Source organism: Streptomyces sp. NPDC058662 (assembly GCF_042716255.1).
Taxonomy (GTDB): Bacteria; Actinomycetota; Actinomycetes; order Streptomycetales; family Streptomycetaceae; genus Streptomyces.
The window spans coordinates 10,041-65,755 of sequence record NZ_JBHXRU010000032.1 but is presented as its reverse complement, the minus strand read 5'-3'; the positions used below and the strand labels follow the sequence as shown (position 1 = coordinate 65,755).

The 55,715-nt window shown below is 74.7% G+C and carries 46 protein-coding genes, 1 tRNA gene, 1 pseudogene and 1 riboswitch (1 of these 49 only partly in view); of the genes and pseudogenes, 22 read left to right on the top strand and 26 right to left on the bottom strand.

What is annotated here, in order from left to right:
* The 3 genes from ACFWUQ_RS14590 to ACFWUQ_RS14580 form a co-directional block, all read right to left on the bottom strand.
* Positions 1 to 1,202, bottom strand: partial view of an acyltransferase family protein gene (locus ACFWUQ_RS14590; RefSeq protein ID WP_384537607.1) — the 5' portion only. It extends 175 nt beyond the left edge of the window; only the first 1,202 of its 1,377 coding nucleotides appear in the window; it begins with the start codon at positions 1,200 to 1,202; its stop codon lies beyond the left edge, outside the window.
* 123 nt (positions 1,203 to 1,325) lie between these two features.
* Entirely contained in the window at positions 1,326 to 2,930 is a 1,605-nt protein-coding gene (locus ACFWUQ_RS14585; protein ID WP_384537605.1) for an alpha/beta hydrolase, read from the bottom strand.
* A 112-nt stretch (positions 2,931 to 3,042) separates the two neighbouring features.
* Entirely contained in the window at positions 3,043 to 4,104 is a 1,062-nt protein-coding gene (locus ACFWUQ_RS14580; RefSeq protein WP_384537603.1) for an Rv2578c family radical SAM protein, read from the bottom strand.
* A gap of 210 nt (positions 4,105 to 4,314) precedes the next feature.
* Here ACFWUQ_RS14580 and ACFWUQ_RS14575 point away from each other — a divergent pair, with 210 nt between their 5' ends.
* The 4 genes from ACFWUQ_RS14575 (at position 4,315) to ACFWUQ_RS14560 (ending at position 9,368) form a co-directional block, all read left to right on the top strand.
* The gene (locus tag ACFWUQ_RS14575; RefSeq protein ID WP_384537601.1) at positions 4,315 to 4,758 is read left to right on the top strand and encodes an SRPBCC family protein; all 444 of its coding nucleotides are present in this window, start codon (positions 4,315 to 4,317) and stop codon (positions 4,756 to 4,758) included.
* 297 nt (positions 4,759 to 5,055) lie between these two features.
* Positions 5,056 to 5,889, top strand: a complete 834-nt coding sequence (locus ACFWUQ_RS14570) for a M55 family metallopeptidase (RefSeq protein WP_384537598.1) — start codon at positions 5,056 to 5,058, stop codon at positions 5,887 to 5,889.
* A 1-nt stretch (position 5,890) separates the two neighbouring features.
* Positions 5,891 to 7,339 carry a M20/M25/M40 family metallo-hydrolase gene (locus ACFWUQ_RS14565; RefSeq protein ID WP_384537596.1) on the top strand — a complete coding sequence of 483 codons (1,449 nt, stop codon included), beginning with the start codon at positions 5,891 to 5,893 and terminating at the stop codon, positions 7,337 to 7,339.
* Positions 7,340 to 7,349: 10 nt separating this feature from the next.
* Complete coding sequence (locus ACFWUQ_RS14560) at positions 7,350 to 9,368, top strand: prolyl oligopeptidase family serine peptidase (protein ID WP_384537593.1); 2,019 nt, start codon at positions 7,350 to 7,352, stop codon at positions 9,366 to 9,368.
* On the opposite strand, the gene ACFWUQ_RS14555 is transcribed toward ACFWUQ_RS14560, so the two are convergent.
* Complete coding sequence (locus ACFWUQ_RS14555; protein WP_384537590.1) at positions 9,352 to 10,119, bottom strand: hypothetical protein; 768 nt, start codon at positions 10,117 to 10,119, stop codon at positions 9,352 to 9,354. The genes ACFWUQ_RS14560 and ACFWUQ_RS14555 overlap by 17 nt on opposite strands.
* 35 nt (positions 10,120 to 10,154) lie before the next feature.
* On the opposite strand from ACFWUQ_RS14555, the gene ACFWUQ_RS14550 reads away from it, so the two are divergent.
* Both ACFWUQ_RS14550 and ACFWUQ_RS14545 read left to right on the top strand, forming a co-directional pair.
* Positions 10,155 to 10,730 carry a GNAT family N-acetyltransferase gene (locus tag ACFWUQ_RS14550; protein WP_384537587.1) on the top strand — a complete coding sequence of 192 codons (576 nt, stop codon included), beginning with the start codon at positions 10,155 to 10,157 and terminating at the stop codon, positions 10,728 to 10,730.
* A gap of 4 nt (positions 10,731 to 10,734) precedes the next feature.
* On the top strand, positions 10,735 to 11,634 hold the full coding sequence (locus tag ACFWUQ_RS14545; RefSeq protein ID WP_384537584.1) for an arginase family protein: 900 nt from the start codon (positions 10,735 to 10,737) through the stop codon (positions 11,632 to 11,634).
* A 90-nt stretch (positions 11,635 to 11,724) separates the two neighbouring features.
* Here ACFWUQ_RS14545 and ACFWUQ_RS14540 read toward each other — a convergent pair whose 3' ends face one another.
* Positions 11,725 to 12,540 carry a methyltransferase domain-containing protein gene (locus tag ACFWUQ_RS14540; protein WP_384537619.1) on the bottom strand — a complete coding sequence of 272 codons (816 nt, stop codon included), beginning with the start codon at positions 12,538 to 12,540 and terminating at the stop codon, positions 11,725 to 11,727.
* Between the two features lie 183 nt (positions 12,541 to 12,723).
* Here ACFWUQ_RS14540 and ACFWUQ_RS14535 point away from each other — a divergent pair, with 183 nt between their 5' ends.
* The 3 genes from ACFWUQ_RS14535 (at position 12,724) to ACFWUQ_RS14525 (ending at position 15,839) form a co-directional block, all read left to right on the top strand.
* Positions 12,724 to 13,296 (top strand): TIGR03086 family metal-binding protein, encoded by a 573-nt coding sequence (locus tag ACFWUQ_RS14535; RefSeq protein WP_384537581.1) that lies wholly within the window; start codon positions 12,724 to 12,726, stop codon positions 13,294 to 13,296.
* An 86-nt stretch (positions 13,297 to 13,382) separates the two neighbouring features.
* Positions 13,383 to 14,609: an aminotransferase class I/II-fold pyridoxal phosphate-dependent enzyme gene (locus ACFWUQ_RS14530; protein WP_384537616.1), complete on the top strand. Its 1,227-nt coding sequence runs from the start codon at positions 13,383 to 13,385 to the stop codon at positions 14,607 to 14,609.
* 27 nt (positions 14,610 to 14,636) lie between these two features.
* On the top strand, positions 14,637 to 15,839 hold the full coding sequence (locus ACFWUQ_RS14525; RefSeq protein WP_384537578.1) for an MBL fold metallo-hydrolase: 1,203 nt from the start codon (positions 14,637 to 14,639) through the stop codon (positions 15,837 to 15,839).
* On the opposite strand, the gene ACFWUQ_RS14520 is transcribed toward ACFWUQ_RS14525, so the two are convergent.
* The 3 genes from ACFWUQ_RS14520 to ACFWUQ_RS14510 form a co-directional block, all read right to left on the bottom strand.
* A complete protein-coding gene (locus ACFWUQ_RS14520; protein WP_384537613.1) occupies positions 15,802 to 16,260 on the bottom strand; it encodes a MarR family winged helix-turn-helix transcriptional regulator in 459 nt (152 codons plus the stop codon). The two genes, ACFWUQ_RS14525 and ACFWUQ_RS14520, sit on opposite strands and share 38 nt — an antisense overlap.
* 127 nt (positions 16,261 to 16,387) lie before the next feature.
* Positions 16,388 to 17,014, bottom strand: a complete 627-nt coding sequence (locus tag ACFWUQ_RS14515) for a DedA family protein (RefSeq protein WP_384537575.1) — start codon at positions 17,012 to 17,014, stop codon at positions 16,388 to 16,390.
* Entirely contained in the window at positions 17,011 to 17,787 is a 777-nt protein-coding gene (locus ACFWUQ_RS14510; protein ID WP_384537572.1) for an MBL fold metallo-hydrolase, read from the bottom strand. Before ACFWUQ_RS14510 ends, ACFWUQ_RS14515 begins: the two co-directional genes overlap by 4 nt.
* 117 nt (positions 17,788 to 17,904) lie before the next feature.
* Between ACFWUQ_RS14510 and ACFWUQ_RS14505 the strand changes: the two genes are divergently transcribed.
* The 4 genes from ACFWUQ_RS14505 (at position 17,905) to ACFWUQ_RS14490 (ending at position 22,601) form a co-directional block, all read left to right on the top strand.
* Complete coding sequence (locus ACFWUQ_RS14505; protein WP_384537569.1) at positions 17,905 to 18,309, top strand: hypothetical protein; 405 nt, start codon at positions 17,905 to 17,907, stop codon at positions 18,307 to 18,309.
* 203 nt (positions 18,310 to 18,512) lie between these two features.
* Complete coding sequence (locus ACFWUQ_RS14500; protein WP_384537566.1) at positions 18,513 to 20,606, top strand: phage holin family protein; 2,094 nt, start codon at positions 18,513 to 18,515, stop codon at positions 20,604 to 20,606.
* A gap of 75 nt (positions 20,607 to 20,681) precedes the next feature.
* A complete protein-coding gene (locus ACFWUQ_RS14495) occupies positions 20,682 to 22,094 on the top strand; it encodes an amino acid permease (protein ID WP_384537563.1) in 1,413 nt (470 codons plus the stop codon).
* A gap of 156 nt (positions 22,095 to 22,250) precedes the next feature.
* Complete coding sequence (locus tag ACFWUQ_RS14490; protein ID WP_384537561.1) at positions 22,251 to 22,601, top strand: hypothetical protein; 351 nt, start codon at positions 22,251 to 22,253, stop codon at positions 22,599 to 22,601.
* Positions 22,602 to 22,692: 91 nt separating this feature from the next.
* Here ACFWUQ_RS14490 and ACFWUQ_RS14485 read toward each other — a convergent pair whose 3' ends face one another.
* On the bottom strand, positions 22,693 to 24,267 hold the full coding sequence (locus tag ACFWUQ_RS14485; RefSeq protein WP_384537558.1) for an RNA polymerase sigma factor: 1,575 nt from the start codon (positions 24,265 to 24,267) through the stop codon (positions 22,693 to 22,695).
* Between the two features lie 215 nt (positions 24,268 to 24,482).
* The gene (locus tag ACFWUQ_RS14480; protein WP_384537555.1) at positions 24,483 to 25,244 is read right to left on the bottom strand and encodes a methyltransferase domain-containing protein; all 762 of its coding nucleotides are present in this window, start codon (positions 25,242 to 25,244) and stop codon (positions 24,483 to 24,485) included.
* Between the two features lie 64 nt (positions 25,245 to 25,308).
* Positions 25,309 to 25,403, top strand: a riboswitch (ZMP/ZTP riboswitch).
* A 65-nt stretch (positions 25,404 to 25,468) separates the two neighbouring features.
* On the opposite strand from ACFWUQ_RS14480, the gene ACFWUQ_RS14475 reads away from it, so the two are divergent.
* Complete coding sequence (locus ACFWUQ_RS14475; RefSeq protein WP_384537610.1) at positions 25,469 to 26,314, top strand: bifunctional 5,10-methylenetetrahydrofolate dehydrogenase/5,10-methenyltetrahydrofolate cyclohydrolase; 846 nt, start codon at positions 25,469 to 25,471, stop codon at positions 26,312 to 26,314.
* Between the two features lie 184 nt (positions 26,315 to 26,498).
* Here ACFWUQ_RS14475 and ACFWUQ_RS14470 read toward each other — a convergent pair whose 3' ends face one another.
* From ACFWUQ_RS14470 to ACFWUQ_RS14455, 4 genes are all read right to left on the bottom strand, one after another.
* Entirely contained in the window at positions 26,499 to 27,683 is a 1,185-nt protein-coding gene (locus tag ACFWUQ_RS14470; RefSeq protein ID WP_384537553.1) for an MAB_1171c family putative transporter, read from the bottom strand.
* A complete protein-coding gene (locus ACFWUQ_RS14465; protein ID WP_384537551.1) occupies positions 27,680 to 29,251 on the bottom strand; it encodes an FAD-dependent monooxygenase in 1,572 nt (523 codons plus the stop codon). The genes ACFWUQ_RS14470 and ACFWUQ_RS14465 overlap by 4 nt, the downstream gene beginning before the upstream one ends.
* A 97-nt stretch (positions 29,252 to 29,348) precedes the next feature.
* Positions 29,349 to 29,915: a toxin-antitoxin system, toxin component gene (locus tag ACFWUQ_RS14460; RefSeq protein WP_384537548.1), complete on the bottom strand. Its 567-nt coding sequence runs from the start codon at positions 29,913 to 29,915 to the stop codon at positions 29,349 to 29,351.
* Positions 29,912 to 31,156, bottom strand: a complete 1,245-nt coding sequence (locus ACFWUQ_RS14455; protein ID WP_384537546.1) for a hypothetical protein — start codon at positions 31,154 to 31,156, stop codon at positions 29,912 to 29,914. The genes ACFWUQ_RS14460 and ACFWUQ_RS14455 overlap by 4 nt, the downstream gene beginning before the upstream one ends.
* 302 nt (positions 31,157 to 31,458) lie before the next feature.
* Between ACFWUQ_RS14455 and ACFWUQ_RS14450 the strand changes: the two genes are divergently transcribed.
* Positions 31,459 to 31,881, top strand: a complete 423-nt coding sequence (locus tag ACFWUQ_RS14450) for a hypothetical protein (RefSeq protein ID WP_384537543.1) — start codon at positions 31,459 to 31,461, stop codon at positions 31,879 to 31,881.
* Here the strand turns inward: ACFWUQ_RS14450 and ACFWUQ_RS14445 are convergent.
* Both ACFWUQ_RS14445 and ACFWUQ_RS14440 read right to left on the bottom strand, forming a co-directional pair.
* Entirely contained in the window at positions 31,867 to 32,676 is an 810-nt protein-coding gene (locus ACFWUQ_RS14445; RefSeq protein WP_384537540.1) for a helix-turn-helix domain-containing protein, read from the bottom strand. The two genes, ACFWUQ_RS14450 and ACFWUQ_RS14445, sit on opposite strands and share 15 nt — an antisense overlap.
* 24 nt (positions 32,677 to 32,700) lie before the next feature.
* Positions 32,701 to 34,503 (bottom strand): FAD-dependent oxidoreductase, encoded by a 1,803-nt coding sequence (locus ACFWUQ_RS14440; protein ID WP_384537538.1) that lies wholly within the window; start codon positions 34,501 to 34,503, stop codon positions 32,701 to 32,703.
* Between the two features lie 219 nt (positions 34,504 to 34,722).
* On the opposite strand from ACFWUQ_RS14440, the gene ACFWUQ_RS14435 reads away from it, so the two are divergent.
* Positions 34,723 to 35,028, top strand: a complete 306-nt coding sequence (locus ACFWUQ_RS14435; protein ID WP_384537535.1) for a 4a-hydroxytetrahydrobiopterin dehydratase — start codon at positions 34,723 to 34,725, stop codon at positions 35,026 to 35,028.
* Positions 35,029 to 35,048: 20 nt separating this feature from the next.
* Here ACFWUQ_RS14435 and ACFWUQ_RS14430 read toward each other — a convergent pair whose 3' ends face one another.
* From ACFWUQ_RS14430 to ACFWUQ_RS14400, 7 genes are all read right to left on the bottom strand, one after another.
* A complete protein-coding gene (locus ACFWUQ_RS14430; protein WP_384537532.1) occupies positions 35,049 to 35,477 on the bottom strand; it encodes an RICIN domain-containing protein in 429 nt (142 codons plus the stop codon).
* A 17-nt stretch (positions 35,478 to 35,494) separates the two neighbouring features.
* Positions 35,495 to 36,343, bottom strand: coding sequence for an aldo/keto reductase (locus tag ACFWUQ_RS14425; RefSeq protein WP_384537529.1), 849 nt, complete (start codon positions 36,341 to 36,343; stop codon positions 35,495 to 35,497).
* 100 nt (positions 36,344 to 36,443) lie between these two features.
* On the bottom strand, positions 36,444 to 37,220 hold the full coding sequence (locus ACFWUQ_RS14420) for an ABC transporter ATP-binding protein (RefSeq protein WP_384537526.1): 777 nt from the start codon (positions 37,218 to 37,220) through the stop codon (positions 36,444 to 36,446).
* Positions 37,217 to 40,174, bottom strand: coding sequence for an ATP-binding cassette domain-containing protein (locus ACFWUQ_RS14415; RefSeq protein WP_384537523.1), 2,958 nt, complete (start codon positions 40,172 to 40,174; stop codon positions 37,217 to 37,219). Before ACFWUQ_RS14415 ends, ACFWUQ_RS14420 begins: the two co-directional genes overlap by 4 nt.
* A gap of 9 nt (positions 40,175 to 40,183) precedes the next feature.
* Positions 40,184 to 41,446 carry an ABC transporter substrate-binding protein gene (locus ACFWUQ_RS14410; protein WP_384537520.1) on the bottom strand — a complete coding sequence of 421 codons (1,263 nt, stop codon included), beginning with the start codon at positions 41,444 to 41,446 and terminating at the stop codon, positions 40,184 to 40,186.
* A 178-nt stretch (positions 41,447 to 41,624) separates the two neighbouring features.
* The gene (locus ACFWUQ_RS14405) at positions 41,625 to 43,448 is read right to left on the bottom strand and encodes an AMP-dependent synthetase/ligase (RefSeq protein WP_384537517.1); all 1,824 of its coding nucleotides are present in this window, start codon (positions 43,446 to 43,448) and stop codon (positions 41,625 to 41,627) included.
* Positions 43,449 to 43,702: 254 nt separating this feature from the next.
* Positions 43,703 to 44,563, bottom strand: a complete 861-nt coding sequence (locus ACFWUQ_RS14400) for a LysR substrate-binding domain-containing protein (RefSeq protein WP_384537514.1) — start codon at positions 44,561 to 44,563, stop codon at positions 43,703 to 43,705.
* Positions 44,564 to 44,811: 248 nt separating this feature from the next.
* Here ACFWUQ_RS14400 and ACFWUQ_RS14395 point away from each other — a divergent pair, with 248 nt between their 5' ends.
* Both ACFWUQ_RS14395 and ACFWUQ_RS14390 read left to right on the top strand, forming a co-directional pair.
* On the top strand, positions 44,812 to 45,846 hold the full coding sequence (locus ACFWUQ_RS14395; protein WP_384537511.1) for a bile acid:sodium symporter family protein: 1,035 nt from the start codon (positions 44,812 to 44,814) through the stop codon (positions 45,844 to 45,846).
* Positions 45,847 to 45,855: 9 nt separating this feature from the next.
* Positions 45,856 to 46,287, top strand: coding sequence for a (2Fe-2S) ferredoxin domain-containing protein (locus ACFWUQ_RS14390; protein WP_384537508.1), 432 nt, complete (start codon positions 45,856 to 45,858; stop codon positions 46,285 to 46,287).
* A gap of 115 nt (positions 46,288 to 46,402) precedes the next feature.
* Here the strand turns inward: ACFWUQ_RS14390 and fdhD are convergent, their stop codons facing one another.
* Entirely contained in the window at positions 46,403 to 47,230 is an 828-nt protein-coding gene (gene fdhD / locus ACFWUQ_RS14385; RefSeq protein WP_384537505.1) for a formate dehydrogenase accessory sulfurtransferase FdhD, read from the bottom strand.
* A 206-nt stretch (positions 47,231 to 47,436) separates the two neighbouring features.
* Here fdhD and ACFWUQ_RS14380 point away from each other — a divergent pair, with 206 nt between their 5' ends.
* Together ACFWUQ_RS14380 and ACFWUQ_RS14375 are read left to right on the top strand one after the other, a co-directional pair.
* Positions 47,437 to 48,378 carry a beta-ketoacyl-ACP synthase III gene (locus ACFWUQ_RS14380; RefSeq protein ID WP_384537502.1) on the top strand — a complete coding sequence of 314 codons (942 nt, stop codon included), beginning with the start codon at positions 47,437 to 47,439 and terminating at the stop codon, positions 48,376 to 48,378.
* A gap of 181 nt (positions 48,379 to 48,559) precedes the next feature.
* Positions 48,560 to 48,647: transfer RNA gene (locus ACFWUQ_RS14375), tRNA-Leu, on the top strand.
* Between the two features lie 442 nt (positions 48,648 to 49,089).
* Here ACFWUQ_RS14375 and ACFWUQ_RS14370 read toward each other — a convergent pair.
* Both ACFWUQ_RS14370 and ACFWUQ_RS14365 read right to left on the bottom strand, forming a co-directional pair.
* Positions 49,090 to 49,809 (bottom strand): annotated as a pseudogene (locus ACFWUQ_RS14370) (IclR family transcriptional regulator C-terminal domain-containing protein); the annotation flags it as partial.
* A gap of 806 nt (positions 49,810 to 50,615) precedes the next feature.
* Positions 50,616 to 51,209, bottom strand: a complete 594-nt coding sequence (locus ACFWUQ_RS14365) for a sigma factor-like helix-turn-helix DNA-binding protein (protein WP_384537499.1) — start codon at positions 51,207 to 51,209, stop codon at positions 50,616 to 50,618.
* A gap of 214 nt (positions 51,210 to 51,423) precedes the next feature.
* Between ACFWUQ_RS14365 and ACFWUQ_RS14360 the strand changes: the two genes are divergently transcribed.
* Positions 51,424 to 53,730 (top strand): hypothetical protein, encoded by a 2,307-nt coding sequence (locus ACFWUQ_RS14360; RefSeq protein WP_384537496.1) that lies wholly within the window; start codon positions 51,424 to 51,426, stop codon positions 53,728 to 53,730.
* Between the two features lie 146 nt (positions 53,731 to 53,876).
* On the top strand, positions 53,877 to 55,592 hold the full coding sequence (gene metG, locus ACFWUQ_RS14355) for a methionine--tRNA ligase (RefSeq protein WP_384537493.1): 1,716 nt from the start codon (positions 53,877 to 53,879) through the stop codon (positions 55,590 to 55,592).
* Positions 55,593 to 55,715 lie beyond the last annotated feature (123 nt).

Sequence of the window (55,715 nt, the reverse complement as noted above, 5' to 3'; positions counted from 1 at the left end):
TGGCTCGCGGCCAGCAGCACGGCCAGGAAGATCGCCGTCCACGCGAGCTTGCCGAGCGTCGAGGACGGCATCGGCGGCACGCCGAACAGCGGACCGACGGTGCGCAGCAGCGGGAAGTGCAGCAGGTACAGCGAGAAGCTGATCGCGCCGAGCCAGGTCAGCACCCTCGGGAAGCGCCGCTCACGCAGCAGGAAACCGAGGCCGAACAGGGCCCAGGCGGCCAGGTAGGAGATCGTCCAGGCCCGCCAGCCCGCGGTCCAGGTGAGCTCCTCGACGCCGTCGCGGTTGTACAGCCAGCCCACGAGCATGCCCGCCCCCACCACGAAGGCGCAGGACAGCACCGCCGGGACCCGGCCGAGGCCGCCGTGCTGCGCCCGGTACACCGCGGTCCCGGCGAACATGGTCGCGAAGATCATCAGGGTCTCGAACGAGGGCGCCCGCGAGTTCAGCGTGATCAGTACGAGGCCGAGGGCGCCGAGCAGCAGCGCGCCCGCGACCGTCAGGCGGCGGTTGCCGCTCAGCACGCCCCAGAAGCCGGCGAGCACGACGGGGGTGACGATCAGCAGGAGCAGCCGGGTGGAGCCGACCTCGGCCGAGAGCAGCTGCGTGCCGACGGCCGTGCCGACCGCCAGCGCGGCCGCGGCGAAGGCCACCGCGATCGGGGCGCTGTGCCGGTGCAGACCGCGGGTGAAGAGGGCGGTGACGAAGAAGTAGAAGATCATCTCGTAGCAGAGCGTCCAGGTGACGTTCATGCTGTTGCGGACGCCGAGCATGTCCTGGAGCATCAGACCGTTCGCCACCAGCGAGGACAGGTCGTCCCCCGTGGTCAGCAGCGCGACCGAGCCGTCGCCGTCCGGCAGCATGAGGATCGAGACGGCCAGGCCGGCGATCAGCGCCGGGTAGATCCGAAAGACGCGGCCGATCCAGAAGCCGCGGACATCGCCCCGGCGCTCCAGTGAGGACGGGATGATGTAGCCGCTGACGATGAAGAAGAGCATGACCCCGAACAGGCCCATGTCGAAGTGCCGCCAGACGGCTCCCCCGAAGGGCAGCATCCGCAGGACGTCGAAGTGGTGCAGTGCCACGACCAGGGCGGCGATACCGCGCAGCGCGTCCAGCCAGCCGAGCCGGGCACCGGTGGCGGCCGGGGCCGGCGCCGCGGCGGGCGTCCGCCGGGCGAAGGGGGTTATGAGCTTCTTCACCGGAAGGACCCTAGCGGACGCCCCGCCGTCCCCCGCGGGCCCGACCGGACGTCCGCGACGCCGCCCCCCCGGGCGGGGAGCCGGGAAGTGCACCCTCCGCGTCCCCGCCCCGGCCGGCACTGCCTAGCCGCGGAATCCCAGCAGGCCGTGCAGGGCCGCGCCGCCCGCCGACGGGGCCACCGCGCGGGTCGCCGTGGCCGGCGTCGGCGCCGGCTGGGCCGGGCAGACGGCGTCCGCGGCCCGGCCCGTCCGCAGGTACACCGCCACCTTCTCGTCCAGGCACTTGTTGCCGCTCAGGGCGACGCCGTGGTTGCCGCCGCCCTCCTCCACGACCAGGGCGGACCCCGCCAGCTTGTCCCGCATGCTGACGGCGCCCTCGAACGGCGTCGCCGCGTCCTCCGTCGCCTGGAGGAGCAGCGCCGGCGGCAGGGCGGCGTTGGTGACGTCCGGGGCCCGCAGCGGCTCCACTCCCCAGAACGCGCACGGCGCGTTGTACCAGGCGTTGTTCCACGTCATGAACGGGGCCTTGGCGTGCGTGCGCCACATGTCCGCGCGCCACACGTTCCAGTCCCGCGGCCAGGCCGAGTCGCGGCACTGCACGGCGGTGTACACGCTGTAGCTGTTGCCCGCCGAAGGCTGCACCGCCCCGAACCGCTCGTACGCCGCCACCAGCGGCTTGGGGTCGCCGCCCCGCGCGTACGCCGCGAAGGCCTCGGCGAGGTTCGGCCAGTAGCCGTTGAAGTAGCCGCCCGGGAGATAGGTGTCCTCCAGCTCCGCCGGCCCCACCTTTCCGCCTGCCGGGCTGGTCCGCAGCGCGGACCGCATCGCGTACCAGCGCTTCTCGACCAGCGCCGGGTCGGTGCCGAGCCCGTAGTGGGCGTCGTACTTCGCCACCCAGGCCAGGAAGGCCTTGTGGCGGGCGTCGAAGGCGCGGTCCTGGGCGAGGTTGTCCTCGTACCAGACCCCGGCGGGGTCGACCACGGAGTCCAGCACGAGCCGGTGCACACGGGTGGGGTGCAGCTTCGCGTAGACGGCGCCCAGGTAGGTCCCGTACGAGTAGCCGAAGTAGCTGATCCGCTCCGCGCCCAGGGCGGTGCGCAGCAGCTCGATGTCCCGGGCCGCCGAAACGGTGCCGATGTGCGGCAGCACGTCGCCGTGCCGGGTCCGGCAGGACTCGGCGAAGGAGCGCACCCGCTCCAGGTTGGCCCGCTCCGTGTGCGCGTCGAGCGGTACGGAGTCCGGTCGCGCCGGGGTGAAGTGGCCGGGCCCGCAGTCGAGGGCCGGCTCGCTCTTGCCCACGCCGCGGGGGTCGAAGCCGATCACGTCGTACTGGGCGGCCACGTCCTTGGGCAGCGCGGAGGCGACGAACCCCGCCAGCGCGCGCCCGCTGCCGCCCGGCCCGCCGGGGTTGACGAGGAGCGGGCCCTGGGACGTGCGGGCCGTGTGCGGCACCCGGGTCAGCGCGAGGCTGATCTGCCGGCCCGTGGGAGCGGCGTGGTCGAGCGGGACCTTGAGAGAGGCGCACTGCAGGGTGGGGTGGCGCGGCGTCGCGCAGGCGGCCCAGCGCAGCGCCGCCGCGGCGGAGGCGGCCGGGGGCGCCGCGGAAGCGCGGGGCGCCGCCGGGGCGGCCGTGACCGGGCTCGCCAGGGCGGCGGCGACAGTGGAGATCGCCAGCAGGACGGCGGCGCGCTTCTTCACGGGGCCGCGCTTCTTCACGGGGTGCAGCATGGGGCCTCCCAGCCGAGGGTTCTGGGCGGAATCGTCCCGGAAACCTCGCCCGGAAGGCGGGATTGGGCGGAGATGTGGCCCGATGTGATGACCCTTCAGCGGGCCCCGGACCTCAGAGGAGGCTGAGCTGCGTCGGTCCGGGGGTCGCGGACGGGTCCGGCCCCGCCGCGGGCCGCTCCGGTACGGGCCCGGGCCGGGCGCCCGTGCGCCCGCCCGGGCCGATGCCGAATTCGGCCGCGAGTTCGTGGACTTGGCGGGTGATCCGGCGCTGGTACCAGGTGGGCGCGTACGACCCCTGCCCGTACATCCGCTCGTAGCGTCCGACCAGGTGCGGGTGGTGCCTGCCCAGCCAGGCCGTGAACCACTCGCGGGCCCCGGGCCGCAGATGGAGTACCAGGGGTGTCACCGAGGTGGCCCCGGACGCGGCGACGGCGCGGACCGTCTCCCGAAGCTGCTCCGGCGCGTCGCCGAGGAATGGGATCACCGGCGCCATCAGGACCCCGCACTCGATTCCCGCGTCGGTGAGGGTCCGTACGGCGTGCAGCCGGGCAGCGGGGGAGGGGGTGCCGGGCTCGACGGTCCGCCAGAGCGCTGGGTCGGTGAAGCCGACCGAGACGGAGATCCCGACATCGGTGACCTCGGCGGCCTCGCGCAGGAGGGGGAGGTCGCGCAGGATCAGCGTGCCCTTGGTGAGGATGGAGAAGGGGTTCGCGCGGTCGCGCAGCGCCTCGATGATGCCCGGCATCAGCCGGTAGCGGCCCTCGGCGCGCTGGTAGCAGTCGACGTTCGTGCCCATGGCGATGTGCGCGCCGCTCCAGCGGGGCGCGCCCAGTTCGCGGCGCAGCAGTTCGGGGGCGTTGGTCTTCACGACGATCTGCGAGTCGAAGTCGGCGCCGGTGTCGAGGTCGAGGTAGCTGTGGGTCTTGCGGGCGAAACAGTAGACGCATGCGTGGCTGCACCCGCGGTACGGGTTGACCGTCCACTCGAACGGCATGCGGGAGGCGCCGGGCACCCGGTTGACGATCGAGCGGGCCCGTACCTCGTGGAAGGTGATGCCGCGGAACTCCGGGGTGTCGAAGGTCCGCGTCACCACGGCGTCCGCTCCGAAGAGCGCGACGGGGCCGGCGGCCCGGCCGTCCCGGTCGCCGTCCCCGGTCAGGTTGTCCCAGCGCATGTGCGCCTCCCTCGGTAGCTCTCCCCCGAGAATAGAACAAACGTTCCCATGATCGTGCAGGGCGGGGATCGCACCGCCCGCCCGCGGGCGACCGGCCGGGACGCCCTCCCCGTACCGGCCCGCGTGCGCGGCCGACCCGGATTTGGGCGCCCGCCCCGGAGGTGGTTGGCTTCGCCGTGACGAGCGACCACAACTGCTGGAGGAACACCCATGGCGCAGGTCGAGGCCACCACGGAGCGGATCATCGCGGCCGACGCGGACACCGTGTTCGACGCGCTGGCGGACTACAGCGGGACCCGGGCGAAGCTGCTGCCCGAGCACTTCAGCGAGTACGAGGTGCGCGAGGGCGGCGACGGCGAGGGGACCCTGGTCCACTGGAAGCTCCAGGCCACCAGCAAGCGCGTGCGCGACTGCCTGCTGGAGGTCACCGAGCCCACCGACGGGCAGCTGGTGGAGAAGGACCGCAACTCCAGCATGGTCACCACCTGGGTCGTCACCCCGGCCGGCGAGGGCAGGTCCAAGGCCGTCGTCACCACCGTCTGGAACGGCGCCGGCGGCATCGGCGGCTTCTTCGAGCGCACCTTCGCCCCCAAGGGCCTCGGCCGGATCTACGACAGCGTGCTGGCCAGGCTGGCGGAGGAAGTCGAGTCCTGAGCAAGCCCGTTGGCCATCGCGCCCGCCGCGCGGCTCACCGGATCGGGTGGACTTCCCGGCCGGGGCCGGGCCGGCGGGCGCGCTCGCGTCGCTGGTCCCGCCGGAGCGCACGCCCGCTTCCCGCGTCCCTGGTCTCCGCCGGAGCGCACGCCCGCGCCACGGGGCGGGCGGCGTGGGCACGCGCGCGCCACGGCTCGGGCGGCGTGGGTCGGGCGGGATCGGGAAGGGACGCCCTAGGGTGGGAGCCCTGCGCGCGCGCCGTCCGCGCCGCGCGTGACCCGATCGCCCGGGGGCCCGATGAAGATCCTCATCTCCGCCGACATGGAAGGCGCCACCGGCGTCACCTGGCCCGCCGACGTGCTGCCCGGGACCCCGCAGTGGGAGCGCTGCCGGTCGTTGTTCACCTCCGACGTGAACGCCGCCGTCCTCGGCTTCTACGACGGCGGCGCCGACCAGGTCCTCGTCAACGAGGCCCACTGGACCATGCGCAACCTGCTCCTGGAGCGGCTCGACGCCCGGACCGAGATGCTCACCGGCCGGCACAAGTCCCTCTCCATGGTCGAGGGCGTCCAGCACGGGGACGTGGATGGCGTCGCCTTCGTCGGCTACCACACGGGGGCCGGCAGCGAGGGCGTCCTCGCCCACACCTACCTCGCGAACTCCCTCACCGGTGTCTGGCTCAACGGTGTGCGGGCCAGCGAAGGCCTTCTCAACGCCCATGTCGTCGCCGAGTACGGGGTACCGGTCGTCCTGGTCACCGGCGACGACCTGACCTGCGTGGACGCGGCGGGCTACGCCCCGGACGCGGTGACCGTCGCCGTGAAGGACCACGTCTCGCGCTACGCCGCCGTCTGCCGCACCCCCGCACGCACCGCGGCCGACATCAGGTCCGCCGCCAAGGAGGCCGTGGCGCTGGCGGTCCGCCACGAGCCCGTCGTCGGCGGTCCGTTCGCGGTGGAGGTGGAGTTCGACGCCGAGCACCTCGCGATGACCGCCACCGTCGTCCCCGGCGTCGAGCGGTGCGGGGAGCGCCGCGTCGCGTACGCCAGCGAGACCATGTACGAGGGGATCCGCACGTTCAAGGCGGTCACGACGGTCGTCTCGGCGGCCGTGGAGGAGCAGTATGGCTGACATGCCCGCAATCGCCCCAGGCACCCGCGCCCAGGCCCAGGCCCAGGCCAAGGCCCAGGCGCAAGCCGCGGCCCCGGCCCAGGTACCGGCCCCGTCCGGCGCCGGAACCGCTCCCGGCGGCACCGGTACCGACGCCGTGGACCGGACCGCGCTCGACGAGGCCGTCGCGTTCACCTCGGACCTGATCCGCATCGACACCGCCAACCGCGGCGGCGGCGACTGCCGCGAGCGCCCCGCCGCCGAGTACGTGGCCGAGCGGCTCGCCGCCGCCGGCCTGGAGCCGGTCCTGCTGGAGCGGACGCCCGGCCGCGGGAACGTGGTGGCCCGCATCGCCGGCACCGACCCGACCGCCGCCGCCCTCCTGGTGCACGGCCACCTCGACGTGGTGCCGGCCGACGCATCGGAGTGGAGCGTCGACCCGTTCTCCGGCGAGGTCCGGGACGGCGTGGTCTGGGGCCGGGGCGCCGTCGACATGAAGAACACGGACGCGATGGTGCTGGCCGTCGTACGGGCCTGGGCGCGGGCCGGCGTACGGCCCCGGCGGGACATCGTGCTCGCCTTCACCGCCGACGAGGAGGACAGCGCGGTCGACGGCTCGGGCTTCCTCGCCGACCACCACCCGCACCTGTTCGAAGGCTGCACGGAGGGCATCGGCGAGTCCGGCGCCTTCACCGTGCACACCGGCGCCGGCCGCCCCCTCTACCCCATCGCGGCCGGTGAACGCGGCACGGCGTGGCTGAAGCTGACCGCGCACGGCGCCACCGGACACGGATCCAAACCCAACCGGGCCAATGCCGTCAGCCGCCTCGCCGCGGCCGTGGCACGGATCGGGGAGTACCGGTGGCCGGTGCGGCTCACCGCCACCGTCGCCGCCTGCATCACCGAACTCGCCCTGGCCCAGGGCCGGACGGTCGACCCGCACGCCCCGGACTTCGACCTCGACGCGGTGCTCGCCGAACTGGGTCCGGCCGCCGACCTGGTGGCGGCGACCCTGAGCAACAGCGCCAACCCGACGATGCTCAGCGCCGGCTACAAGGTCAACGTGGTCCCCGGACAGGCCACCGCCTTCGTGGACGGGCGGACGCTGCCGGGCGGCGAGGCGGAGTTCGCCGCGGCCCTGGACGCGCTCACCGGCCCCGACGTGCGGTGGGAGTTCCACCACCGGGAGGTGGCGCTCGAAGCCCCCGTCGACGGCAGGACGTACGCCGTCCTGCGCGAGTCCGTCGAGCGGTTCGACCCCGACGGGCACGTGGTGCCGTTCTGCATGGCCGGCGGCACCGACGCCAAGCAGTTCTCCCGGCTCGGCATCACCGGGTACGGCTTCTCCCCGCTCAAGCTGCCGCCCGGCTTCGACTACTGGTCCCTCTTCCACGGCGTGGACGAGCGGGTCCCCGTGGACGCCCTGCACTTCGGCGTCCGGGTCCTGGACCACGCGCTGCGGACGCTGTGAGGGGCCCCCGGTGACCGCCGCCGCGACCCTGCCCTACGGGAGCTGGCCCTCGCCCGTCGACGCCGCCCTCGCCGCCTCGCTCGACGGCCGCCCCGAGTACCTCGGCGCCGTCGGCTCCGAGGTGTGGTGGACCGAACCCCGCCCGGACGAGGACGGCCGCCGGGCCCTGGTCCGCCACCCCGTCGACGGCGGCCCCGAGACCACGGTGCTGCCCGAGCCGTGGGATGTCCGCAGCCGCTTCACCGAGTACGGCGGCAGCCCCTGGACCGGCGCGCAGCGCCCCGAGGACGGCCCCCTGCTGGTCTTCGTCCACTTCGCCGACCAGCGGTTGTACGCGTACGAACCGGACGCCCCAGGAGCCGGCGGGCCGAGGCCCCTCACGCCCCTCTCCGGGACCGGCGCCGGGCTGCGCTGGGCCGACCCGGTCCTGCGCGGCGGCGAGGTCTGGTGCGTGATGGAGGAGTTCACCGGGCCGGCGCCCACCGACGTACGGCGGTGCCTGGCCGCCGTGCCGCTGGACGGGTCGGCGGCCGACGACCGGGCCGCGGTACGGGAGCTGACGGACGACCGGCACCGCTTCAGCACCGGGCCGCGGCTGTCGCCCGACGGGCGGAGCGTCGTCCGGCTCGTGTGGGACCACCCCAGGATGCCGTGGGACGGCACCGAGCTGGTGCTGGCCGACATCACTGCGGACGGCGCGCTGACCGGAGCCCGGACGGTACTCGGCGGCCCCGGCGAATCCGTCGCCCAGGCGGACTGGACGGCGGGCGGAACGCTCCTCGCCGTCAGCGACCGGAGCGGCTGGTGGAACCCGTACCGGGTGGACCCGCGCAGCGGCGAGGCGGTCGGACTGTGCCCGCGGGAGGAGGAGTTCGGCGGCCCGCTGTGGAAGCCGGGGCTCCGCTGGCTGGCCCCCATCCCCGGCGACGCCGCCCCCGCCGGGGGCGCGGGCACGGGGCTCGTGGCCGTTCTGCACGGCCGGGGCTCCTCGGTGCTCGGCGTCCTGGACCCCGAGAGCGGGGACCTGGTGGACGCGGCCGGGCCGTGGACCGCCTGGCAGCCGACCCTCGCCGTGTGCGGCACCCGCGTCTACGGGGTCGCCGCCAGCCCGCGCAGCGCGTACGAGGTGGTGGAACTGGACACCGCGACCGGGCACGCCCGCCCGGTCGGCGCGCAGGCGTCGGACCCGGTGGACCCGGCGCACTACCCGGAGCCCCAGATCCGGACCTTCCACGGTCCCGACCGCCGCGAGATCCACGCCCACGTCTACCCCCCGCACCACCCGGCCTGCCGGGCCCCCGCCGACGAGCTGCCGCCGTACGTGGTGTGGGCGCACGGCGGCCCCACCGACCACGTGCCGCCCGTACTCGACCTGCACATCGCGTACTTCACCTCCCGCGGGATCGGCGTGGTCGAGGTCAACTACGGCGGCTCCACCGGCTACGGGAGGGCCTACCGGGAGCGGCTGCGCGAGCAGTGGGGCGTGGTGGACGTGGAGGACTGCGCGGCGGTCGCCCGGGCGCTGGCCGCCGAGGGCACCGCCGACCCCGGCCGGCTCGCCATCCGGGGCGGCAGCGCCGGCGGCTGGACGGCGGCGGCCTCGCTGGCCGCCACCGACCTGTACGCGTGCGCCGCGATCAGCTACCCGGTCCTGGACCTGCGGGGCTTCGCCGACGAGACCCACGACCTGGAGTCGCGCTACATCGACGGCCTCGCCGGGCCGCCGCGGACCCTCGCCGTACGCTGCCGCGAACGCTCTCCGGTGGCTCGCGCCGACCGGATCACGGCGCCGTTCCTGCTGCTCCAGGGTCTGGACGACGCGGTCTGCCCGCCCGCCCAGGCGGAGCGGCTGCTGGCCGCCCTGCGCGGGCGCGCGGTACCGCACGCGTACCTGGCCTTCGAGGGCGAGGGGCACGGCTTCCGGCGGGCGGGGACCATGGTCCGCGCGCTGGAGGCGGAACTGTCGCTGTACGCGCAGGTCTTCGGGATCGAGCGGACCGACGTCCCCCGTCTCATCCTGTCCGACTGAGCCACACCCGCAGCGGGCCGAGCGGGGCGAAGCCGTGCCGCAGGGCCGCGTCCAGGTCCTCCCCCGACTCGTAGCCGACCACGTCGGCGCCCGGCCACAGCGCGGTGACCTCGGCGAGGACCGCCGCCCACACGGCGTCCGCGCGGTCCTCGTCGGCGGTGAACACGTTGGACACGCCGACGACACCGCTGCCGCGCCCGCCGACGGCCCCCGCGACGATCCGGCCCCCGGAGCGGCCCGCGAGGAAGGCTATGTCCTTCCGTAGCAGCAGCTCAGGGCGGAACAGGCCGGTGCTCTCCCCGCCGCCCCAGGCGGCCTCCCAGTCCACCAGCTCCTGCGGGGAGGACACCCGCGACCACAGCAGCGCGTCGGCCCGGCCGCCGCCGGACGCCGCGCCGTCCCCACCGTCCCCGGCGGTCGCGACCGGGGTGCCGGCCGGGCGGTGGATCCACTGCGCCTCGACGATCACCTCGAAGCCGGCGTCCTCCAGGTCCAGGCGCGCGAAGCTGTCCTTGACCGAGCAGCCGGAACCGTCCGTATCGATGGCGGGGAGTACGTCCTCGGCCGTCGCGGACGCGTCCAGCGTGATGGCGTCCGGGTAGAGCGGCGGCGTCCGCGCGGCGCTCGCCCACACCGCGCCCCCGTCCCGGACGTCCCCCGGAAGGCCGTGCGCCGCGCACACGGCGTGGCACCAGTCGGCGTTGTTGAGCACGGCGCGGCGCAGCCGCGCGTCGATGTCGTCGAGGATCACGCGGGCGATCGTGCCACACGGTCTAGCCTGGGGCGATGAGTTTTCCGACCTACCTCCGAGCAGGGCCTAGGGTGGGCATCCGGCCCCTTCGCAGCGCCGACGGACCCGAGTTCACCGCCCGCGTGCGCGAGAGCCGCGCGCTGCACCGCCCCTGGCTCTTCCCGCCGGCCACCCCGCGGGAGTACGAGCCCTGGGCGGCTCCGTTGGCGGAGGGGATCGTGCGGGCCGGGTTCCTCGTCTGCGAGCTCGCCACCGGGGCCGCGGCCGGCTTCGTGAACGTCAACAACATCGTCCGCGGGGCCTTCCAGTGCGGAGCCCTCGGCTACGGAGCCTTCGCGCACGCCGCCGGGCGCGGACTGATGGGCGAGGGCCTCGGGCTGGTCCTCGACCACGCCTTCGCCCCGGCGCCGCACGGCCTCGGACTGCACCGGCTGGAGGCCAACATCCAGCCCGGCAACGCCCCCTCGATCGCGCTCGTCGAGGCGCACGGCTTCCGACTGGAGGGCCTCTCCCCGGACTTCCTCCACGTCGACGGGGCGTGGCGCGACCACGAACGCTGGGCCCTGACGGCCGAAATGCGGGCCCCCCGGGAGGCGCGTCGCACAGGATGAGGGCATGCGAACCCTCGTGCTCCTCGACGCCCCGTCCAACCTCGGCCTGCGTCCACCGGTGCCCGGTACCGTCCCCGGCGTGTACAAACTGGCCGGGGCCCTGCGCGAACAGGGCCTGCTGGCCCGGCTCGGCGCCCGCGAGGGCGGGGTGGTGGTCCCGCCCCGCTACGACCGGGGCGACTGGCGCGAGGGCGACGGAGTGTTCCACGTCGAGGAGCTCGCCCGGTACACCGTCGCCCTCGCCGACCGCGTCGAACGCCACCTGCGCGCCGGGGAGTTCCCCGTCGTGCTCGGCGGGGACTGCTCGATCCAGCTCGGCGCCTCCCTCGCCATGCGGCGCCTCGGGCGCTACGGGCTCGCCGCGATCGACGGCTCCGCCGACTTCCGCCACCCCGGCAACGAGGCCGTGAACGGTCCCGTCGGAGCCGCCGGCGGCGAGGAACTCGCCCTCGGCACCGGGCGCGGACAGAGCGAGCTGACCGACCTGGAGGGGCGCCGCCCGTACCTGCGCGACGAGGACGTACGGCTCTTCGGCCTGCGCGACGGCGACGCCGACCTGCCCGAACTGCGCGCCGCCGGGATCGCCACCGCCACCGTCGGCGAGATCCGCGAGCGCGGCGCCGGGCCCGTGGCCCGGGCGGCGCTGGACGGACTGCACCCGCCGACCACCGCCGGTTTCTGGGTCCACCTCGACGCCGACGTCTTGGACCCGGGCGTCATGCCGGCCGTGGACAGCCCCGATTCCGGCGGGCTGGTCCCCGACGAACTGGCCGAACTGCTCGCGGTGCTGGTCCGCTCCCCGCGCTGCGTGGGGCTCGATGTCACCGTCTACGACCCCGACCTCGATCCGGACGGACGTGCGGGCGCGCTGCTCGCCGACCTGGTCGCGGGCGCCTTCGCGTAATCCTGCCCGGTGGTGATCCCTCGCCCACCCGCCTGCCGAGCGGCCGGGAACTGCTCCACCGCAACCCGGTGCCCGGGGGCGGGCCCGCGGTCAGGCGCGGCAGAGGACCTCGCCGTGCAGGACCGAGAACCAGGCGTCGGGGTCCGCGCCCCAGGCGCGCCAGGCCGCCGCGGCGGCCGCCAGTTCCGCCCGGGTCGCGTGAGCGCCCCGGACGGCGAGGTCCGCGTACCCGGACGCCGTCGTACGCTCCGCCCACAGCTCCGACCACCAGGAGACCTCCTCCGGGGCCGCGAAGCACCAGGCCGTGGCCGAGGAGGCCACCTCGGTGAAGCCGGCGCGGCGGGCCCAGGCGTGCAGGCGGCGCCCGGCGTCCGGCTCGCCGCCGTTGGCGCGCGCGACCCGACGGTAGAGATCCAGCCACTCGTCCAGGCCCGGCGCGGCCGGGTGCCAGGTCATCGCCGCGTAGTCGGCGTCCCGGGCCGCCACGATCCCGCCCGGCCGGCACACCCGGCGCATCTCGCCCAGGGCCCGAACGGGGTCCCCGACGTGCTGCAGTACCTGGTGGGCGTGGACCACGTCGAAGGAGCCGTCCGGGAAGTCCAGGGCGTGGACGTCCGCCGCGGCGAACTCCACCGCGGTCAGGCCGCGCTCCGCCGCGTACGCCCGCGCCCGCTCGACGACCTCCGGCGAGGCGTCGACGGCCGTGACCCGGCCGCCCGGCCCGACCAGCTCCGCCAGGTCGGCGGTGATCGTGCCCGGGCCGCAGCCCACGTCCAGTACGGACATCCCCGGCCGGAGCTCCCCGACCAGGTAGGCGGCGGAGTTCCCGGCCGTCCGCCACCGGTGCGAGCGCAGTACCGACTCGTGGTGGCCGTGCGTGTAGACGGCGCTCTCCCCGTGGCCCATGGCGGTCTCCTCCTCGGCGTGGTGCGTCCACCCTAGGACGTCGACCGTCATATGAGACAGGCGTTTTGACATGTGGACACCCTCCTTGTGTGCCGGGCCGACGGGGCGGGGCGGTGGCAGCGCCGCCGGGCGCGGAGGAGAGTGAGCGCAGGGGGCGGCCCGACGCGGAGGACGGTGGGAGCCATGCCGGACACACTGCTGGAACGGCACGCCGAGGCGCTGCGGCTCTTCGGGGACCGGGTGCGCGCCGTCGCACCGGACCAGTGGGACGCGCCCACTCCGTGCACGCGGTGGTCCGTGCGGCAGGTGGTCCACCACGTGACCGAGGAGCAGCTGTGGATCCCGCCCCTGGTCACCGACGGACGGACCGTCGAGGAGCTCGGCGACGCCTTCCCCGGCGACCTGCTCGGCGCCGACCCGGCCGCCGCCTTCGAGCGGGCCGCGGCCGCCGCGACGGCCGCCTTCGCGGCGCCGGGGGCGCTCCACCGGACGGTCAGGCTCTCGTACGGGCCCGCGCTCGGATCGGCGTACTGCTCGGAACTGACCGCCGACTGCGTGGTGCACACCTGGGACCTCGCGCGGGGCATCGGCGCGGACGACCGGCTGCCCGGCGGCCTCGTCGAGTTCTCCCTGCAGGAGGTGCTGCCGTACGCGGCCGGACTCGCGGCCGGCGGCATGTACGCGCCCGCACTGGAGGTGCCCGACGGCGCGGACGCGCAGACCAGGCTCCTCGCGCTGCTCGGCAGACGGGGCTGACCTGACAACGGGCGTACCGCTCCAAATAATCGTATAAAGGGCAGACGTGCGGGACGGACGGGGAAGGCGGGAGAGCGGTGGCGGGGATGCAGCGCGCGGTGGCGGAGGGGCGTGGCCCGGTCCGGTACGGTCCGCCCGCCCCGCAGCCGGGCCTGCCCGTACTGCCCGAACTCCTCTCCGTCCTCGCCTCGGCCGCCGACCGCTCCGCACCCGAACCCCCGGGCGGGGGAGCGGCCGTACGCGAGGCGGCATGCCGCCACTGGGGACGGCGCGGACTCACCACCACCCCCGAGTGCGTGGCCGCCGGCCCCGGCGCCCCCGCCCTGCTGCTGGCCCTGCTCGGCGCGTTCGGGGGCGACGTCATGCTGCCCCGGCCCTGCCCCGCCTGGTGGACGCCGCAGGTCCGGCTCCTGGGACAGCGGGCCTACCACGTGCCGACCCCGGCCGAGTGCGGTGGCGTACCGGACCCGTACGCGCTGCTGGAGACCGTGCGCCGGGTGCGGGCGGAAGGCGGCGACCCGCGAGTGCTCCTGCTGTCGACGGCCGACGACCCCACGGCGACCGTGCCGCCGCCCGAGACGCTGCGCGAGGCCTGCGAGGCGGCGCAGGACGCCGGGCTGTTCGTGGTCAGCGACGAGAGCTGGCGCGACACCGCCCACCACCCGCACGACACCCTGGTCCTCAGCCCCGCCGAGATGCTGCCCGACGGCGCCGCGGTCCTCCTCGACCTGGCCGGAGCGCTGCTGCCCGCCGACTGGCCGGCCGCCGTACTGCGCTTCCCCGACACCCCGCGCGGCACCTGGCTGCGCGCCCGCACCCTCGACATGCTCACCGCCACCGGCGCCATCGTCGCGGGGCCCGTCGCCGGTGCGGCCGCGCACGCCCTCGACGAACCCGAGGCCGTCGCCGGACGTGCCCGGGCCGCTGCCTCCCTGCACGGCGCGGTCGCCGCCGCCGCGCACCGCGAACTCCTCGCGGTCGGCGCCCTCTCCCGGCCCCCGCAGGCCGGCCGCCACCTCTACGCCGACCTGACCCCGCTGCGCGCCGGACTGGCCCGGCACGGGGTCGGGGACGCCATGGAGCTGGAGGACTGGCTCGGCGCCCGGTTGGGCGCGCCGACACCCGGCGGACAGCGGTTCGCGGACGAACTCGGGGCGCTGCGCGTCAGGTTGTCGACCGGCCCGCTGCTGGGCGCCACCCCGCAGGAGCGGCTGGCCGCCCTGACCGCCCGCGACCCGCTCGGGCTCCCACACGTCCGGCGCTCCCTGGACCACCTCCGCTCGGTCCTGGCCGAGCTGACCCGGCCGGCCTGACCGCCCGCCCTCCCGATCGGACGCGCGGTGAACGGAGACCTCTCGATGTGGAACCAGACGGACGCTCCCGCCGCCGGGGCGAAGAACGCGCAACCCCCCGTCACCCGGCGGCCCGCACCCCGCCCGGAACCGCCGGCGGAGCGCCCCGCCGTCCCGAGCCTCCCCGCCCCGCACCCCTCCGCCCCGCACCCCGCCGCCCCGCGCCCGCTCGGCGAGCACCGCCGCTGGCCGCGCTCGTTCGCGGACCGGCTGACCACCCCGCTGCCCGGCGTCCGCTCCTTCGCGCGGCTGGCCCGCGAGGGAGCCTTCCGGCCGGGCCCCGACGGGCTGCGCGGCATCCCGGACCTGCCGTTCGAACCGGCGCCGCTGCCCGCCGCCGCCCCCGGTACGGTCTCCGTCACCTGGGCCGGGCATGCCAGCTGGGTCCTGCGGACCGGCGGGCTGACCGTGCTGACCGATCCGGTGTGGTCCCGGCGGATCCTCGGCACCCCGAGCCGGATGACGCCCGTCGGGGTCCGCTGGGAGGACCTGCCCGCCGTGGACGCGGTCGTGATCAGCCACAACCACTACGACCACCTCGACGCGCCCACCCTCAAGCGGCTGCCCCGGGCCACGGCCCTCTTCGTCCCGGCCGGTCTCGCCCGCTGGTTCCGCCGCCGGGGCTTCACCCGCGTCACCGAGCTGGACTGGTGGGAGACCGCCGAACTGGACGGCGTCCGCTTCGAGTTCGTCCCGGCCCACCACTGGTCGAAGCGGTCCCTCACCGACACCTGCCGGTCCCTGTGGGGCGGCTGGATCCTCACCGACACCCTGAGCCCCGCCCCCCGGCGGCTCTACTTCGCGGGGGACACCGGCTACGGCCACTGGTTCACCGAGATCGGCCGCCGCCACCCCGGCATCGACCTGGCCCTGCTGCCGATCGGGGCCTACGCCCCCCGCTGGTGGCTCAGCGACGTCCACGCCGACCCGGAGGAGGCCGTCCAGGCCTGCCTGGACCTCGGCGCCCGCCGGATGGCCCCCATGCACTGGGCCACCTTCGTCCTGTCCGCGGAACCGGTGCTGGAACCCCTCCAGCGCGTCCTGGCGGCCTGGAGCCGGGCCGGCCTCCCCCGCGACCGCCTCTGGGACCTGCCGATCGGGGCCTCCCGCACCCTGCCCCTCGCGGACGGGGCCGACCCGGCGGCGCCGACCGTCAGTGGTGCCAAGCCCTGCCCCCCGTGTTGTGGATGAGCCGCTGGAGCACCTTGAGCGTGGTGAGGTACTCCTCGTCCGTGATGCCCTCGTGGCGCTCGGCCCACAGGCGGCCCTGCAGGGCGGCCGCCTCCTCGTAGAAGCGCCTTCCCTCGGGGGTGAGGGTGAGGACGCGGCCGGCGTCCTGGTCGACCCAGCCGCGGGCGATCGCCGTGTCGATCTCCTCGTCGATCGTCTGCTCACCCGTGGCCAGATAGCCCCGCAGGGTCTCGGTCACCTCGTCCCGGCCCCGGCCCCCCGGCGCCGAGGCGACCCGGGCGAGGACCCACCACTGCGGCTGGGTGGTGCCGATGGCGGCGAGCGCGCCCCGGATACGGCTGACGACCGCGTCGTAGGCGGCCCAGCTCCAGTAGCCGACGGGCTGCTGGATCAGTTCGGTGTCGCTGTGCGAGTACTCCATGGCGATGGCGCTCCGTTCGCTCTCAAGATCGTCCGACAATCGAGAGCTTAGGAACTGAACCGCGCTTGAGGTCCAGGGCGGATTCCAGCCGGTTCTCAGCGCGTCCGATTCTCAGCACGGCCGGTTCTCAGCGCGGCCGGATCCGGCGCCACAGCGCCGGGCCCGCGCTGATCAGCACGGTCAGCCCGACCGCCACCGCCACGCCCTTCCAGGGCTCCGTGAACAGCGAACCGCCCACGATGCCGATGAGGCCGTACGTCACCGCCCAGGCCAGGCAGGCGAGTGCGTCGCCGCGGGCGAACCGGCCCAGGGGGAGCGCCGCCAGCAGGCAGGCCAGCATCACCGGGATGCGGCCCGCCGGAATCAGCCGGGAGACCACCAGGACCTGGGCGCCGTGCTCGTCGAGCTTCGTCTGCGCCTGCTCCAGCCGCTCGGGCGTGGCCCGGCCGCGCAGCGCCCCCAGCCAGCGGGAGCCGTTGCGCGAGCGGACCCCGCGCTGCCCGAGCCAGTACAGGGCGACGTCTCCCGTGAACGCCGCCAGCGCCGAGACCGCGATCACCAGCAACACCCCCAGGGGAAGCGACTGGTGGTGGAACGCCACCACCGCCGCCGAACTGACCACCGCCCCCGTCGGGATCACCGGCACGAGCGCGCCCAGCGACACCAGGACGAAGAGCGCCGGGTAGCCCACCGCCTGCTGGGTGGCCTCCGGCGGCACCCTGCCGGCAGCGGCGAGCACGTCCTGCCAGGTCACGGCAGCCGCACCCGCTCGCCGTGCGCCGGTACCCGTACCGCCACCTTCGGTGCCAGCCGCCGCGCGGCCCGCTCGAACTCCTCGCCCGGGGCGTGGAACTCGTGCGGTCGCACGGCGTCCATACCGATCGGCCAGAACGTGCCGTAGTGCACCGGAACCGCCGCGGCCGGGGCCAGCTCGGCGAGCGCCACCGCCGCCCGGCCCGCGTCCAGGTGCCCCGGGCCGAGGCGGGGACCCCAGCCGCCGACCGGCAGCAGCGCCACGTCCACCGGGCCGACCTCACGGGCCATCGAGTCGAACAGCCCCGTGTCCCCGGCGAAATACGTCCGCGCCGCGCCCTCGACCACGTACCCGAGGGCCGGAGCCAGCGCCGGCCCGAACGGCAGCCGCCGGCCGTCGTGCCGGGCGCTCACCGCCCGCACCCGCACCCCGTTCCGTACGCCGACGGCCTCGCCCGGCGCCACCTCCGTCACCGCCAGCGCGCGCTCGGCGGCGATCCGGGCCAACCCGGGCACCGCCCGGCACGCACCCCGGGGCACCAGCAGCCGGGTGCCGGGCGCGAGCCGGGCCAGGGACGGCAGGTGCAGGTGGTCGGCGTGCAGGTGCGAGACCAGCACCGCGTCCGCCACGGCCGCCGCGAGCGGGGGCGGCGCCCCGCGCCGGCGTCGCAGGTGCGCCAGTCTCCGGGTGAACAGCGGGTCCGTCAGCAGCCGCACCCCGGAGTCCTCGACCGTGCACGTGGCGTGCCCCCACCAGGTGATCTCCACGGGCATCGGTCCGCCTCCCTCCGGGCTCGCTCCCGAGCCTAAGGTCTGCCCCGTTCACGCGCCCGGAACCGGATGTGGCGGCCCCCTCCTCCCGGGCGGCGGATCGGAGTAGGGTCGGGCCGCATGGAAGCGCTGCGCGTGGCCGCGATCGCCAGCCTGACCCCGCTCGAAGAGCTGGACGCCGACCCGTTCGCCGTGGACACCCGGAGCCAGCACGCCATGTGCGGCCGCTGGGCCGCCGACCGGGGCTACGTCGTGACACGTCACCTGCTCGGCTACGGGATGCGCCCCGACCACTGCGGGCTCTGGTCCGACATCGACGACGGGCGGGTGGACCTCTTCGTCGCCGCCAACCACCGCGTCCTGGCCCGGGCCCTGCGCTCCGTCGAGGAGTTCGCGACCGAGTGCGAACGGCGCGGCGTACGGCTGGAGACGGCGGGGCACGAGGAGCCGCTGTACACCTCCGCGATGAAGGCCGAGGTGCACCGGCGCCTCTCCATGCCCACCGCCGGCTACGACGGCACCTGAGCCCGCCCGGTCGCGGTCCGGCCGCGTCCGGGACCGCCCCGCGGCCCGCCGCGTCCGGGACCGCCCCGCTGCCCGGCCGCCCCGCGCGTCCGTGCGCCGTCCGTGTCGCCCCGCCCGCCCCGCCCCGCTGTGCGAGCCTGGGAACGGGACGGGACGGGGGCGCGCGGGCGGGTCGCGCGCCGGAGCGGTGAGGCGGGTGCGGCGTGTGGCGAGGGCGGTGGCGGAGCGCGGGCAGTGCCCTGGTGCGGGTGGTCCTCGTATGGGCGGTGTCCACCCTCACCATGCTCGTCCTGGCCGGCGCACTGCCCGACTTCCGGCTGCAGTCCGGCGACGGCGACAGCATCACGCGGATCGGGCTGACCGCCGCCTGGGGCGCCGGGGCTTTCGGACTGCTCAGCGCACTGGTCTGGCCGGTCCTGGTGCGGGCCCTGCTGCTGGTACCCGCCCTCGTACTCGGTCTGCTGGTCTTCTTCCTGAACGGCTCGCTGCTGCTGATCGCGCTCGGTCTGACCCCGGCCGGGCGGGGCGAGGTGGCGCCCGAGACCGCGGTCGTGGTGGCCGCGGTGATGTCCGCGGTGGCGTCGGCGACCTCGACCGCGCTCGCCGTACGCGACGACGAGGCCTACCGGCGCCGGCTCTACCGGCTCGCCGACCGCCGCCGCAGACGGCAGCGGCCCCCCGGGGCGCCCGCACGCGGTGAGGCGGCGCCCGGCCTGGTCGTGCTCCAGCTCGACGGGGTCGGCCACGCGGTGCTGCGGCACGCGGTGGACCGGGAGCTCATGCCCACGGTGGCCGGCTGGTTGGACGGCGGCCACCGCCTCGCACCCTGGCGCACCGACTGGTCCAGCCAGACCGGGGCCAGCCAGCTCGGCATCCTGCACGGCTCCACCTTCGACGTGCCCGCCTTCCGCTGGTACGAGAAGGACACCGGCGAGGTGGTGGTCTGCAACCGCCCCACCAGCGCCGCCGAGCTCCAGCGGCGCGCCGTGGCACGCACCGGGGACGGCGGACTGCTCACGCTCGACGGGGCCAGCCGGGGCAACCTCTTCAGCGGCGGCGCGGACCAGTTGGCGCTCGTCCTGTCCGTCTCGGCCCGGCGCGGCCGGGCGAACCGGTCCCGCGCGGGCTACTTCGCGTACTTCTCCGACTCGGCCAACGCCGTCCGCACCGCCGTGTCCTTCGTCGCCGAGGCGGGCCGGGAGGTCGGGCAGTCGCTGCGGGCGCGCCGGCGCGGCGAGGAGCCGCGGGTGGCGCGCGGCGGGCTCTACCCCGTGATCCGCGCCTTCGCCACCGTCGTCGAACGGGACGTCGTGGTAGCGGCGGTGATCGGCGACATGCTGGCCGGCCGCTCCGCCGTCTACGCCGACCTGGTCGCCTACGACGAGGTCGCGCACCATTCCGGTCCGCGCGGCAGGGACACCGACCAGGTCCTGGCCCGCCTCGACCGGAGCCTCGCGCTGATCGCCAGGGTCGCCGAGCACGCGCCCCGGCCGTACCGGATCGTGCTGCTCTCCGACCACGGGCAGAGCCCGGGGGAGACCTTCCTGGGCCGGTACGGCCTCACGTTGAAGGACCTGGTCCGGGCGGGCTGCGGGCTGGCGGTGCCCCGCCGGGCCGGGCGCACCCGCAGTGGGGCCGAGGCGCGCGCGGCGTTCCTGGCGGCCCTGCACCGGCCGGTCGAGGAGGGGGAGGAGGCCCACCCCGGGTCCGGTCCCGACCCGGTGGTCCTCGCCTCGGGCAACCTCGGTCTGATCTCCTTCCCCGACCTGCCCGGCCGGGCAGGCCGGGCGTGGATCGAGCGGAAGCACCCCGCCCTGCTGCCCACCCTCGCCAACCATCCGGGGATCGGGTTCCTGCTGGTGGACGGGGAGGTACTGGGCCCGGCCGGGGCGGTGGCGCGCCTCGACGTCCCCGGCGAGGCGGAGGAGCTGCTGGCCCGGTTCGGTCCGGGCGCGGCGGCGGCGGTCCGCCGGACCGACGGTTTCCCGCACGTCGCCGACATCATGGTGAACTCGGCGTACGACCCGGGCACGGGCGCCGTCCACGCCTTCGAGGAGCAGATCGGCTCGCACGGAGGCCTCGGCGGGGAGCAGGGGCAGCCGTTCCTGATGTGGCCGGCGGAACTGTCCGACCCGGCCGCCGACCTGGTGGGCGCGGAGGCCGTGCACGGCGTGCTGCGGAGCTGGCTCCGGGAGGCGGACGGTCCGCAGGTGCCCCTGAAGAATCCGCGGCCGGAGCACACGGCAGTCGGAACCTTTCCTTCCGCAGAGGGGCCCGTACGGGACGAAGTGCGCTGATTTGGTGCCGTCCACCGAGTGGTCAACCATGGGTTGACCTGCCCACCATGTGAGACGTTCCGAGGCGCACCCCCGATGACCAGCACCGCAGCACCGCCCACCGAGGCGCCAGCAGCCCCCGGCACCCCGAAGGCGGCCACCGGACACCCGCGGGGCGAGCGGCACGCCCGGCGGTTCGGCCTGCCCGTCGCCACCTGCCTGGTCATGGGCAACATCATCGGCGGGGGCATCTTCCTCCTCCCTGCCTCGGTGGCCCCCTTCGGCACCATCAGCCTCGTCGCCTTCGGGGTGCTGACCCTCGGCGCCCTCGCCCTCGCCCTGGTCTTCGGCAGCCTCGCCCGGCGCCACCCGCGGACGGGCGGCCCGTACGTCTACGCCCGCGCGGCCTTCGGCGACTTCGCCGGCTTCCTCGCCGCCTGGAGCTACTGGATCACCACCTGGGTGTCCAACGCGGCCCTGGCCGTGGCGGCCGTCGGCTACCTGCGCGTGCTCTTCCCCGCCGTCGGGGAGCACACATGGTCGATGTGCCTGGCGGCGCTCGCCGTCCAGTGGCTCCCGGCGCTCGCGAACCTGGCCGGCACCCGCTGCGTCGGCGCCGTGCAACTCGTCTCCACCGTGCTGAAATTCGCCCCGCTGCTGCTCGTGGCCGTGGGCGGGCTGTTCTTCTTCGACCCGGCCAACCTCGGCCCCTTCCGCGCCACCGACCAGAGCGCCGTCGGCGCCGTCTCGGCCTCCGCGGCGATCCTGCTGTTCAGCTACCTGGGCGTCGAGTCCGCCGCCGTCAGCGCCGGCGAGGTACGCGACCCGGCCCGCAACGTCGGACGGGCCACGGTCCTCGGCACGGTCGGCGCCGCCGCCGTCTACCTCATGGGCACCCTCGCCGTCTTCGGGCTCGTCCCCCACGAACGGCTCGTCGACTCGCAGGCCCCCTTCACGGAAGCCGTCGACGCCATGTTCGGCGGTGCCTGGGGCGGCACGCTCGTCGCCTGCGCCGCCGTCGTCTCGATGGTCGGCGCGCTCAACGGCTGGACCCTGCTCAGCGCGCAGACCCCGTACGCCGCGGCCCGTGACGGCCTCTTCCCCGCCGCCTTCCTGACGCGCAGGCGCGGCGTCCCGGTCGTCGGCGTGCTCGTCACCACCGTGCTGGCCTCCGCGCTGACCGTCTACAACTACACGGCGGGCTCCGAGGGCGTCTTCGAGATCCTGGTCCTGGTCACCACCTTCACGGCGACCGTCCCGTACCTGCTCTCCGCCGCCGCGCAGGTCTACTTCCTGCTCTCCGGCCGCCCCGAGCGCGTGCGGCGCGGCCGACTGGTCCGCGACGCCTCGCTCGCCGGCCTCGCCTTCGCCTTCTCGATGTGGCTCGTCGCGGGCTCCGGCTACGCGGCGGTGTACCAGGGGCTGCTCTTCCTCTTCGCCGGCGTGCTCGTGCACGCCGTCATGGCGGCCCGCCGGGCCCGCCGCGCCGGCGGCACCGGCGCCGCCTGAGGCCGCCCCAGGGCCCGCGTACGGGACCTGACCGGGGGCCGGCGCGCGCGGCGCGGGCACCCTCACCCGGTTGGCCACACCCCGGATGCCGCCGCCCCCGCGGCGGGGCAGGCTGTGGCCACTGACCGCCGCCACCGCACAGACGAGGACCGCGCCATGACCCACTGCCGGCGTATCGGCGTCATGACCGGGGCAGCAGCGCTGCTGCTGACCGCCACCGCCTGCTCGGGTCTGGGCCGGAGCACGGTGGGCATGCTCCACTTCCGGGGCCACGACTCACCGGTCGAGGTGAGCTACAGCAACACCCTGGTGCGGGGCTGCCACCGCATCGGCGTGCCCAAGGGCGCCACCCACGTCGAGAACAACACCCGCGTCGACATCGTCCTGTACCGCACGCCGAACTGCGAGAGGGGCGAGCGCGACGAGGGGATCTACGTCGCCACCACCCTCTCGAACGTGACGGCCCCCGCCAGCCTGCCCTGGCGCAGCTACCGGGTCATCCACTGACCCGACCGCGCCCGACGGCGGCCCGGGGGCCGGTCCTCCGGCCGGACCGGGGCCGCCGGCCGGAGCGGGGCCGCACGACGGCCCGGGCCCCTCAGTCGAGGTAGTCGCGCAGCACCTGCGAACGCGAGGGGTGGCGCAGCTTCGACATGGTCTTGGACTCGATCTGGCGGATGCGCTCACGGGTGACCCCGTACACGCGCCCGATCTCGTCCAGGGTCTTCGGCTGGCCGTCGTTGAGGCCGTAGCGCATGGAGACCACGCCCGCCTCGCGCTCCGAGAGCGTGCCCAGGATGGACTGGAGCTGCTCCTGGAGGAAGGTGAAGCTCACCGCGTCCGCCGGGACGACGGCCTCGGAGTCCTCGATGAGGTCGCCGAACTCGCTGTCGCCCTCCTCACCCAGGGGGGTGTGCAGGGAGATCGGCTCACGGCCGTACTTCTGGACCTCGATGACCTTCTCCGGGGTCATGTCGAGTTCCTTGCCCAGCTCCTCCGGAGTGGGCTCCCGGCCGAGGTCCTGGAGCATCTGGCGCTGCACGCGGGCGAGCTTGTTGATGATCTCGACCATGTGGACGGGGATGCGGATGGTGCGTGACTGGTCGGCCATGGCACGCGTGATCGCCTGCCGGATCCACCACGTGGCATACGTGGAGAACTTGAAGCCCTTGGTGTAGTCGAACTTCTCCACGGCGCGGATCAGGCCGACGTTGCCCTCCTGGATGAGGTCCAGGAAGAGCATGCCGCGGCCGGTGTAGCGCTTGGCGAGCGAGACCACGAGGCGGAGGTTGGCCTCCAGCAGGTGGTTCTTCGCGCGCCGGCCGTCCTCGACGAGGATCTCCAGCTCGCGCTTGAAGGCGGGCTTGTGGTCCTCCTCCTCTTCTAGCTTGTACTCGGAGAAGAGGCCGGCCTCGATGCGCTTGGCGAGCTCGACCTCCTGCTCGGCGTTGAGGAGGGGCACCTTGCCGATGAGCTTGAGATAGTCCTTGACCGGGTCGGCGGTGGCGCCGGCCACCATGACCGTCTGCGCCGGGGCGTCGTCCTCGTCGTCGTCGGACAGCACGAAGCCCTGGGTGCCGCCGGGCTTCGGCGTCTCCTCCTCGGCCTCGTCGACGAGGTCCTCGGCCGCCCAGTCCTCGCCCACGGGCGTCTCGGCCTCGTCGGCGTCCTTGGCTCCGGCCTTCTTGGCGGCGGTCTTCTTCGTCGCGGTCTTCTTCGCGGCGGCCTTCTTGACCGTCCGCTTCTTCGGCTCGGCGGCGGCCTCGGCCGACACCTCGTCCGCGGGGGCGGGTGACGTCGGAGCCGATATCGCCGTGGCGGTGGCCGGAACGGTCGCCGCGGTCTTGCGCGCGCCGATGGGCCGCGGCGCCGCGGCCGCCTTCTTGGTCACGGCGCGGGCCGGGGCGGCGGCGGCCTTGCGGGGCTTCTTGGCGGCAGCCTTGGTGGCGGGGGCCGCGCTGACGTGAAGGGCGACACCCTCCTCGTCGAGAACCTGGTTCAGGCTGCGCAGGACCCGCTTCCACTGGTCCACCGGGATGCGTCCGGCCTCGAAGGCCTGACGCACGTCGTCGCCGTTGATGTGACCCTGCTCGCGGCCGCGCTCGACGAGCGTGACGAGGGCCTCCGATTCGGCGATCTCCGGAGGGAACGTACGGGACGGGCTGAGCGACACAAGGAGCCTCTCGTTGCGAACAAGTAAGGGGGTGGGCGGGCCATCATCGCGCGAACTCGGGAAACAGACCCGAGGGGGGTCGGTATTCCGTGCCGCGCGAGGACACCTGTCGGTTCATCGCATGCCCGAGTCGATTCGTTACGCGCTGAATTGAGTGACCTGCGCCACGCTGTGGCCGCGCAACCGATCCGGCGGGGTTCCGTCCGCCCTCTCCGTCAGCCCGTTTTGCGGGCCTCGATGAGGAAGCGGGCGGTGTGCGCGACGAACGGGCCGTCGCGTTCGATCCGTTCGTGCAGCTCGCGCAAGCGGTCCCGGTAGGGCCCGACCGCGAAGCCGGGCACCATCCAGATCACCTTCCGCAGAAAGTAGATCACGGCTCCGATGTCGTGGAACTCCGTACGCAGCCGCTCGGAGCGCAGATCGACGACTTCGAGGCCCGCCTCCGCGGCCGCGGCGACCGCGTCGTCGGGGTGCCGGCCCCGCCGGACGGCCTCCGGCTGCGGGCCGAGGAAGTACTCGACGAGCTCGAAGACGCTCGCGGGACCGACCTGCTGGGAAAGGTAGGCGCCGCCCGGTTCCAGCACCCGGGCGATCTCGTCCCACCAGATGGTCACCGGGTGCCGGCTGGTGACGAGCTCGAAGGCCTCGCCCCCGAACGGCAGCGGCGGCTCGTCCGCGTCCGCCACCACGACCGCGCCGAGCGGGTGCAGCAGCCGGGTCGCCCTGTCGACATGGGGCGGCCAGGACTCCGTGGCCACCGTCAGCGGCGGCAGCGGGCCGGCCCCGGCCAGGACCTCGCCCCCGCCGGTCTGGATGTCGAGGACGGACCGGACCCCGGCCAGACGCTCGCGCAGGAGGCCCTGGTAGCCCCACGAGGGCCGCTGCTCGGTGGCGCGGCCGTCGAGCCAGGAGAAGTCCCAGCCGTCCACGGAGACCGACTCGGCCTCGGCGACAAGATGGTCGAAAGTACGCGTCATGCAGCGATCGTCCCAGGTCGGACGCCCGTCAACCACCGGACAAGTCGACCTTCGACTAGAGTGGGCGGCGGGCCGTGACTGGCGTTCGGGTGGATCACCACCGGGGAGCGGCCCGGCGCACCTCCCGTGCGTCGACTGCCGCGCGCCTGGGCGAACCGCGATCCGCGACCGCGATCCGCAGCGACGTTCAGGAGACCCCCGTGACGACTGCCACCGCCCGCCTGATGGACGGCACCGCCCTCGCCCGCCGCATCTCGGAGCAGACCGCCGCCCAGGCGGCGAGGATCACCGAGCGCACCGGTACCGCGCCCTGCCTGGCGACGGTGCTCGTCGGCGAGGACCCCGCGTCCGTGACGTACGTGCGCATGAAGCAGAACCGGTGCGCCAAGGCCGGGATCACCTCCCGCCACGTGGAGCTGCCCGCCGAGACCACCACCGAACAGCTGGTGGCCGCCCTCACCGAACTCTCCGAGGACCCCGCGATCAGCGGCATCCTGCTCCAGCACCCCGTCCCGCACCACATCGACGAGCGGGCCGCCTTCGAGGCCATCGCCCCCGGCAAGGACGTCGACGGGGTCACCATGCACTCCTTCGCCGCCATGGGCTTCGGACTGCCGGGCTTCGTCTCCTGCACCCCCGGCGGCATCATGCGCCTGCTGGAGGCCTACGACGTCGACCTGACCGGCAAGCACGCCGTGGTCGTCGGCCGCAGCGCCATCCTCGGCAAGCCGGCCGGGATGCTGCTGCTGGAGAAGAACGCCACCGTCACCTACTGCCACTCGCGCACCGTCGACCTGCCCTCGATCGTGCGCCAGGCGGACGTGCTCGTGGCCGCCGTCGGCAAGGCCGAGTTCATCCGGGGCGAGGACATCAAGCCCGGCGCCGTGGTCCTGGACGCCGGCTACAACGAGGGCAACGTCGGCGACGTCCACTTCGAGTCGGCCGCCGCCCGCGCCTCGCTGATCACCCCCGTACCCGGCGGCGTCGGCCCCATGACCATCGCCGTCCTGCTGGAGCAGACCGTCCGCGCCGCCGCCGCCCAGGCCGGCCTGGACCTCGCGAACCTCTGACCCACCCCGCCCCGCACGGCCGGCGGAACGCCACGGACCCCACGGTCCGGGGCGTTCCCCGCGTCAGCCGCCCCCAGGAGGACCGGGTTCCCGGCGGCCGCGTGGTTCGCGAGCCGGAGCGGGGGGCCAGGAGGGCGGCCGGGCCGACAGGGTGTGCCGACAGGGTGTGGGGTGCCGCTCGCGATCAGGGTTCGTGCGGTGGTGTCACGGGGCGGCGGCGGGCGGCCGCGACGATGGGGGAGCTGCGGAACTCGCGGGCCAGGGAGGTCAGCGGCTGGCCGCCCAGGCGGTACGGCTCCCGCTCGGCGGGCGGCGGCGGGGGGCCGTGCGCGGCCGCCGCCTTGCGGCGGCACGCCACGGCGAGGACGGCCGCGTCCGCCACCACGCAGGCCCGCTCCTCGTCCATGCCCTGCCCGCGCGCCGTCTCGTACGCGGCGTGCCGCACGGCCGGGTCGAACCAGCAGGCGAGGGCGAGGATGCCGTCGTCGATCACGGACTCGCGGTGGATCAGCCGGATCCCCACCGGCGACCACCAGGCCAGTGGCACGGTCCGCACCCGCGAGGCGGCGAAGCCGCGCAGCGCCTTCCACAGCGGGTGCAGCCGCCGGTACTGGCTGAACTCCCGCCAGGTCGCCGACCCGCCGACCAGCGGCACGATGAAGCCGGTCGCCACCATCAGCGCCGCGGCCGACGCGAACGGCGGCGCCACGTCCGTGGACAGCCGGTCCCAGTCGCGGCCGCTCCAGCGGGCGCCCAGTGCCGTCCACTTCGCCACGAGGTACCCCAGGTCCAGCAGGCCCCCGAGCATGATCAGGCCCAGTCCGGTACGCAGCGGCCGCAACTCGCGGTCGGTGCGCAGCAGCCACCGCCCGGACAGCAGGGTCAGCGCGGAGATCCCCACGCTGTGCGCCAGCAGGTAGCAGACGATCATCTCGCGGATCCACGGCGTGTTGGCGTAGTACGTGTCCAGGTCCCGCAGCCGCTCGACCGGCGCGTCCCCGATCATGAACAGGGTGACGATGAGCACCGCCACACCCCCGTACACGGCCACCGTCAGCCGGGTGGCGCGGCGCACCACGGCCGGTGGTCCGCCGCCCCACTGCAAAACCAGGACGAGGCAGCACCCGGAGAACGCGGTGATCACGCAGAACACCAGCGGGGCCGCGAAGTTGACCACTCCGGTGAGCCGGTTGACCGCCGCGATGGTCGGCGGCGCCGCCAGGAACATCACCAGGCAGCCGACGAGCAGCAGCGCGCACACCGCCCGCATCAGGGGCTGGTCCCAGTCCCGTCGCAGCGTCGGCGCCTTGATGAGCAGCGCCAGGACCAGCAGCGATCCCGGCACGTAGAGGATGAGCCCGTGCGTCATCGGGCCCGGCCGACGGGGTCGACCGGGTGGGCCGGATCGACCGGGTGGGCCGGATCGACCGGGCGGGACGCGGCCGCCGCATCCGGCAGTTCGGGCAGTTCAGGCAGGTCGGACAGAGGGGGCAGGGCGGACAGATCCGGCAGGTCCGTCGGGGCCGGTGCCCCGACCGGGTCACGGTCGAGGCCGGCCACGGCCCGTTCCGCCGCGGTCAGCGGCGCGGCCTTCAACGCGTCGCGGTCCGAGGCGCGCAGGACGTGCCAGACCACCGAGGGGCGCAGCCAGTACGTGGGCGCGCTGCTCATGGTGATGACCTGGAGGAAGGCGGAGGTGAGCGCCTCCCGCGTGGTGGCGCCGGTCATCAGCCGACTGACGTACCCGTTGAGCAGCCCCGCCCCGGCCCGCGGCGCCATACCGGTCGCACCCGGGTACAGGATGTCCTGGGAGGTGGCCAGCTCCCACGCGGTGCCCACCTGCGGGGCGAGCGCGCGCTGCGCCCGGCGGCCGAAGCCCGGCTGGGCGAGGCCACGGGCGCGGAGCAGGGCCCGTACGGCGAGCAGCCCCTGGGCGGCGACCGTCATGCCCTGGCCGTACAGCGGGTTGAAGGTGGCGACCGAGTCCCCGACGGCGAAGAAGCCGTCGGGCAGGTCGGCCTTCTCGAAGTAGAGCCGGCGATTGGCGTTGCCCCGGGTCACGGCGACGTCCGTGAGCGGCGTGCGGCCTTCCAGCAGCTCACCCACGATCGGGTCGCGGATGCCCTTGGCGAACGGGATGAACTCCTCCGGGTCGCCGGTCGGCTGCCCGCCCCGGGTGCCGGACAGGGTGGCCTGCCACCGCCCGTTCTCGATCGGCACGATGGTGGCCGTCCGGCCGGGGACGGGCACCCGCGGGTCGGACTGGACGTTGACGATGGGGAAGCCCATCTCGTGCGCTCCCGGGGGCGCCGCGAAGACCCGGGTCGCGTAGACCAGGCCGGAGTCGACCTCGGCCCGCTCGATACCGCTCACTCCCAGCTCCTGGAGCCAGGTACGGGCCCGCGAGCCGCGCCCGCTCGCGTCGACCACGAGATCGGCGTCCACCAGCCGCCCCCGCCCGTCCGGGGTGTCGATCCGGACGCCGGTGATCCGCGCCGCGGTGCCCTCCAAGGCGGTCACCCGGGTCTCCTGGAGGGTGGTGACCCCCTCCAGGGAGGTCACCCGGGCGCGGACCACCGAGTCGAGGAGGTCGCGGCTGCAGGAGATGTTGAACTGCTTCTCCGCGCAGCGCGGGATCCAGCCCTGGGCGGTCTTGGTGACCAGGTCGCCGGGCAGGCTGCGGCGGATCGCGCCGGCCCGCGTCCACTCCTCGGTGATGCCCGGCAGGATCTCCTCGATGGCGCGGGCCCCGCCCGACCACATGACGTGGACGTGCCGGGCCTGCGGCAGGCCGCGGCGCGGCTCGGGGCTCTCCGGCAGGGTGTCGGCGTCGATGATCGTGACCGCGGCGTGCTCGGCGAGGACGGCGGCCGCGAGCAGGCCGGCCATACTTCCGCCGATGACGACGGCGTGACGGAGCGGTGAGGTCTGGGTCATCGATCGGGCTCTCTGTCGGGGCCGAGCGCTGGGCATCGGCGCGAAGGGTGAGCGGCGCGGAGACGGGGCGCCCCGGTGCCGGTGGGCCGGGTGGCGCTCAAAGCCCCCAGCCGAGCGAGGACTTGATGCGCTCGATCCCCTCGGGGAAGTGCTCTTCCCTGGGCGGTGGCGGCAGGTACGGCTTCAAGGTCTTGCCCAGGTACAGGCCGAAGATCTCGGCCCGGACCTCCGCCGGGTCCTCCCGGTCGGTGCGCGCGGCGGCCTGCCGGACCACCGCGCCGAGCCCGGTCTCGGAGCAGAGCAGCTCCGCGAGGTCGCCGTGGTGGCCCGTCAGCCGCGCCGCGACCGCCATGCCCGGCCCGTGGCTGTCGCAGGTGCCCTCGTCCACGTGCCACAGCTCGTGGCAGGCGATGACGAGCTGGTGTTCGGGCCGGGTCCGCTCCTCGACGACGATCAGGTCGCGCTCGTCCATCTCCAGCCACAGCCCGCTGGCGGTGTCGGGCGGGAACGAGGCGAACCGGAAGTCGACCTTCCGTCCGCCCCGGCGGCGGCTGTACGCCGCGCACAGTCCCCCGATGATCTCGGCCGCGTCCGCCGGCGGAGTCAGCCGGGCGGCCGCGAGCAGGTCTCCGCCGAGCCTGCGCATCGCCCTGGTGGTCCTCATGGTGCTTCCCCCTCGGTCGTTCTCTCCCCGTCGCACCCGGGGCCCGCGCCGGCCGCGCGCTCCCCGTCGTGCCCGCGGCCCCCGTACGCCCCGCGGTCCCCCTGCCGGCCGTACGCCCCGCGGTCCCCGTACGCCCCGCTGTCCCCGTACGCCTCGTCGCTCCCGTCCCCGTACGCCCCGCCGTCCCCGTCCCCGTGCCCGTACGCCCCGCGGTCCCTGTACGCCCCGTAGCCCCCGTAGTCCGCATATCCCCCGCGCTCCCCGTCCGGGACGGCGTCGGCGGCCGCGTGTCCGCCGTCGTGCCCCTCGCGTGCGCGGTCGAGCTGCCCCTCGCGTGCGAGCAGGTCGTCCAGGTGGTCGGCGAGCGACTTCCAGCCCCGCGGGGAGAGCAGGCAGGCCCGCGTCACGATGCTCCGCACGTCGTGGGCGCGCAGCACCGTCAGCATCGGATTGCCCTGCCGCCCCTGCGGGAAATCCGCTTCCAGCTCGCGTTCGATCCGGTCCAGGACGGTCGTGAGCGCCTCGGTGTCGTCGGCCAGCAGGAAGCCGCTCTCGACGCCGTAGAACCGCTGGATGCCCGCCGCCGCGGCGAGGTTGGGCAGTCCCTCGCCCTGCGCGAGGCGGGTCAGCGACTGCCCGGACGCGCAGAACGAGCCGGCGATGGCCGCGAGCGAGTGGGGCTGCCCGTCCTCGCGCACCCGGGTGCGGCGCAGGTGCTCGAACCGCCGCCGCACCTGTTCCCGCAAAGACTGGCGGGGCGGCCTGCCGTCGAGGGTGAGCAGGATGGCCCGCGGGCTGATGCCGGTGAGGTACGACAGGTGCTCCACGTCGCCCCGGCCCTCCGCCGCCGTGGTGGCCGACAGGGCGAGGGCCCGTTCCACCGCGCTCTTGCTGTCGGCCAGCAGGAAACCCGCGTAGACCCCGAAGAAGCGCTGCACCCCCGCCGCGTGGCCCAGCCGGGGCAGGCCGGTGCCCGCGTTGAGCGGGCCCAGGGAGGCGCCCGGAGCGTCGAAGTCGTCGGCGATGGCGGCGAGCGGCCACTCCCGGCCGTGCTTGTCGCGCCGCGTGGCGCGCAGCCGCAGGAACCGCCGGTGGACGCGCTGCTCCAGCGGCAGCTCGGTGGCCGTGCCGGCCACCACCAGGGGGATGCGGTCGGGGTCGACCCCGGACAAGCGGCTCAGGCGATCCGGGTCGAGGACCTGCCCCGGGTCCAGCCCGCGCCCCTCCGATAACGCCTCCACGCGACGCCAGGTCGCGGCGAGATCGGTTCGGGCGGCGGCTCGCACCGGCTGATTCTCCGTACGTCGACAGGGAGTTCGAGGGATCGGGGCTGTGTGAAGCCTAACCGTACGCACCCCGCCGAACCAGGGGCACCCCAACATTCCCTGCCGCCGGGCTCAAGAAACGTTGGCATGACCTCGGAGGTAATCGACCCCGGACGGGCGCCGCCGCACAGTGGGGGCAGCGGGTTCCGGAGCCGCGCACTCGGCGCCGGGACCCGTACCCACGCGCGCACCCCGACCTCGACGGAGGCTGATCCCCCATGTCCGCGACGCTGATCGGCGGCATCGCCCGCACCCCTGTCCCGCAGACCGCGCTGCGCCGCTTCCTCGCCCTCGACGCCGTCGTCACCGCCGGCAACGGCCTCGCCTACGCGGTCTTCCCCGACGCGCTCGGCCGCCTCCTCGGGGTCGGTCCGGAGCTGCTGCCGGTGCTCGGCGTGCTCCTCGTCGGGTACGGCGCCGGCGTCGGCCTGCTCGCCTCACGGCGTCGGCCGCCCGCTCCCGCCGTGAAGCTGGTCGTCGAGGTGAACTGCGCCTGGGCCGTGCTGAGCCTGGTGTCGCTGCTGCTCTGGTCCGCGCCGACCGCGGCCGGCCTGTTCTGGATCCCCGCGCAGGCCCTCGTGGTCGCCGCGTTCGCCGTGCTCCAGCGGCTCGCCCTGCGGTCGGTCTCAGCCGTCCAGTGAGCGCAGGTACTTCACCGTCGCCGGGTCGGCCGGCAGCAGGGTCTCGATGGCGAGCTCGGCGACGGTCACGTCCATCGGCGTGTTGAAGGTGGAGATGGAGGAGACGAAGGACAGGATCCGGCCGTCGTGCTCGATCCGCAGCGGCAGCGCGAGGTACGGTACGGGCTCCTCCACCGGTCCCGTGTCCCCGGGCCGGTCCGGCACCGGGTACGCGGCCACCTCCGCGTACAGCGCGCGCAGGGGCTCCGAGCGGGCCAGCGCGATCTGGCGTTCCATCTGGGCCAGCAGGTGGCCGCGCCACTCCCCGAAGTTGTGGATCCGCCCGGCGAGGCCCTCCGGGTGCAGGGTGAGCCGCATGGCGTTCAGCGGCGGTTCCAGCAGGTGCGCGGGGATGCCGTCGAGCAGCATCGCGATGCCCCGGTTGGCGGCCACCACGTCGTAGGCGCTGTCCACAACCAGGGCCGGGTACGGCTCGTAGCCGGTCAGCAGGCGCTCCAAGCCCTCGCGCAGGGAGCTCATCGAGGGGTCGTCGAGCGGGGTCCGGCGAAACCTGGGCGCGTAACCGGCGGCCAGGAGCAGCGAGTTGCGTTCGCGCACCGGCACGTCGAGGCGGTCGGCGAGCCGCAGCACCATCTCCTCGCTGGGCCGCGAGCGACCCGTCTCGATGAAGCTGATGTGCCGGGAGGAGGAGTCGGCGCGGCCCGCCAGCTCCAGCTGGCTGATGCCGCGCCGCAACCGCCAGGTGCGCAGCAGCGCGCCGACGGCTCCCTCCGCCCGGGGCGTCGTGGTCGTCATGCGCACGACGGTAGCCGACCGCCGTCAGCCCAGGTCGAAAACGTTCCGCAGCCCGAGGCGGTAGCGCCACGCGTCGTGCCGCTTGGCGGACTCCACCCCCGGCGCCCGGTACAGGGGCCGCACCGTGCACCGGGAGAGGGCCGAACCGTCGCGGTCCAGCAGGGCGTTGACGGCGGCCCGGGCCGAGGCGTTGGCGCCCTCCATCGTGGCGAGGTCGATGTCGACCGCCACGTAGTCCCCGCTGAGGAAGAAGTTCGGGATCCGGGTGCCCGCGCTGGGGCGGTTGTGGAACGTGCCGACCGGGTGGATCAGCAGCTCGTCCTCGTTGGTGGGGTTCGGGGTGCCGAGTCCGTCCACGCCCGGGTCCAGGAACCACGAGTGCAGCGCGGAGTCCTTGAGCACGGTGGCGCCCGAGTCGTTGAGGGACGCCTTCAGCTGCGCCCACACCTCGCGCGCCACCTCCTCGCGGGTGCACTGCTTGGCGGTCCTGCCGTAGAGCAGCCCCGGCTTGTCCCACTCCGAGATGTCCACCGACAGGCAGTCGACCGCCGCGCCGTCGCCGTAGTCGGCGGGGAAGTCGCGGGCCGGCCAGTGCTCGGCCTGCTGGATCGCCGTGAGGGACCAGGGCGAGTCGACGCAGTTGAGGTGGCCGTGCACGAGGGGTGCACGTTCGGTGAGGTAGAACTGGATGCCGGTCATCCAGTCGGTCCGCAGTCGGTCGCACCGGCCCAGCATGGGGTCGGCGGCCCGCAGCGCGGCGCTCCAGGTCCGGCGGGCGTGCTCGACCGGCAGCGCGGAGACGTAGTGGTCGGCGGTGACGGTCTCCCGGGCGCCGTCCGGCCCCTCCACCGAGACCCCGCTCACCCGGCCGTTCCCGTACCGCACCTCCCGTACGGTCCAGCCGATCCTGAACTCCACGCCGAGGGAGCGCAGATGCCGCTCCCACGGGTCGATCCAGGCCTCGTTGGTCGGCAGGTTCAGGATCCGGTCCGGCGGGCCGTCCGCGCCCCGGCCCAGCAGGTTGAAGACGAAGGCCTCGCCGAGGGTGCCGACCGTACGGGTGGACGCCTCCTCGGCCTTGGTGGCGACGATGTTGCGGGTGACGCCGATCGCCAGGATGCGCTGGTACTCGTTCGACATCTGCTCCGCGCGGACGAACTCCCACCAGGGGGTGCGCTCCCAGACCTCGTCGCGCCGCTCGTCGCAGCTGGTGAGGAAGACGAGCGCGCGGTTCACGAAGTAGGCGCTCTCGTGCGGCGGGAGGCGGACCAGCGACTGCAGGATGCCGGTGAGGGCCCGCCGCAGCTCGTCGGGCGTCAGCTCGGCGGGGGAGTGGCCTGGCCAGGGGATCGGGGCCCGCAGGTCCTCGCGGCCCGCGGCGCGGGCGAACATCATCTCGCGCGGGGCGACCAGGTTGTCCCACACGCCGTTGGCGTTGCCGGGGAAGGGGATCCGCCGCATGGTGTCCGGCAGGTTGTGGTAGATGCCGGGGATGAAGCGGAAGCCGTGCTCGGCGGGCAGCGGCCGGCGGCCGCCGCGCGCACTGCCGGGCACATCCATGCTGCGGGCCTTGCCGCCGAGCGCCCGGCGCTCGTACACGGTGACGGCGTAGCCCCGCTCCGCGAGTTCGTGCGCGGCGGTCAGTCCGGCCACCCCGCCGCCGAGGACCGCGACGCGCCGGCCCGCCGACGGGTCCGCGCCGGCGTGCGCCGTACCGGTCTCGGCCGCCGCGGCCCGGGACCCGGAGGCCCCGGCGGCCGACAGGCCTCCCGCGGTGGCCGCGCCCGCCGCTATGAACGTACGCCTGGAACTGCCCGTGCGCGCCATCCGGTGCCCCCTCGTTACCGCTGGTAACAGTCACGTCCGGCGCAGGAGCATAGGGGGACGGCGAGCCAGGAGGAAGGCACTGGTCCACCCGGGCGCACTATGGCGCGAACGGTTCGCTCCGGGGCGCGTTGTGCGAACCTTGACGCCACACGCAGTGCCCCGCAGTGCCCCGCACGCCACACCACGCCGTGTCACGTCACCGGAACGAGGAGCCGCCGCATGCCGAGTGAGCCGCTGTCGCAGAAGGAGATCGAGGACCGCCTGCGGGAACTCCCGGGCTGGGCCTTCGAGGACGACCGCATCTCCCGCACCTACCGCCTGGGCACGCACTTCGCGGCGAGCGCCCTGGTCGCCCACATCGCGTCCGTCCAGCAGGAGTTGAACCACCACTCCGATCTGACACTCGGCTACGACACCGTCCGGCTCTCGGTGCACAGCCACGACGCGGGGGGCGCCGTCACGGCCACCGACTTCGAGCTGGCCGAACGGGTCGAGGCCCTGGCCCCCGCCCACGGAGCGCGCTGAGGGCGCCCCGCGAGCGGCGGCTACGCCTCCGGCGCCGGCTCCAGCCGCCACCACTGGGCCGGCGAGTCGGTGTCCTCGCCCTGCCGCACCCGCCCCTCCCCGTCCGCCTCCAGCGGCAGGCCGCTGATGCACGCGATCAGGGACACCACCCCCGGCGCGTCGAGGTGCTCCTCGACGATCCACTCCTGCGCCCCGAAGGCGTTCGCCCGCCACACCTGCACCCGGGCGCCGCTCTCCGTCGAGGCGTTCGCGACGTCGAGCCGACGCTCGTTGTCCTCGCTCACCACGTGGTAGATCCCGCCGCCGCTGTGCACCGGGGCGATCCGCCACCGGCGGGCGGCCTCGGGGGCGGGCGGGCCGTCGACGCCCACCCGTACCCGGGAGGCGCCCTCCAGTTGGAGCACCAGCCCGCTGTCCACGTTGCGGATGAGGCAACGGCCCTCGCGCATGGTCACCTGTGCGCCGCTCAGGCGTCGAAGACGGCCGGGTCCGGCCCGATCCGGCGGCCCGCGGAGCCCGCGCCCAGGGCGTCGAGCGCGGCGGTCTCGGCCGGGTCCAGCTCGAAGCCGAAGACGTCCAGGTTCTCCCGGATCCGGGCGGGGGTCACCGACTTGGGGATCACCACGTTCCCGTGCTGGAGGTGCCAGCGCAGCACCACCTGCGCGGCGCTGCGGCCGTGCCGGGCCGCGATCTCGGCCACGACCGGGAGGGTCAGCAGCTCCTTGCCCTGGCCCAGCGGGGACCAGGCCTCGGTGGCGATGCCGCGCTCGGCGTGGAGGGCGCGCAGTTCGGCCTGGGGGAGGAGCGGGTGCAGCTCGATCTGGTTCACGGCCGGCACCAGCGCGCTCTCGGCGCCGATCCGCTCCAGGTCCGCGGGCCGGAAGTTCGAGACGCCGACCGCCTTGGCGCGCCCGCTCGCCGCGATCTCCTCGAAGGCCTTCCAGATCGCGACGAAGTCCTCGCGCATCGGGCGCGGCCAGTGGATCAGGTACAGATCGACGTACTCCAGGCCCAGCTTGGCGAGCGAGGTGTCGAACGCGCCCAGCACCGCGTCCCGGTCCCAGGAGCGGTCCGGGCCGTTCCACAGCTTGGTGGTGACGAACAGCTCCTCGCGCGCCACACCCGAACCGGCCAGCGCCTTCCCGGTGCCGGCCTCGTTGCCGTAGACCGACGCCGTGTCGATGCTGCGGTAGCCCGCCTCCAGTGCCGTCGCGACCACCTTCTCGGCTTCCGCGTCCGGTACCTGCCAGACGCCGAAGCCGAGTTGGGGCATCAGCGTGCCGTTGTTGAGCTTGATGGTGGGGACCTGGTTCACGTCGGTCGTTCCCTCGCGTCGGTGGGGGGCGTACGAGGGGCGACAACCGGCCACCCGCACGACGTATTCCCACCCCGCCCCCACCCCCGTACGGCCCGATTCAGGCCGTCCCCAGATACGCCTCCCGTACCAGCGGATCGGCCCGCACCTCGGCCGCCGTGCCCTCGGCGAGCACCGCACCGAGGTCCAGGACCACCACCCGGGCGCAGAGGTCCATCACGAAGGCCACGTTGTGCTCGACCAGCAGCACCGCGCAGCCCTCCTCCCGCGCCAGCCGCCGTACGACCGCGGCGAGCTGCTCGCGCTCGGGCACCGACATCCCGGACGCCGGCTCGTCCAGCAGCAGCACCCGCGGCGGGTCCGCCACGGCCCGGGCCAGCTCCACCATCCGGGCCCGCCCGACGGGCAGACCGCCCGCGTACGAGGGCCCGAGCGCGCCGATCCCGCAGTCGGCCAGCACCCGCTCGCCGCGGGCCCGCCGTTCGCGTTCGCGGGCCCGCCGGGCCGGAAAGGCGAGCAGGTCCGCGGCGAGGCCGCCCCCGCCGCCGCGCCACTCCTGGGCGACGAGCACGTGGTCGGCGACGCTGAGCTGCCCGAACAGCTGCTGCCGCTGGAAGGTTCGGCGCATCCCGTGCCGGGCCCGCCACACGGGGGAGCGGCGGGTGATGTCCGCGCCGTCCAGGAGCAGGCGCCCCCGGTCGGGGCGCCGGATCCCGGACAGGACGTCGAACAGCGTGGTCTTGCCCGCGCCGTTCGGCCCGATCAGCCCGCACACCTCCCCCGCCCGGACCCCGAGGTCCACCCCCGTCAGCGCCTTGACGCCGCCGAAGCGCACGCTGACCCCGGTCGCCTCCAGCACGTACCCGTCCCCGCTCATGTCGCCATCCCCAGGTAGGCCTCGGTGAGCCGGTCCGCCTCCACCTCGGCGCGGGGGCCGCACCAGGAGACCCGGCCCTGGGAGAGGTAGGCGACGGTGTCGGCGACGCCCAGGATCTCGGCGGCCTTCTCCTCCACCAGCAGCAGCGCCGTCCCGGCGTCGCGGACCTCGGTGAGCAGCGCGTACACCTCCTCCACCACGCGGGGGGCGAGCCCGAGGGAGGGCTCGTCGGCGATCAGCACCCGCGGCGGCCGCTGCAGCAGCGGGGCCAGGGCCAGCATCTGCTGCTCCCCGCCGGACAGGGCCCCGGCGGCCGTCGAGCGCCGCTCCCCGAGGCGCGGGAACCGGTCGTAGACGGCGCTGCGCGCGTCCGCCTCCGTCAGGTACAGGGCCAGGTTCTCCTCGATGGTGAGCGCGGGGAAGATCCCGCGGCCCTCCGGGGCGAGCAGTACCCCGGCCCGGGACCGCCGCACGGCCCCGTCCCGGGTCGCGTCCCGGCCGCCGACGCGCACGCCGCCGTCCAGGGCGGGCAGCAGCCCCGCGGCCACCCGGCAGGCGGTGCTCTTCCCGGCTCCGTTCGGTCCGAGCACGGCGAGGATCTCCCCCGCGCGCACGGTGAGGTCGATCCCGTGCAGTACGAGGCCGCCGTCGTACCCGGCCGTGACGCCCCGCAGCTCCAGCGCCGGGACAGCCCCGTCGTCGGCGCTCTCTGCGGCGTGGCCGTCCGGGGGCGAAGTCCCCGCCGGGTGCGACGCGGAGCCCCGCGGCGGCGGCACGGGGGCACGGCCCCCGGCCCCGGTCCCGGCGGCAGCCCCGGCGGCAGCCCCGGCCCCGACCCCGGCGGCAGCTCCGGTCCCGGCCCCGACCCCGGCGGCAGCTCCGGTCCCGGCCCCGACCCCGGCGGCAGCTCCGGTCCCGGTCCCGGCCCCGGTCGCAGCCCCGGTCCCGGTCCCGGCGGCAGCCCCGGCCGCAGCCCCGGCCCCGGCCCCGGCGGCAGCCCCGGTCCCGGCCCCGGACCCGGCCGCAGCATCCGCAGCCGCCGCGGCACCGGCCCGCTTCCGGGCCCGCCGCACCGGCACCGCGGCGCAGTACCCGTCCGGGTCGTTGGCCAGGGCCAGCCCGGCCAGACCGAACAGGATCACCGGCAGGTGCGCGGACGCGGTCACGTAGTCCGCCATCACCCGCGGCGCGACCGCGAACACCAGACCCGCAACCACCGCGTACTGCGGCCGGCGGACCCCCGCAGCGACCACCACCGCCAGCCACACCAGCCCGGTCATCGCCGTGAAGTCGGTCGCGGTGACACGGGTGTTGTACGAGGCGTACAGGACGCCGCCGAACCCGGCCAGCCCCGCCGACAGCGTGAACAGCAGCAGCTTCGTCCGCAGGACGGACACCCCCGAGGCCGCGGCCGCCGCCGGCGCGGACCGCACCGCGAGCATCGCCCGCCCCGACGGAGAGTTCCGCAGCGCGCTCAAGCCGGCCGCCACCAGCGCGACGAGGACCACCAGGGCCACCCCCATCGCCCGGTCGTCGGAGAGGTCCAGCGGTCCGATCACCGGACGCGGGACCAGCCACCCCGCGTCGCCGTTGCGCAGCCACCGCAGCTGGAAGAGCACCTGGTCCGCGAGGAACGCCAGCGCCAGCGTGGCCAGCGCCAGGGACCGGCCGCCGAGGCGCAGCGCGGGCAGCGCCGCGAGCGCCCCCAGGAGCGCCGCCGCGCAGGTGCCCGCCGCCAGCGCCGCCGCGAACGGCCAGCCCCGGCTCATGAGCAGCCCGGCCACCAGGGCGGCCCCGGTGACGAAGGTGGCCTGGGCCAGGGACACCATCGCCCCCAGGCCCGTGACGACGGTGAACGACATGAACACCAGGGAGATCGCCAGCCCCTGCGTCAGCAGGCCGCTCCAGAACGGCGTGGTCACGGTGCAGAAGGCCGCGCACAGGACCGCCGCGCCTCCTGCCCACACCCCCCAGCGGCGCCCCCAGGACGCCCCGGCCAGATGGTCCACCGGCGGGGTGTCCGCGGTCGCGACCCCCGCCGTCCGCGCCCGCCGGGTCAGCACCAGCAGCCCGCCGAACAGGATCAGGAAGGGCACCGCCGTCCGGAAGCCGGTGACGCCCTCCGCGAACGACGCGTACCCGGCCACCAGGTTCTGCAGTACGCCCAGCCCCAGCCCGCCCGCGAAGGCGAGCGGCACGGACGCGAACCGCCCGATGACCGCCGCCGTCGCGGAGACGAACAGGAACAGCGTGAAGTCGTGCGCGGACAGCCCCAGCAGCGGGGTGGCCAGTACGCCCGCCAGGCCGGCCAGCCCCGAGGCGATCATCCACGCGATCGACGACAACCGGTCGGCGCTGATGCCGCGCAGCTCCGTCAGCGAGCGGTTGTCGACGGACGCCCGCAGCCGCAACCCGAGCCGGGTGCGCCGCATCAGCACCCACAGGGCCACCGCCACCAGCGCCGTCACCACCCAGGTGATCAGCTGGTCGGAGTCGACTCCGACCCCGTCCGCGAGCTGCCAGGACGTCGCGGGGCTCGGGCCGACACCCGGCAGCCCGAACTGGTTCTCCGCCGGCTTGAGCGGAGCGCCCGCGTCCACGAGCAGCTCCACGGCCCACAGCCCGGCGGCCGGCAGCGCCACCAGCAGGCCGATGGTCGCCACGATCTGCGCCGTCTCCCCGACCCGCGCGAGCCGCCGGAACATCAGCCGGTCCAGCCCCCAGCCCAGTCCCGGGGCCAGGACGCACACCACCAGCAGCGCCGCCGGGACGGCCGGCCAGCCCAGGCCCGAGTGCAACTCGTAGAAGGTGAGCGCGCAGAGGTAGGCGGTGGCCCCGTGCGCGAAGTTGAACAGCCCGGACGCCGAGTACGACAGCACCAGCCCGGTGGCGAGCAGTGCGTACAGGGCGCCGGAGACCAGACCGCTCAGGACGAAGACGAGCAGATCTCCCATGCCGCGCGCCTATGTGAAGGGGACGGGTTCGTAGCACGTGAACGGGACGGACACCTCGTACGCGCCGTTGCGCAGCTGGACGAGCGCCCCGCAACCGAAGCTCTCCTTCTGCCCCTTGGGCTCCGCCCGGTCGCCGACGAGGGTGCCGGTGTCCGAGAAGCCCTGCGCGGCGGCCTGGAAGGACTCGACGGTCAGGTCCTCGCCGGCTCTCTGCGCGATCGAGACGAAGAGGTCGGCCGACATGTAGCCGGTCACCATATGCATACTCAGAGGTACATCCCGCCCGTCCGCCGCGGCCTTGATGTCGGCCTTGAACTGCGCCATCTTCGGGTGGTCCGACTCGAACGGCGCGAACTGGAGCAGGACGTGGACCCCGTCCAGGGCCTGCCTGGTGGCGTCCTTCGCGAGCAGTCCCGGGTCGTAGTCGGTGGGGTCGGAGAGCAGCCCCTGGTAGCCGCTGCGCTTGAGGGCGGTGAAGAGTCCGATGTTGCTGGGCGTCTGCATCACCGAGACGACCGCGTCCGGCGCCTTCCCGCCGTTGCTGGAGAGGATCTCCTTCACGTACGCGGACCAGTCGCTCGGAACGGCCGTGCCGGGTACGGAGGCCTTGGCGTAGGAGACCGTGAAGCCCGCGCCGGCGAAGCCCTGCTGGAAGGTCCGGACGGCGAACTTCCCGGCGTCGCTGTCGTTGGCGATGACCGCGACGGACTTGCCGCGCGCGCCGCCCAGGATGCGGGCGATGCCCTCGGGCCAGGTCTGGTTGAGCGTGCCGCCGGGGGTGGGGACGAGGCAGCCGTTGAAGCCGTAGATGTGCTTGGGCCCGCAGAAGGAGGGCAGGGTTCCCCAGCCGAAGGTGGGCACCTTCTCCTGCTCCAGGAAGTCGGCGCCGGAGAAGGTCACCGAGCTCATGGGGGAGACGGCGAAGACCTGGTCCTGCTGGACGAGTTTGCGGGCGGCGGCGAGGTTCTTGGCCGGATCCTGGCCGTCGTCCTCGGCGCCGAGGTAGTCGATTCTCCGGCCGTGGATCCCGCCCTCGGCGTTGGCCCTCAGGCGGGCTCGGGCCCCGAGGTCGGTGTCCTTCTTGCTGTAGCCGCTCGCGCTCGTCATCGACACGATGCCGCCGACCTTGATGGCGGTGGAGCTCACGCCCCGGGCGTTCCCAAAACCGCCTCCGGCCTTCCCGGGCGCGGTCCGGTCGGAGGCGGAGTTGCAGGCGGAGACGAGCGCGAGGGCCGCCGCCGCGGCGGCCAGGGTGCGGATCGGTCGCGACATGGTGGAGACCCCTCCGGTCGGAATCCCCGCATTCTGTGCGTGACCTGACGGATCGTCAATATAACGGGAGGAGTTTAATGACGAACCGTCAGATCAGTGTGAGGGCCGGTCGGCGGGATCGGGGAAGGGAGCGGGGCGGGCGGTGGGGAAGGGGAGGGGAAGGAGGCGGGGGCGGGGCTCAGGACTGGTACAGGGCCGCCACTTCCCGCGCGTACGCCTTCTCGATCGCCCGGCGCTTGAGCTTCAAGGACGGCGTCAGCAGTCCCCGCTCCTCGGTGAACTCCTCTCCCAGCACCCGGAACGTGCGGATCGCCTCCGCCTGCGAGACCAGGGTGTTGGCGGCCACCACCGCCCGCCGGACCTCCGCCGTCAGATCCGCGTCGTCCACCAGGGCCGCCGCCGGGAGCTGCGGGCGCCCGCGCAGCGACAGCCAGTGCGCGATCCCCTCCATGTCCAGGGTGAGCAGGGCCGCGATGTACGGCCGGTCGTTGCCCACCAGTACGCACTGGGACACCAGCGGGTGCGAACGCACCCGTTCCTCCAGGGCGACCGGGGAGACGCTCTTCCCGTTGGAGGTCACGAGGATCTCCTTCTTCCGCCCGGTGATGACGAGGTAGCCGTCCTCGTCCAGCCGCCCCAGGTCCCCGGTCGCCAGCCAGCCGCCCCGCAGCACCTCCCCGGTGGCGCGGGGATCGCCCAGGTACCCGGAGAAGATGTGGCCGCCGTGCAGCCACACCTCCCCGTCGTCCGCGATGTGCACCGAACTGCCCGGGATCGGCAGGCCCACCGTGCCGTACTTCGTCGCCCCCGGCGGGTTCGCGGTCGCCGCCGCGCACGACTCGGTCAGCCCGTACCCCTCGAACACCGTGATCCCGGCGCCGTCGAAGAACAGCCCGAGGCGGCGCGACATCGCCGACCCGCCCGACATGGCGTGGCGCACCCGGCCGCCCATCGCCTCGCGCACCTTCCCGTACACCAGCTTCTCGAAGAACTGGTGCTCCATCCGCAGCCCCGCCGAGGGGCCCGGCCCGGTACCGAAGGCCTTCTGCTCCCGCGCCTCCGCGTACCGAACGGCCGTCTCCACCGCCCGGTCGAAGGGGCCGACGCGGCCGTCCGCCTCCGCCTTGCGGCGCGCGGCCGCGAACACCTTCTCGAAGACGTACGGGACCCCGAGCACGAACGTCGGCCGAAAGGCGGCCAGATCCGGCAGCAACTCGGCCGTCGCCAGCACCGGCTGGTGCCCCAGCTTGACCCGCGCCCGTACGGCGGCCACCTCCACCATCCGGCCGAACACGTGCGCCAGCGGGAGGAAGAGCAGCGTGGACGGCTGCTCGCCGGGCCCGGCCTGGAAGACGGACTCCCACCGGGCCACCATGGTGTCGGCCTCGTACATGAAGTTCGCGTGCGTCAGCACGCAGCCCTTGGGCCGCCCCGTGGTCCCGGAGGTGTAGATGACGGTGGCGGTCGCGTCGGGCGTCACGGCCGCGCGGTGGCGGTGCACCACGTCCTCGGCGACGCCGAGCCCGTCGGCGACGAGGGCGTCCACGGCCCCGGCGTCGAGCTGCCACAGGCGCCGCAGGGAGGGGAGGCGGTCGATGACCGAACCCACCGTCATGGCCTGGTCCTCGTTCTCCACCACGCAGGCCGTGCACCCGGAGTCGTGGAGGATCCAGTGGACCTGCTCGGTGGAGGAGGTCGGGTAGACGGGTACGGGCTGCGCGCCCACCGCCCACAGGGCGAAGTCGAAGAGCGTCCACTCGTACCGGGTACGGGACATGATGGCGACCCGGTCCCCGAACCGCACTCCCTGGGCCAGCAGGCCCTTGGCGAGCGCCAGCACCTCGGCGGCTAGCTCGCCCGAGGTCACGTCCCGCCAGCGGCCGTCGGTCTTCCGCCCGAGGACGACCCGGTCCGGGTCGGTCCGGGCGTGCAGGAAGACGGTGTCGGCCAGCCCGCCGACGGGCGCGCCCGTGACGACCGGCGGGACGGTGATCTCGCGCAAGACCCGCTCCTCTCCACGGCAGGGCGGCGACGCTATCCCACCGACCCGGCCGCCCGTCACCCCTTCGGAAACCTCCACAAGATCCCCCCGCCGGTACAGCCCGGTGACCTGCCACTTCGCCCGGGATTCGGGGGCCGGGGCGCGCCGCCGGCCGTCGGGCGGGGCCCGGGGGTCAGGGGTGCGGGCCGCCGGCCGTCGGGAGGGGCCCGGGGATCATGGGGGCGCGCCGCCGGCCGTCGGAAGGGGCCCGGTGGTCAGGGGTGCGGGCCGCCGGCCGTCAGGCGGTCCGCGCCCGAGAGGATCGCCGCCGCCAGGGCTTCCGCCGCCGCTCCGCCCTGCGCGCCCCTGAGCAGGGCGAACTCCACCGACCCCAGCTCCGGGAGCCCTCCCACACGGACCAGGCCGGGCGGGATCAGCCCCCGGGTGTGGGCCATCACGCCCAATCCCGCCCGGGCAGCCGCGACCAGTCCGCTCAGGCTGCCGCTCGTACAGGCGATCCGCCACTCCCGCCCGGCGCGCTCCAGCACGTCCAGCGCGCGGGCCCGCGTGATCCCCGGCGGCGGGAAGACGATCAGCGGCACCGGCCGCTCCGGGTCGACCCGCACCCCCCGCGCCCCGATCCACACCATCCGGTCCCGCCAGACCAGGCGCCCCCGTTCGTCCCCCGGCCCCCGCCGCTTCGCCAGCACCAGGTCGAGCCGCCCCGCGTCCAGCCGCTCGTGCAGCGTCCCGGACAGCTCCACCGACAACTCCAGGTCCACCTCGGGGTGCTGGTGCCGGAAGCCCTCCAGGATCTCCGGCAGCCGCGTCAGTACGAAGTCCTCCGACGCCCCGAACCGCAACCGTCCCCGCAACCGGGTCCCCGCGAAGAAGGCCGCCGCCCGCTCGTGCGCCTCCAGGATCGTCCGCGCGAAACCCAGCAGCGCCTCGCCGTCCTCCGTCAGCGCCACGCTGTGCGTGTCCCGTACGAACAGCAGCCGGCCCGTCGCCTCCTCCAGCCGCCGCACGTGCTGGCTCACCGTGGACTGCCGTACGCCGATCCGCCCCGCGGCCTGCGTGAAGCTCAGCGTCTGGGCCACCGCCAGGAACGTGCGCAACTGCACGGGTTCGTACATGCCGCCCAGGCTAAGGCCCGGCCGGGAGCGGGCCCCACGTCCCTCCCCGCGAGCCGCCGGCCCGCCCGACGCGGCCTTCGGTCATCACGGAGCCCGATGGCAGTGAGTGCGGTGTGCGTGGTTCCCGATCACCGCTCCACCCCCGACCATGGGAGGTGGACGGGTGGCCGACCACCGGACCGGCCGCCGCCGCGCCGCCACCGACCCGACCCGCCCGCGGTCCCCGACAGCAAGTGAGCACCCCGCACATGCGCCGCCCGCTCCTCCCCGCCCGGCTGCCCCTGGACCCGTACGTACTGGCCCTGCTCGGTACCGTCGGGCTCGCCGCCCTGGTCCCGGCCCGCGGCCTCGCCGCGACCGTCGCCGGCGGCGCCTCCACCGCGGCCGTGGCCCTGCTCTTCTTCCTCTACGGAGCCCGGCTCTCCAGCCGCGAGGTCCTCGACGGCCTGCGCCACTGGCGGCTGCACGTGACCGTGCTGGCCTGCACGTTCCTGCTCTTCCCCCTCCTCGGCCTGGCCGCCGGCGCCCTGGTGCCCACCCTCCTCACCCCCGCGCTCCACAGCGGTCTCCTCTTCCTCTGCATGGTCCCCTCGACCATCCAGTCGTCCATCGCCTTCACCTCGATCGCCCGCGGCAACGTCCCTGCCGCCCTGTGCGCCGGATCCTTCTCCAGCCTCGCCGGGATCCTGCTCACCCCCCTCCTCGCCACCGCCCTCCTCGGCGGCGAGGCGGGCGGGTTCTCCTCCGACTCCCTGCTGCGGATCGGCCTCCAGCTCCTGCTGCCCTTCCTGCTCGGGCAGGTCCTGCGCCGCTGGGTGGGCGGCTTCCTCGGCCACCACAGGAAGGTCCTCGGCCGTGTCGACCGCGGCTCCATCCTGCTGGTGGTCTACGCCGCGTTCAGCGCGGGCATGGTCGCGGGCATCTGGCACCAGGTCAGCGTCCCGCGCCTCGGCGCCCTGCTGCTCGTCGAGGCCGTGCTCCTCGCCCTCATGCTCCTCGCCACCTGGTACGGCGCGAAGCGGCTCGGTTTCGACCGGGCGGACCGCGTCGCCGTCCAGTTCGCCGGGTCGAAGAAGAGCCTCGCCGCCGGACTGCCCATGGCCAGCGTGCTGTTCGGGGCCCAGGCCGGCCTCGCCGCCCTCCCGCTCATGCTGTTCCACCAGATGCAGCTGATGGTCTGCGCGGTTCTGGCCCGCCGCCACGCCGCGGATCCCGACGTCGCCCCCGACCGTGTGGCGGAGGTCTCGCCGCAGGTCCAACAGCCCGCGCCCCGGGCCCGGTAGCGTGCGGCGGTGACCTGGATACGCCCGCTCGCCGCCCGCGCCGAACGCCCCTGCACCCTGGTGGTGTGCCGCGGCTGCTGCTGCGGTGACCCCCGCAAGAATCCCGGCTCCGACCACGCCGGCCAGCTCGCCCGGCTGCGCGAGGCCGCCGCCGCCTCGGGGGGACGCCTGGCCGTCCGTACGAGCGAATGCCTCGGCCCCTGCGCCCAGGCGAACGTCATCGTGGTCCAGCCCACCAGCGAGGCCCGCCGCCGGGGTGCCCGCGCGGTGTGGTTCGGCTGGGCCCTGGACGACACCGCCACCGACGAGGTCATCGCCTGGGCCGCCACAGGCGGCCCCGGCAGCACCCCGGTCCCGGCGACCCTGGACCTCCACCGGATCGACCCGCCGCAAACCGACCCGGCCCCCGCCTCCGCGCGCCGCTCCCGCCGCGGCCGCTGACCGGCCCCGCCGCCCTGCGCCCCGGTGCGCCACCGCCCGCCGCCCGCCGCCCCGCCCCCCGATGCCGCTGCGGTCCGGGCGCACGGCGCCCCCGGGGCGGTCTCGCCCGCCTCCGCTACAGGGTGATCCGTTCCTCGCCCGCGTAGACGTTCATGTCCGGCCCGCGCAGGAACCCGACCAGCGTCAGCCCCGACTCCAGCGCCAGGTCCACCGCCAGCGACGAGGGCGCCGAGACGGCCGCGAGCACCGGGATGCCGGCCATCACCGCCTTCTGCGCGAGTTCGAAGGAGGCACGGCTCGACACCAGCAGGACCGTGCCCGCCAGCGGAAGGCGGCCGGCCTGGAACGCCCGCCCGATGATCTTGTCGACGGCGTTGTGCCGGCCCACGTCCTCCCGTACGTCGATCAGCTCGCCCTCCGCGGTGAACAGCCCGGCCGCGTGCAGCCCGCCCGTGCGGTCGAAGACCTTCTGCGCCGCCCGGAGCCGGTCCGGCAGCTTTCCGAGGAGCTCGGCGGGGACCCGTACCGGATCGGCGGCGATCCCCGGGAAGCGGGTCGCCGTACGGACGGCGTCGAGGCTCGCCTTGCCGCACAGGCCGCAGGACGAGGTGGTGTAGACGTTCCGTTCCAGCGTGATGTCGGGCACGGGAACCCCGGCCGCCAGCCGCACGTTGACGACGTTGTAGGTGTTCGAACCGTCCTCCGCCTGTCCCTCGCAGTAGGTGACGGCCTGGAGGTCGGTGGCGCGGGCCAGCACGCCCTCGCTGACGAGGAAGCCCACCGCCAGCGCGAAGTCGTCCCCCGGGGTGCGCATCGTGACGGCCAGCGGTTTGCCGTTCAGGCGTATCTCCAGCGGCTCCTCGGCCACCAGCGTGTCCGGACGGACCCCGACCTGGCCGTTCCGGATCCGCACGACGCGGCGACGCTCGGTAACCCGTCCCATGGTGATCAGCCCACCCCTTCGGTTCTCGTGCAGCACCCGACACGCTCATTGTCGCGGTTCCGCTTCGCACGGGGCCCTCGGCAGGTGGATCCTCGGGAATCTCCAAATTCCAGTGCCCGAATCCTGTGGGATCACGCGCACTCGTACCCACCGGTAGCAGGCAAAGCTGGTTGATCCTGACTTCCGTACGAGGGGGGACCCCGCCCATGACCGGTTCACGCGTGGTGGCGCTAGGGCACTACCAGCCCGCGAGAGTGCTCACCAACGAGGACCTCGCGGCGATGGTCGACACCACCGACGAGTGGATCCGATCCCGCGTCGGCATCAAGACCCGCCACATGGCGGGCCCGGACGAGCCGGTGGACGAGCTGGCCTACCAGGCGGCCGGCAAGGCCCTCGCCGGCGCCGGACTGACCCCGGACGACATCGACCTCGTCCTGGTGGCCACCTCCACCGCCATCGACCGGTCGCCCAACATGGCCGCCCGCGTCGCGGCCAAGCTCGGCATGGGCGGCGGCCCCGCCGTCATGGACCTCAACGTGGTCTGCTCGGGCTTCACGCACGCCCTCGCCACCGCCGACCACGCCATCCGGGCCGGATCCGCCACCCGCGCGCTGGTCATCGGCTCGGACAAGATGACCGAGATCACCGACTGGACGGACCGCAGCACCTGCGTCCTGACCGGGGACGGCGCGGGCGCCGCCGTGGTCGAGGCCTGCGAGGAGCCCGGCATCGGACCCGTGCTGTGGGGATCGGTGCCCGAGATGGGCCACGCGGTCCGGATCGAGGGCTCGCCCCCGGTCTTCGCGCAGGAGGGCCAGTCCGTCTACCGCTGGACCACCAGCCGCCTGCCGGCGCTCGCCCGCAAGGTCTGCGAGAAGGCCGGGATCACACCGGAGGACCTGGCCGGCGTCGTCCTGCACCAGGCCAACCTGCGGATCATCGAACCCCTCGCCGCCAAGATCGGCGCCGTGAACGCCGTGGTCGCCCGCGATGTGGTCGACTCCGGCAACACCTCGGCAGGCAGCATCCCGATGGCCCTGTCCAAACTGGTCCAGCGCGGGGAGATCCCCTCCGGAGCCCCGGTGCTCCTCTTCGGCTTCGGCGGCAACCTCTCGTACGCCGGCCAGGTCATCCGCTGCCCCTGACGGCACCCGGCCCGCACCGACGGCCACGGCGAGACGCTCCGTCCCGCCGTGGCCGTCGCCGTATGCCCGCAGGTCAGCACGGCGTGGCGGGGCGCTGAGCACCCCGATAAGTGGTCGGAGGCCCGCCGATCCTTTGCTATGGTTGTCCATGTCGCCGCGGGAAACCGGGGCCGACCACCTGGTCCGGGTGGCGGAATGGCAGACGCGCTAGCTTGAGGTGCTAGTGCCCTTTATCGGGCGTGGGGGTTCAAGTCCCCCCTCGGACACCACAACGAAAGCCCCCAGGGAACTGGGGGCTTTTCGCTGTCCCCGGTGTCTGTGACGGCGGCGGGGCCATGGCACCGGTCGGTACCCGGCCGGGGCCTCCGGGGCCCCGGCCGCTCAGGTGCGGAGGACCACCAGGCCGCTCGGGGTGGTCAGGGTGCCCGGGGCGACCGGGGTGAAGGTGTGGGGGAGCGACAGGCGGGGGGTCCCGGACTCCGGGACGGCGTCGAAGAGGTAGGCGGCGGCGGCCATGGTGTCGCTGACCAGGTGCGGGCCTCCCGGAGAGGCGGCCGCGCCGGTCAGGCGGGTGCGGAACAGGCGGCGCAGGTACCGCAGCGTCTCCGGGGTGACGGGGATCCGCGGCTCGGGGGGTTCCGGCACGGGATCGGGGTCCGCGCCGGGGGAGGCAGGCTCCGCCTGCGGGGCGTCCGGGGGGATCGCACCTGTCAGCAGGAGCGCGAGGAGGACCGGTACCGCCTTGCGGCGCAGGGACGCGGTCGCCGAGCGGAGCCGGTGGGCGTGGGCCGCCGGGAGGGACAGCGCCAGGCTCCCGGCCGCGTCGCCGATCGTGATCGGCACCGCCGCGCAGACGACTCCCGGCGAGTACTCCAGCAGGTCGAAGACCGGGGCGCCGGGGGCCACCGCGTCCAGCGCGGTGAACAGGGCCCGGCTGTCGGTGATGGTCTGCGGAGTGAGCCGCGCGGGACGGTGCCGCGCCACGTGGTCGGCGCGGCCGTCGTGGTCGAGCTGGGTCAGCAGGCACTTGCCCACCGCGCTCGCGTGCGCGGCCGCCCGGAAGTCCACCCACTCGCGCACCGGGGGCGTCGCCGGACCGTCCGCCATCTGCGTGATCCGGACCTCGCCCTCCGCGTACCGGCTGAGGTACACGGCGGCGCCCGCGCTGTCCCGCGCCAGTGCCAGGGTGCGCTGGAGCTGCCGTGACAGGCCCTGCCCACCGGGCGCGGCGAGCCGGTCGAGGGCCGGCCCGGGCGCGAACACGCCGGCGCCCGGGCGGTAGGCGTACTCCTCCTCGCACAGCATGGCCAGCAGCGGGCGCAGGGCGGCCTCGGTCAGCCCGCTCTCCCGGCCGAGCCGGCCGACCCGTACGCCCAACGGGTGCCGTTCCAGGACCTGTACGACGGCCAGCGCCCGGCGCGCCTCCGCCAGCGCCGCACCGGTGCCCGCCTGGACGGAGGTGCCGCGGGCGGCGGCCGTGAGCGCCGGGTGGCGCAGCGGGCCGGCGGCCGGCGGGGGCTCCACCGGCGCGGCCACCCGCACGGTGACGGGCGGGGGCGGCAGGAACGCGGCCACCACCGAGGACAGTCCCGGCCGGGGAAGCGGTACCGGGCCCAGATCAGGATCGTCGCACTGGTCGACGTAGCGCAGGACGGCCGCTTGCGCGCACAGCCGCACCTCCCGGAAGTCCCTGCGCCCGCCCGGCCTGAACCCGCGGCGGCCCAGCTCGCGCGCCCAGAACCGGGCGTCGTGGTGCTCGCCGCGCCGGGAGTGGTCGAGGAAGAGGCAGTACGCGGCCGCGGAGGTCCGGGAGCTGCCCGAACCGGCCGCGAACTGCCACCAGAACCGCGCGCCCTCGCGGAGCCCGGCGAGGTGGAGCAGGCAGCCGAAGACGGCCGCGCCGACCAGGTCGGTGCGCCCGTCGGCGACGAAGGAGTCGAGCTGCGCCCCCGCCTTCGGCGCGCACACGGCGGCCAGGCAGGCGGCCTTGAGGTCGCGCCGGGCCCGTTCCGCGTCGAGGGGGCACTCCCGGGCGGGGTCGCTCCAGCCGTACGCGGCGCGGCGCCTGGTGCGGTGCCCGGGCACGGGCGAGTGCCGCGTGGCGCGCAGCAGCCGGGCCTCGGCCGCGCCGAGGTCGTAGTACGGGTAGCGGTCGCGGACGACCGCCCGGGCCAGGAAGTCGGCCAGGGAGCGGGAGGTGCCGTCGTCGTCCCGCCGCTCGTGCCCCTCGTACCGCCTCATGACTCGGCGGACGTGTCGAGCAGGCGGGCGAGTCGGCGGTGGGCCTGGCCGAGCTGCGAGCGGACGGTCCCCTCGTCGACGCCCATCACGGCGGCGGCCTCGCCGGGGGTGCACTGGAGGCCGTACCGCAGCAGCACCGCGTCGCGCTGCCGCTCGACGAGCCGGGACACGGCGGAGTAGAAGCGGATGGTGTCGGTCAGCACCTCGTACTGATCGGCGTGGGCTTCCTTGAGCGCGGCCTCGAAGGCGCTGATGTCCATCGGCTCGGGCCACGGGCTGCGCCGGTGCTGACGGTCCACCAGGCAGAGTTTGAGGACGGTCCACGCGTAGGCGTCGAGGCGGTCCATGTGCAGCATGCGCGGCCACTCGTTCATGATCGAGTCGAAGGTGGCGTCCACCGCTTCCTCGGCAGCCGCGTCGGAACCCAGCTGCAGGTACGCGAAGCGCATGTACGCGGGCCGCCGGTTGGCGTGGAAGGCCCAGTACGACAGGCGCGACGTCGGATCCCACTGGCTCATGGGCGTCCGCCGCCGGTGCCGGCTCGGCAGCCCCACGGCTCCACCGGACTCCTCCGGACCACCATCGCTCACCGTTCCACCTCATCCCCTGGGCGCGTTGAACAGGAAAGCAGCGCGGGCGCACTCGGGGGGCGCAGAGAGGAAACCTGGAAGGATTACGGTCGGTGATGATCGACCTGTGATCAATGTCGATCGAGCAGGGGCTCAACCAGCGCATACGCATATGCCGCTCTCATGGGCGCGCGCACGGCGTGTGACCATCCCATGATTCCCTCGTTCGTCGGACGTGGCCACATCACACCGATCGGGCTCCGACCCCGGCTCCCACCCCCGCTCCGGCCCCGGTCCCGCCCGGGACCCCCGCTCCGGTACCGCCGCCACCGGCTCCGGTACCGCCGTCGAGCGGGCGGAGGCGGTCCTCGTCGAGAAGTACCCCCAACTGGTGCGCCTCGCCTACCTCACCCTCCCCGACACCCTCGGACGGCACGCCCGCGTCCTGCTCGCGCACCGGGCCGTGCAGCGCGCGCTTCCCCGCGCGGCGGCCACCGGTGCGGCAGCCGGCGCCGGGCCGGACGGCCCCGGCGGCCCGCTGGCCGAGGTCCGCGTACGCGTGCTCCGCGCCGCCCTGGCCCCGGCCGGGCGGATCCGCGCGAGCCTGGGCCGGATCGGCCGCCCGCCCGTCCCGCCCTTCGTCTGGGGGCTGCGGCTGTGGCCCCCGGCGGGCGGCATCGACGAGGCCGACCGGGTACTGGCGGGCACCCCCGGCCCCGTACGGGCCTCCTTCGCGCTGCACCGGCTCGACGGGGTGCCCGAGGAGGCCGTCGTACGGCTGCTGCGCGCCGCCGGGGCCGGCGACCCGGCGGACGCGGTGCGCGCGGCCCTCGCCGTCGCGGTGGACGAAACGCTCCTGCATGCCCTGCGCAACCCCGAGTTCGACGCCAGCGTGGTGAGCGCCCGGCCCTCCGACCTGCTGCGCCGGCGGCGCCGGGTGCGGGCCGGGTGGGCCGCGACCGCCGCGCTCGCCGTGGTGACCGGGGCGCTCGCTTCCGGCACCCCGGCGCCGGGACCCGTTCGGGCGCCCGCCGCCGGACCGGCCGCCGCCGGTGCCCTGGACCCCGCCCGGCTGGTCCGTGTCCCGGCCGAGGCCTGGGCCGACACGGCCCGGGTCGACTTCACGGCCTGGCCGGCCCGGGGCGGGCGCACCGCCGACGCGGCGCTGCTCGCGCGGGCCCTCGGCGCCTGGGCGGACCCGCCGGACGGCGTCCCGGTCACGGCCGCCCCCGGCGCCTCCACCGCACCGCCGGCGCACTCGCCGCGGCTGCTGTACGCGGGGGACGCCGACGGCCGCGCGGTGGTGCTGCTGGGCGAGGGCGACCGGGTGGTCCGCTACGCGGAGCCGGTGCGGGCCGAAGGCGCCGGGCGCGGGCGCGAGCTGCACTTCGCCCGGACCGACGAGGCGGGGGTCACCACCGCCGCCGCACTGGTCCTCACCCGGGCACCCGGCGGGGCGACCGCCCGGTACCTGCTCGCGCCGTGGATCGCCCGCGCCGGCACCCGCGACCTGCTCCGGGCCGGGGACGGGACCGCGCCGCTCGCCGTCGCCGCGGACGGGGTCACCGCGCCGGCCGAGGTTCCGCGTACCGGCGGGGCCTGCGCCACCAGTCCCGTACTGGAACTCACCTCCTCCCCCCGCATCGTCGAGAAGCACGCCTTCGTCCTCGCCGACCTGGGCGCGCTGTCCCCCGTCCACCTCACCCACACGCCGCTGCCCGACGAACCGGGGGCGGTGCCCGCCCGGCAGCCCCGCGAGGCCACTGGGCCGGCGGCGCGCGCCGCGTGGGCCGCTGCCGCGTGCCGGCTGGGGGAGTCCGGTGGCGGCGGGGTCCGCGCCGTCAACATCTGGGACTTCGCCGCCCCGGACCTGCCCGACGGCGGCGGCCGGGCCGTGTGGTCCTGTACGCGGGCCTCCGCCTGGGCGGGAACCGGGGACGTCCTGGTCCAGCTGCGCCCGCCCGCCGGTCCGGCGCAGGATGTGGTGCGCGTCCGGGACACGGCGGCGTGCGGGCGGTTCGGGCAGCACGTGCTCGCGGGCACGCGCTGGCGCTCCCCGGCCTGCCGTACGTACCTGCTCGCCGCCGGGAGCCGGGAGGTCACCGGTATCACGGCGACGGGCGCGGTCCGGGCGGAGGCGAACGGCCGGAGCCTGGTCGTGCCCGCCGGGCCGGCCGGCACCCCGGTCGCCCTCACCGGCCGCCTCGCCGGAGGCGGCCGGATCACGGCCCTCGACGGTGCGGACGGCGGCCGGGACCGACGTGCTCCGCCGGGGTCCGGACACGGGCGCCGCGGGCCCGCGACACAGGCACCGCCGCGGCCGGGTCCGGACCCCGGCGGAGCCCGGGACACTGGCACCGCCGGGGCCCGGGACACTGGCTCCACCGGGCCCGGACCCGTCGTCCGCCCCCGGACACCGGGGCGGGCCAACCCCGGGCACCGCGGCGGTCCGGCCCCCGCACGCCCGGCCGTCCGGCCCCCGGACGCCGGTCGGGGCGCCCTGTCGTCCGGCTGTAGCATGGGCCCATCGCGAGGGCCGTGACGGAGAGGTCACTGCCCTCGCTTTTGCGTTACCCCCACCCATGAACAAATGCGGCGCGTGGCCTTTCGGCGGTTCGATACGATGAACCGCACTCACACACCGTCACGCCACGCTGCACCGCAGCAGATGAAATGGAGCATCCGAGGATGGCTCGACACCTGATCACCAGCGCGCTTCCGTACATCAACGGGATCAAGCACCTGGGCAACATGGTCGGGTCGATGCTTCCGGCGGATGTGTACTCCCGGTACCTCCGCCAGCGCGGCCACGACGTCCTCTACATCTGCGCCACCGACGAGCACGGCACCCCCGCCGAACTCGCCGCGAAGGAAGCCGGCATCTCGGTCGCCGAGTTCTGCGCGCAGGCCCACGACGCCCAGAAGGCGGTTTACGACGGCTTCGCGCTGTCCTTCGACTACTTCGGCCGCAGTTCCTCGGCGCAGAACGCGGAGATCACCCAGCACTTCGCGCGCCGACTCCAGGAGAACGGCTTCATCGAGGAGCGCGCGATCCGGCAGGTGTACTCGCCCGCCGACGGCCGCTTCCTGCCGGACCGCTACGTCGAGGGCACCTGCCCGCACTGCGGTTACGACAAGGCCCGCGGCGACCAGTGCGAGAACTGCACCCGCGTCCTGGACCCCACGGACCTGATCGAGCCCCGCTCGGCCATCTCCGGCTCCACCGAGCTGGAGGTGCGCGAGACCAAGCACCTGTTCCTCCTCCAGTCCGCGCTCCAGCACGAGGTCGAGGCCTGGGTCGCGCGGCACGAGGAGGAGTGGCCGCAGCTCGCGTCCTCCATCGCCCGCAAGTGGCTGACCGAGGGCCTGCACGACCGCGCCATCACCCGTGACCTCGACTGGGGCGTCCCCGTCCCGGCCGACACCTGGCCCGAACTGGCCGCCGAGGGCAAGGTCTTCTACGTCTGGTTCGACGCGCCGATCGAGTACATCGCCGCGACCAAGGAGTGGGCGGACGCCGACCCGGCCGCCCGCGACTACAAGGCGTGGTGGTACGAGGCCGAGGACGTCCGCTACACCCAGTTCATGGCGAAGGACAACGTCCCCTTCCACACCGTGATGTTCCCGGCCACGGAGCTGGGCGTCCGCGAGCCGTGGAAGATGGTCGACTACGTCAAGGCCTTCAACTGGCTGACGTACTACGGCGGCAAGTTCTCCACCTCGCAGAAGCGCGGCGTCTTCACCGACCAGGCGCTGGAGATCCTCCCGGCCGACTACTGGCGCTACTTCCTCATCGCCAACGCGCCCGAGTCCGACGACTCGTCCTTCACGTGGGAGCACTTCACCGCGACGGTCAACAAGGACCTGGCCGACACTCTCGGCAACTTCGTCAACCGCGTGCTGTCCTTCTCCCGCAAGCGCTTCGGCGACGACGTGCCCGCGGGCAACGCCGCCGGAGAGGCGGAGGCCAGGCTGGGCGAGCAGATCGCCGAGCTGCTCGCCGAGTACGAGGGCCACATGGACACCCTCCAGTACCGCAAGGCCGCGGCGGCGCTGCGCGCCCTGTGGTCGGCCGGAAACTCCTACCTGGAGGAGAAGGCCCCCTGGCTGGAGATCAAGACGGACCCCGAGGCCGCGGCGCTCACCCTGCGCACGGCGATGAACCTCATCCACCTCTACTCGGTGGTGTCCGAGCCGTTCATCCCCGCCTCGGCGCGCGCCATGCGCTCCGCGTTCACGCTCGCCGGCGACACCGCGACGTGGGTGACCCCGGAGCAGGCCAAGGCGCTGGACGCGGTGCCGGCGGGTACGCCGTTCACGGTGCCGCCGGTGCTCTTCGCGAAGATCACCGACGAGGACCTGGAGTCCTACCGCGAGCGCTTCGGCGGTACGCCGCAGGCCTGACCTCTCCCGGCATGCCACCGAGGGGGGCGGCCCCCCGGGGGGGGGCCCCCCCCCCCGTACCGCCAGCCCCCGCCCCCGCCGGCCGGGGGCGGGAAAAGCCCCAGCGCCCCGAGGATGACCAGG

What these genes read in the sequence shown, in the direction of transcription:
- ACFWUQ_RS14585 (WP_384537605.1), bottom strand. Translation starts at nt 2,930, where the DNA reads ATGCTGCACCCCGTGAAGAAGCGCGGCCCCGTGAAGAAGCGCGCCGCC.
- ACFWUQ_RS14420 (WP_384537526.1), bottom strand. Translation starts at nt 37,220, where the DNA reads ATGAGCGGGGACGGGTACGTGCTGGAGGCGACCGGGGTCAGCGTGCGC.
- ACFWUQ_RS14535 (WP_384537581.1), top strand. Translation starts at nt 12,724, where the DNA reads ATGCCGGACACACTGCTGGAACGGCACGCCGAGGCGCTGCGGCTCTTC.
- ACFWUQ_RS14465 (WP_384537551.1), bottom strand. Translation starts at nt 29,251, where the DNA reads ATGACCCAGACCTCACCGCTCCGTCACGCCGTCGTCATCGGCGGAAGT.
- ACFWUQ_RS14475 (WP_384537610.1), top strand. Translation starts at nt 25,469, where the DNA reads ATGGACGGCACCGCCCTCGCCCGCCGCATCTCGGAGCAGACCGCCGCC.
- ACFWUQ_RS14520 (WP_384537613.1), bottom strand. Translation starts at nt 16,260, where the DNA reads ATGGAGTACTCGCACAGCGACACCGAACTGATCCAGCAGCCCGTCGGC.
- ACFWUQ_RS14470 (WP_384537553.1), bottom strand. Translation starts at nt 27,683, where the DNA reads ATGACGCACGGGCTCATCCTCTACGTGCCGGGATCGCTGCTGGTCCTG.
- ACFWUQ_RS14490 (WP_384537561.1), top strand. Translation starts at nt 22,251, where the DNA reads ATGACCCACTGCCGGCGTATCGGCGTCATGACCGGGGCAGCAGCGCTG.
- ACFWUQ_RS14565 (WP_384537596.1), top strand. Translation starts at nt 5,891, where the DNA reads ATGCCCGCAATCGCCCCAGGCACCCGCGCCCAGGCCCAGGCCCAGGCC.
- ACFWUQ_RS14430 (WP_384537532.1), bottom strand. Translation starts at nt 35,477, where the DNA reads ATGCGCGAGGGCCGTTGCCTCATCCGCAACGTGGACAGCGGGCTGGTG.
- ACFWUQ_RS14435 (WP_384537535.1), top strand. Translation starts at nt 34,723, where the DNA reads ATGCCGAGTGAGCCGCTGTCGCAGAAGGAGATCGAGGACCGCCTGCGG.
- ACFWUQ_RS14505 (WP_384537569.1), top strand. Translation starts at nt 17,905, where the DNA reads ATGGAAGCGCTGCGCGTGGCCGCGATCGCCAGCCTGACCCCGCTCGAA.
- ACFWUQ_RS14480 (WP_384537555.1), bottom strand. Translation starts at nt 25,244, where the DNA reads ATGACGCGTACTTTCGACCATCTTGTCGCCGAGGCCGAGTCGGTCTCC.
- ACFWUQ_RS14445 (WP_384537540.1), bottom strand. Translation starts at nt 32,676, where the DNA reads ATGACGACCACGACGCCCCGGGCGGAGGGAGCCGTCGGCGCGCTGCTG.
- ACFWUQ_RS14415 (WP_384537523.1), bottom strand. Translation starts at nt 40,174, where the DNA reads ATGGGAGATCTGCTCGTCTTCGTCCTGAGCGGTCTGGTCTCCGGCGCC.
- metG (WP_384537493.1), top strand. Translation starts at nt 53,877, where the DNA reads ATGGCTCGACACCTGATCACCAGCGCGCTTCCGTACATCAACGGGATC.
- ACFWUQ_RS14400 (WP_384537514.1), bottom strand. Translation starts at nt 44,563, where the DNA reads ATGTACGAACCCGTGCAGTTGCGCACGTTCCTGGCGGTGGCCCAGACG.
- ACFWUQ_RS14380 (WP_384537502.1), top strand. Translation starts at nt 47,437, where the DNA reads ATGACCGGTTCACGCGTGGTGGCGCTAGGGCACTACCAGCCCGCGAGA.
- ACFWUQ_RS14545 (WP_384537584.1), top strand. Translation starts at nt 10,735, where the DNA reads ATGCGAACCCTCGTGCTCCTCGACGCCCCGTCCAACCTCGGCCTGCGT.
- ACFWUQ_RS14530 (WP_384537616.1), top strand. Translation starts at nt 13,383, where the DNA reads ATGCAGCGCGCGGTGGCGGAGGGGCGTGGCCCGGTCCGGTACGGTCCG.
- ACFWUQ_RS14440 (WP_384537538.1), bottom strand. Translation starts at nt 34,503, where the DNA reads ATGGCGCGCACGGGCAGTTCCAGGCGTACGTTCATAGCGGCGGGCGCG.
- ACFWUQ_RS14410 (WP_384537520.1), bottom strand. Translation starts at nt 41,446, where the DNA reads ATGTCGCGACCGATCCGCACCCTGGCCGCCGCGGCGGCGGCCCTCGCG.
- ACFWUQ_RS14540 (WP_384537619.1), bottom strand. Translation starts at nt 12,540, where the DNA reads ATGGGCCACGGGGAGAGCGCCGTCTACACGCACGGCCACCACGAGTCG.
- ACFWUQ_RS14495 (WP_384537563.1), top strand. Translation starts at nt 20,682, where the DNA reads ATGACCAGCACCGCAGCACCGCCCACCGAGGCGCCAGCAGCCCCCGGC.
- ACFWUQ_RS14460 (WP_384537548.1), bottom strand. Translation starts at nt 29,915, where the DNA reads ATGAGGACCACCAGGGCGATGCGCAGGCTCGGCGGAGACCTGCTCGCG.
- ACFWUQ_RS14395 (WP_384537511.1), top strand. Translation starts at nt 44,812, where the DNA reads ATGCGCCGCCCGCTCCTCCCCGCCCGGCTGCCCCTGGACCCGTACGTA.
- ACFWUQ_RS14570 (WP_384537598.1), top strand. Translation starts at nt 5,056, where the DNA reads ATGAAGATCCTCATCTCCGCCGACATGGAAGGCGCCACCGGCGTCACC.
- ACFWUQ_RS14575 (WP_384537601.1), top strand. Translation starts at nt 4,315, where the DNA reads ATGGCGCAGGTCGAGGCCACCACGGAGCGGATCATCGCGGCCGACGCG.
- ACFWUQ_RS14550 (WP_384537587.1), top strand. Translation starts at nt 10,155, where the DNA reads ATGAGTTTTCCGACCTACCTCCGAGCAGGGCCTAGGGTGGGCATCCGG.
- ACFWUQ_RS14580 (WP_384537603.1), bottom strand. Translation starts at nt 4,104, where the DNA reads ATGCGCTGGGACAACCTGACCGGGGACGGCGACCGGGACGGCCGGGCC.
- ACFWUQ_RS14510 (WP_384537572.1), bottom strand. Translation starts at nt 17,787, where the DNA reads ATGCCCGTGGAGATCACCTGGTGGGGGCACGCCACGTGCACGGTCGAG.
- ACFWUQ_RS14450 (WP_384537543.1), top strand. Translation starts at nt 31,459, where the DNA reads ATGTCCGCGACGCTGATCGGCGGCATCGCCCGCACCCCTGTCCCGCAG.
- fdhD (WP_384537505.1), bottom strand. Translation starts at nt 47,230, where the DNA reads ATGGGACGGGTTACCGAGCGTCGCCGCGTCGTGCGGATCCGGAACGGC.